This window comes from Bacillus sp. z33, assembly GCF_058313615.1.
Genome location: NZ_JBZFQN010000001.1, coordinates 230,687 through 288,357, shown reverse-complemented (window position 1 = coordinate 288,357; position 57,671 = coordinate 230,687). Strand labels below are relative to the sequence as shown.

The window sequence follows — 57,671 nt, the reverse complement described above, 5'->3', positions numbered from 1 at the left end:
CTAAGGTCATGGCAGAGGAAAAATTGACATACAGAAAAATTACGGATTTGCAAAAGCTGATTGAAAAACGGAATACACAGGCTTTAGAAGCTATTCAGGCTGGTAAAGAAGAACTGGCTAAACAAACATTGGAAAACAAGCTTCAGCTCGGCCAAGAACTTACTGCTCTGGAGAATCTGCATGAACAAGCTAAACAAAATGTAGCTGATTTGCGCAATCGATTAGGGGAAATGAAAGCTGATTATCAGGAGCTTGTGAGGAGAAGAGATACCCTAAAGGCAAGGACCCTTACTGCTAAAGTACAAACATCAGTAAATCGTTCTTTCCACACAGGAAATCGAAATTCGGCCAAGGCTGGTTTTGAACGAATGGAACAAAAAGTGATGGAATATGAAGCGGAAGCCGAAGTCAGCAAAGAGCTAAGAAGTAACCAATTGGAACTAGATAAGGAATTCAAAAAAATGGAGACTGAGAAATTAATTGATTCAGAATTACAAAAGTTAAAAGATTCATTAAATACTGAACCAAAATAATGGATAAAGGGTTGATAAGCATGGAAATTCCAGGCCTGGCGATAGCTGATTTTTTCTTATACTCATTAATAATTTGCGGTATTCTTACATGTATCATCATCTTATTTAATGATGTATTTGCCGGTTTTGACCTTCCTGATTTTTTAAATCCAACCCTTATTCTCTGTTTTTTGACCATTGCAAGCGGATCAGGGTATGTGCTTGTTTCATTAACATCGCTGCATATACTGCCCGTTATTTTAATCTCCATTGCTGCCTCTTTTATACTTGTCGCCATTATTAATCTATTCGTTTTGGTTCCGGTTTCTGCCGCCCATGAATCTTTAACGATTGACGAGGCAGACTTAAAGGGGCGTTTGGGAACAGTGATAACCTCCGTACCTATTGATGGATATGGTGAAGTATTAATAACAAGTAAAAGCGGATCTTTTTCAAAGCCGGCCTTAAGTTTCGATCATGAAGCGATTCCTTCACAGACAAGAGTATTAATTATTGATATCCAAAATGGTGTTTTACATGTAAGTCCCCATGAAGAAATAAATGAACTTGGATAGGAGATTGGGAGCATGACATTAATATACGGTATTATTGGTGCAGTCGTACTTATTTTATTAGCCCTTATAGGAGTTTTTGTTACAAAATATAGAACAGCCGGACCAGATGAAGCATTAATTGTCACCGGAAGTTACTTGGGTAGTAAAAATGTACATGTTGATGAATCCGGCAATCGGATTAAAATTGTACGTGGAGGTGGTACCTTTGTACTTCCAGTATTCCAACAAGCTGAGCCATTAAGCTTATTATCCAGCAAATTAGAGGTCTCAACTCCTGAAGTTTATACGGAACAGGGTGTACCGGTGATGGCAGATGGCGTTTCGATTATTAAAATAGGAAATACGATTTCTGAAATTGCTACGGCTGCTGAACAATTTTTAGGAAAAACGAAGGATGACCGTGAACAGGAAGCAAGAGAAGTGCTGGAAGGACATTTACGCTCTATTCTTGGTTCAATGACTGTTGAGGAAATCTATAAAAACCGCGAAAAGTTTTCACAGGAAGTGCAACGGGTTGCTTCGCAGGATTTGGCGAAGATGGGATTGGTCATCGTTTCTTTTACTATTAAAGATGTTCGCGATAAAAATGGATATTTGGAATCACTCGGTAAACCGAGAATAGCTCAAGTTAAAAGGGATGCAGATATTGCTACAGCTGAAGCGGATAAAGAGACGCGTATTAAAAGGGCCGAAGCTTCGAAGGAAGCGCAAAAAGCAGAACTTGAGCGTGCGACAGAAATTGCAGAGGCTGAAAAAATTAATCAATTAAAAATCGCCGAATTTAGACGTGAACAGGATATTGCAAAAGCAAAAGCTGACCAGGCGTATGATTTAGAGACGGCACGCTCTAAGCAAGATGTAACGGAACAAGAGATGCAAATTAAAATCGTCGAGCGACAAAAACAGATTGAATTAGAAGAAAAAGAAATTTTACGTCGTGAGAAACAATATGATTCAGAAGTGAAGAAAAAAGCGGATGCTGATCGCTATGCTGTTGAACAAGCGGCTTCTGCAGAAAAAACAAAACAGTTAACGGAAGCGGATGCTAATCAATATCGGATTGAAGCGATGGCGAAAGCCGAAGCAGAGAGGGTACGATTAGATGGCCTCGCTAAAGCTGAAGCACAACGAGCACAAGGGGTATCCGAAGCTGAAATCATTCGTTTAAAAGGTCTGGCAGAGGCTGAAGCTAAGCAAAAAATAGCAGAAGCTTTTGAGCAATTTGGTCAGGCAGCTGTTATGGACATGATGTTAAAAATGCTTCCTGAATATGCAAGAGAAGTGGCAAAACCGCTCAGCAATATCGATAAAATTACAATTGTTGATACAGGAAGCGGTGGTGCTAACAGTGGAGCCAACAAAGTAACCGGCTATGCCACAAATTTAATGGCTACTTTACAGGAGTCATTAAAAGCATCATCAGGTATCGATATGAAAGAATTAATAGAAAGCTTCGCTGGTAAAAGTACCGGGGGCGATTCCAGAATAAATCTGGAAGAGGAGCTGGCAAAAACGGAGATTCCAGTCATTAAAGGATTGGATCGTACTCCAGATCAACTATAAAAACAGCCTGAGTTCTTCCTGAACTCAGGCTGTTTTTCGTTTAAGATTTTATCCAGGATTTGATTGTTTTCATCTTCCTCTTAAAAATTTCAAGCCTGTTCTGAAACACGCTTAACAGACAGTTCTAATTCAAGTTCTACATTTCCTTTAATTGCCCGACTGATCATACAGGAGGTTTCAGCTTTCTGGGCAAGTTTATGAGCCAGTTCAATATCATTTTCTGTTGCAGAGTCTTTTAGGATGATGTATGGCCGATGAATAATTTTTTTGTAGGTAAACACTCCATTTGTTACATCCACAATTCCCTCTGATTGTAAACGTAATCCTTCTTTTTCTAAATGACTGCGTTCCATCATGGCTGCCAATGTGATGATATAACAAGTCGCTGCAGCACCGAGCAACATTTCATCAGGATTCGTACCGATTCCAGGGCCATCCATTTCCTTGGGTATAGATATTCTGGTATTTAAGTTTTTAGTATGTATTTCTCCGCTGTCATTTCGCAATCCTGGCCAATCAGCTTCTAAAATAAAGTGGTGCTCCGGCATTTTATAATCCCCTTTGTATATCAATTATTATTTATTTTAATGTTTAAATGAATGAAATTCATACAATTTGCTTATAGAGTAAACATTATGTATTTATAATTTAGTTGTTTATTCGTTCTCGCTTTGGCACCGGAATATAAATTTGTACCGCTTAAGAAAACTTTAAACATAACCAATCTTATGAAATTTTTAACATAATTAGGAATTTGTATCAGGTTTAGTCAAACTGATGATGAAACGTTACGTTTTTCTTTTCGGTGTAAAGATTTCTCGGATGTACAATTTTTCTATGTACAGCTATGAGGAAAAAGCAAACAATGACGCACTCAAAAACAATATTTTACAATGCGTATATTATGTTTGACATCTTGCTGACACATTATATGATTATAGTATTGTGAGTAGACATCATAAATATTATTTCGATAGGAGTTACACTATGACCAACGAGAAGAAAAATGCACCAGAGACAGAAGAAACTACTGAAATAAAAGCAGATCAAACAAAAAAACGTAAAAACAAAAAATGGATAGCGGGTATAGCTGGAGTTGTAGTCTTGGCCGGAGCTATAGCTGGTGGTGCATATGCTTATACAAAATCCCAGACTGTAGGTAGCGTTAATGGAGATAGAATTACTAAAAGTGAACTGTATGATTCCTTAATTGGAGTTTATGGCGCATCTGCTGTAGATAACTTAATTACGATGAAAGTCATCGAGAAGGAAGCAGATGAGCGTAAAATAAAAGTCACGGATAGTGAAATAAAAGAACAAGTGGATATCTATAAAGAAAACTATGGAGGAGAGGAAGGATTGAAGTCAGCCCTTGAGTCCAGCGGTTTGTCTATTCATGATTTGAAAGAGGATATAACTGTAAATATAAAAATTGAAAAGTTAATGCAAAAAGATGTAAAGATAACGGAAGATGAAGTACAAGCTTACTATGAAGAGAATAAAGAAAACTATGACCAGCCTGAACAAGTAGAAGTTAGCCATATTCTTGTTGAGGATGAAGAAACGGCTATAGATTTATTGAAAAAAGTTAAGGATGGCGAAGATTTCGCGAAATTAGCCAAAGAAAATTCTACAGATACGGCTTCAGCTGAAAAGGGTGGAGACCTCGGTTATATTTCTAAAGGAGAAATGGTGGAAGAATTTGAAAAAGCAGCTTTCGCTTTAGAAGTTGATGAAGTAAGTGAAGTAGTTAAATCTGAATATGGCTACCATATTATCAAAGCTACAGGCCGCAAAGCAGCTAAAGAATCCACCTATGAAGAATCCAAAGAAGATGCAAAAGAAGCAGCCTTAAGTGCAAAAATTTCTTCTGAATATAACACATGGTTGGAAGAATTAAAGAAAGATTATAAAATCAAAAATAAATTTGAATAATATTCTACTAAAATTAGAGAGCAAGCCAATCGTTGGTTTGCTCTTTTTTGTTGTTCGGGAATAAATTTTTGAACTTTCTAACATATGGATATATAGTATAGTAGTAACTGATTCCCCAATTAATAGATTATGTGGAGGTGTATGTATGGATCTTTTTGATGCCATTAAGACAAGAAGAAGTATTGGCAGGGTAAAAAATGACCCGGTATCTGATGAAATTATACATAAAATAATAGAAGCAGGGACTTGGGCGCCCAGTCATCATCGAACAGAACCGTGGAAATTTTTTGTTCTCAAAGAGGATGGACGAAACATTCTCAGCGATGCTTTAGTGGATATTCTAAAGTCTGAACTTGAGGACCCTGAATCAGAGGAAAGCAAAAAAAGGTTGGAGAAAGTCAGCAAGAATCCATATCGTGCCCCAGTCATCATCGTAACAGCGGTGGAACCTGTAAAAAATGATAAGGTCCTGATTGAAGAAGAATTTGCTGCTGTACATGCTGCTACACAAAACATGCTGCTTGCTGCTCATGCACTTGGGCTTGGAGCAGTATGGAGAACAGGTAAACAATGTCATGATAAACGAATGAGCCAAGCCTTTAATCTTTCTGAGGATGGGGCCGTAATTGGATTTATTTATATAGGATATCCCGATATGACCCCTGGCGAAGGTGTTAGGAAATCCGTCGATGAAGTAACTGCTTGGATCAATAAGGATAAATAATGGATTCCGGTACGAAGAATAATTATTCTCCGTGCCGGTTTCTTTATTAGCGCATTGTTCCTCTTAGCGTATGAGTAGACGTTAAATTTATTAATCTGATAAAATTAGTATGATATAGACGAAATATAAATAGGAGGGGTTTATATGGAGCGCGTTTTTTTGATTTTGCATGGGCTTGGTGGAAGCGGTCCTGACCATTGGCAGTCCTGGCTTTATAAAAGATTAGTGGATGCTGATGAAAAAGTGTACTATCCCACCCTTCCTGAGTTTGATAACCCTCATTTTGATGAGTGGTTTCAAACATTAGAAGATACATTTGAAACCATTACCTCTGACAATATAACCGTTGTAGCACATAGTTTAGGATGTATATTATGGCTCCATTTTGTTTTAAGGAATGGCCATAAGCTAAATGAACGGATTAAGCGCGTTATTTTAGTGGCACCGCCTTCCCCTTATTTAAATCATGAAATCATTCAGAGGTTTTTACCTCTTTCAATTAAGGGTAAGGAAGTAATACAGTCTTGTCATGATACTATGCAAATTCAATCTACAGATGATTCATATTGTACTGTAGAAGACAGTCAATACTTTAAAGACCTGGGTATTAAGCAACTTCTGGTTGGTAACAAAGGGCATATCAATATTGAATCCGGTTTTGGAAAATGGCAATGGATACTTGATTATTGCCTGGATCAAAAGCAGGATTTTGCAGTAAAAGAAGGCTGAATATTACATAGGAAGGTGATTGATAGTATGAATATACTTGTAGTTGGAGCGAACGGACAAATTGGGAAACACTTAATCCATTTCATTAAGGAAGAAGGACAGCATAATGTTAAGGCCATGATTAGAAAGGAAGAGCAGGCCGAAACATTCGAAAGCAAGGGAATCCAGACCGTTCTTGCTAATCTGGAGGATAGCGTAGAGAACTTGGCTAAGGCAATTGAAGGATCTGATGCGATTATCTTCACAGCTGGTTCCGGTGGAAGCACCGGTCATGATAAAACCCTTTTAATTGATCTCGATGGAGCCGTGAAAATGATGGAGGCTGCAGAAAAGGTTGGGATCAAACGGTTTATTTTAGTTAGTGCATTGCAGGCTAACAACCGGGAAAACTGGAGTGAAGAAATTAAACCATATTATGTAGCCAAGCACTATGCAGATCGGATGTTAGAAAGCAGCCAATTAACGTATACGATCATCAGACCTGGAGGTTTATTAAATGAACCAGGTAACGGTAATGTTCGGGCAGGAGAATCGATAGAAAAAGGTACAATCCCGCGTGAAGATGTGGCACGTGCCATTTTCGCATCCCTCACAAATGAGGCGACCTATAATCGTTCTTTTGACCTAATCTCAGGTGAAACACCACTTGAAAAAGCTCTCGAAAAGTTATAATAAATGTCGAAGCAGTTCAGTATTTATGCTGAACTGCTTTTTTCGTTTGTCATAAAAAGGGGGATTGCAAATTGACGTTTATTGTCAAAATTTTTAGTCATTGACATTTCCCTGGTAGAGGTGATAGGTTGAGATTGGGTTATATACACCAAATTTCCATTCTGTCATATAGTAGTTTTGTATCTGTAAATCCGGCTTGAAAGTTTATTTCTTACCAGGGGAGGGAGAAGAGTGGACTATAACTTATACAAACCCAAACGGCATTGGAGTGAGATCGAGTTATGGAAAGATGTCAGAGATGATCAATGGAATGATTGGATATGGCAGTTAACTCATACCATTAAAACATTGGATGATTTACGAAAGGTTATCAATCTGACACCGGAAGAGGAAGAAGGTGTTCGGATTTCCACTAAAACAATACCATTAAACATAACCCCCTACTATGCTTCTCTAATGGATCCTGATGATGAACGTTGCCCAATCCGTATGCAATCAGTACCTATAGGCCAAGAACTCCATAAAACGGTGTACGATTTAGAGGATCCTTTACATGAAGACGAAGATTCTCCTGTTCCTGGATTAACTCATCGTTATCCGGACAGAGTTCTGTTTTTAGTTACAAATCAATGTTCGATGTACTGCCGCTATTGTACAAGACGAAGATTTTCAGGTCAAATCGGTATGGGTGTACCAAAGAAACAATTAGATAAAGCAATCAACTATATCAGTCAAACGCCAGCAGTCCGAGATGTCTTAATTTCTGGAGGAGATGGTCTCCTTATAAATGACAGCATATTAGAGTATATTTTAAAAAACTTACGCGCTATCCCTCATGTAGAAATCATTCGGATTGGAACAAGAGCTCCCGTCGTATTTCCGCAACGAATCACAGAAGATTTATGTACCATTCTTAAAAAATACCATCCTGTTTGGCTGAATACACATTTCAATACCTCGATTGAAATTACTGAAGAATCAAAGCGTGCCTGTGAAATGCTGGTTGATTCTGGAGTGCCTGTTGGCAATCAGGCCGTCATTTTGGCTGGTATAAATGACAGTGTGCAGATTATGAAAAAATTAATGCATGACTTAGTCAAAATAAGAGTCCGTCCTTATTATATTTATCAATGTGATTTATCTGAGGGAATCGGCCATTTTAGGGCTCCTATTAGCAAAGGATTAGAAATAATGGAAGGGCTTCGGGGACATACGAGCGGATATGCAGTACCGACTTTTGTGGTAGATGCACCAGGCGGTGGCGGAAAGATCCCACTTCAACCGAACTATATCATTTCTCAAAGCTCCAACAAAGTCATTCTTCGTAATTTTGAAGGAGTAATTACCTCCTATCCTGAACCGGAGGGCTATGTATCCGGCCGGGCCGATGAATATTTCAAACAAACCTATCCAAATGTGTATGAAGATTATAAGAGTACCGGAATTCTGTCCATCATTGATGAGACCAAATTTAATATTACACCTGAGGGGTTGGAGAGATATAACAAGCGGAGTGCGTATCAACAAAACCCGGAACATTTAACACTCAAAAATCAGCGTGATAAACGTGACGAACTCAAGGAAAAGAAATTCAAGGCTCAACAAACGAAAGAGATTAAGACGGATCAAGAGGATTCAAAAATATGAAATGCCTATGGTGTGAAAAAGATGCTGCAATCGAAACTAAGAGTACGGTATTTTGGGAGTTACCTGATGGGACGCAATCACTGGAAATAAGAGAAACCCCAACCATTCATTGTTCCCAATGCCAAATGGATTATTTAACAGATGAACTGACAGAAGAGGTTGAGGATCATTTACTGCTCATCAATACAAAACAGTTGCCTGGCTCCATTTCCTTTGAAAAATTAATGGCGATTCCCCGGTTATTAAAACGGAATTATTTTAAATAACCAAAATATATGTAAGCGTTTACAAATATACTTAAACGTCAAAGAAAAGCTTTATTCTTTGGCGTTTTGTTAAATCGTTTATTTCAATAAGGACTGGGGTGTATGAAGTGAAGCCTGTATTGACTGCGGATGAAGCCATTTCTTTACTGGAAGATGGAAACCGTATAATGGTTGGCGGGTTTGGCTTGGTTGGTTGTCCATTAACATTGGTTCATTCCCTTGACCGAATGGGCATAACAAATCTTGAAATTATTAGTAATAATTTGGGTGAACCAGGCAAGGGACTTGGAGTTCTCGTTCAAAAAAAGAAAATAAAGAAAGGGATTGGTTCCTATTTTACCTCTAATCCAGATGTAGTGGATGCCTACCTTAGGGATGAGATCGAGATAGAACTACTGCCGCAGGGCACATTAGCTGAAGCAATCCGTGCGGGTGGTGCCGGAATACCAGCATTCTATACACCCGTAGGAGTAGGCACTGAATTAACAAAAGGAAAAGAAGAAAGATTTCTCAATAACAAAAAATACATTTTGCAGGATTCATTAACAGCTGATTTTTCGCTCATTAAAGCCTCCAAAGCGGATAAACTTGGAAATTTGATTTATACAAAGTCAGCTCGCAACTTTAATCCAATTATGGCTACAGCAGGGGATATAGTGATTGCTGAAGTTGATGAAATAGTTGAACCGGATGAGTTGAATCCGGAGGAAATTATCACACCCCATTTGTATGTTGATTATTTAGTGGTAAAGGAGGACCCATTGTGATCCCAAAAGAGAGGATAGCTAAACGAGCTGCACAAGTTCTCCGAAGTGGAAATATTGTCAATTTAGGGATTGGGATTCCTACCTTAGTTGCAGATTTTATCCCAGCTCATTTGTCCGTGTATCTTCATTCTGAAAATGGTATTTTGGGAGTTGGTCCGTCACCAAAAGAATTACCTGACCCCAACTTAGTAAATGCAGGAAAGCTTCCTGTGACTGTCCTTCCCGGTGCCTCTTATTTTGATAGTGCGACTTCTTTTGCGATGATAAGAGGCTGCCATATTGATATTTCAATATTAGGTGCACTGCAAGTGGATGAAAAGGGAAGAATGGCGAATTGGGCAGTGCCGGGCAAAGCTGTTCTAGGTGTCGGTGGAGCGATGGATTTATTAGAGGGATCTAAAAGGGTTATTGTGACGACATTGCATACAACAAAAGCTGGTAAATCAAAGTTTGTAAGAAAATTGAGTTATCCGCTTACATCGGAACGGCAGGTAGATTTGATTATTACAGAATTAGCTGTTTTTGCAGTGGATGGCGAAGGTCTTATTTTAATAGAAACAGCACCAGGCATCACAATAGATAAAGTCAAAGAGAGAACGGAAGCACCATTTCGGGTGGATTTGAACAGTGAAGGTGCCATTGGCAGTTATATTTAAAGCATCTAAGGTTCTATACTTAACAAAAAAAGTTACACTAAACTTCTTAGTCTTGAATGAACTTTTTAAGCATATCTTTTATGTAGGAAAAATGATAAATTACCTCTTTTGAAATGGAGAGAAGGCGATGGCTGACCATGTATTCCATCGGGATTTGACTCATGTATATCCAATTATCACTCATGGGAAAGGGATTTATTTATACGATAAGGATGGCAATCAATATATAGATGCCTGCTCCGGTGCTGTTGCGGCTAATTTGGGGCATGGGAATCAAGCGATTGCTGACGCGATGGCTGAACAGGCTAAAAAGGCAGCTTTTGTCCACACGATGCGCTTTGAAACTGAGGTGTTATTTCAGCTGGCTGAAAAAATTGCAAAGATTTCTCCAGTTCCTTTAAATAAAGTGTATTTTACCAGTGGTGGATCCGAGGCGAATGAAAGTGCAATTAAACTTGCCAAGCAATACCATAAGGGTGCCGGAAATCCTGAGAAACATATTGTGATTGGCAGGTGGCAATCCTATCATGGCAATACTTTGGGATCCTTATCAGCAGGGGGTGACAGTAAAAGAAGGCAACTATACACTCAAAATCTTTTAGATTTCAAACATGTATACTCCCCAAATTGTATTCGCTGTCCTTATCAAAGACGGATAGATGATTGTAATCAAGAACATAATTGGTCATGTGTTAAGGATATTGAGAAATTAATCCTTGAAGTAGGACCGGAACAAATTTCATCCTTTCTAGCCGAACCAATCATCGGGAGCCAACTGGGCAGTGTAAGTCCGCCAGATTCATATTTTAAAGAAATCAGGAAATTATGTGACGAATACAATATCATTTTAATAGTAGATGAAGTGATGACAGGATTCGGAAGGACGGGAACTCACTTTGCTATAGAGCATTTTGATTTTACACCGGATATTATTACGTTTGGAAAGGGTGTATCCGCAGGCTATTCTCCACTTGGCGGAATGATTGTCCACGACAGGTTAATAGAAGGTCTGATTCAAAACAGCCAAGGTAAATTTGCGCATGGATATACATACAGCGGGCATCCAGTCTCGGTCGCTGCGGGATTGGCTGTGCTAAAGATATTGGAAGAAGATAATGTCCTTGCTAATGTTAACAATCAGGGTGAGTATTTGCTTGAACAGCTTAACCTGCTTAAGGAGCGATATCCTATTATTTGGGATGTAAGGGGTAAAGGTTTAATGATAGGAATCGAACTTGTTACCAATCCCAAAGGAGAACCATTTCCTGCTTCCGTCTCCGCTTCTCAGGAAATTAATCGAATGGCTATGCAGTTGGGGGCAGTCTTTTATCCGGGGACAGGTTCAATCAATGGCTATGAAGGAGATCATTTATTAATTGCTCCGCCGCTAACGGTAACCAGGATAGAAATAGATGAAATCTTAACGATCTTAGAGCAAGCCCTGCAACAATTTATTCATTCGAGGGGGTAAGATATGAGTCATTCTAAAAATGTAATTGAATTAATAGAAAAGGCAAGAAAACACATATCTCCTGTTAGTACAAGAGTGACAGAATTGATTATTGATCGGGGGAAGGGGACCCGATTCTGGACGAAGGATGGGGAAGAATATATTGACTTTGTTTCCGGGGTAGCTGTAAATGCATTGGGGCATTCTCATGACAAAATTGTTCATGCTATAAAACAGCAAGCGGAAAAGCTGGTTCATTTTGGATTGAATTATGGCTATTACGAGTCTGTGATAGGTTTGGCCGAAAAATTAGCACAGATTACGCCGGGTACTTTAGATACCGTTTTCTTTTCCAATTCAGGCGGTGAAGCCATTGATGGGGCATTGAAACTGGCAAGAGCGGCTACTGGGCGACCGGGAATTATTGCATTTAACGGTTCCTTTCATGGACGTACTTTGGGCGCAACGACTGTAACAGGATCAAGCAGTAAATATAAAAAGCTCTATGAACCACTGGTAGGTGAGGTTTACCATACACCCTATCCTTATCCCGGTTTAGTAAACGATATCAAAGATGTTGATTTGACATCTTATTGTCTCAATCAATTACTTTCTTTGTTTAATCTGCATATTGATCCATCCAGAGTGGCTGCTATCCTTGTAGAACCCGTATTGGGGGAAGGCGGATACTATCCAGCGCCACCCTTGTTCTTACAGGAATTAAGGAGGATTGCTGATGAGTATGGCATCCTATTGCTATTTGATGAGGTTCAATCTGGATTTGGCAGAACGGGGCGGATGTTTGCTTCTGAACACTCCGGCGTGATTCCTGACATTCTCATTCTAGCAAAAGCTTTATCAGGCGGTATGCCGCTTGGTGCGATTGTAGCGAACAGGGATTTGCATTCTAAATGGCCTGTAGGAGGGCATGGATCCACCTTTGGGGGTAATCCGATATCATGTGCGGCAGCCCTGGCAAGTATTCAGGTTATTGAAGAAGAAGGATTGGTCAATCGGAGCAAGGAGCTTGGAGAGCAAATTGTAACCAGACTTCAAACTAGTTTGCAAGGCTATGAAGCTATTAAAGAAATTCGCGGGATTGGAATGATGATTGGAATTGAATTTAACGAATCAGCCGCGAAGTCCATGGTACCAATTATTAAAGAACGATGCTTGGATCATCATTTATTAATCATGAATTGCGGTGTTAATGGGCAAACCATCAGGCTGATGCTGCCGTTGAATATATCTAATCATGATTTGAATGAAGGGTTATTGATTCTTGAAAAAGTGATTAGGGAAGTAGTAGAGGAAGAGGGGTAAGTAAATGGCCAGGGAAATAACGAAACAACAACTTTATTTGAATGGTCAATGGACTGCTGAAGCCGGACAGGAATACCAAGAAAGTATAAACCCTGCAACCAGTGAAGTGGTTGGCAAGTATGCAATCGCAACGGTCAGACAAGTGGACAAAGCAGTACAGCATGCAAACGATGCGTTTAAAACATGGAGACGAACTCCTGCACCGGAACGAGCCACGTTCTTATGGAAAGCAGCTGAATTATTCGAGCGAAAGAGAGAATACATAGCTGAAGTCATGACACGAGAAATGGGGAAGGTTCTGGCGGAAACGCTTGGGGAAGTAAATGCAGTAATAGAAACATGCCGGTATATGGCGGGTGAAGGACGCAGAATGTATGGGGAAACCATCTCCTCAGGCAGCAACAACAGAACAATCACTATGATTCGGGAACCGCTTGGTGTAGTTGCATGCATAACTCCGTGGAATTTTCCAATTGCTCTGGCCGCTTATAAAATATGTGCGGCCCTTATTAGCGGGAATACAATCGTCTGGAAACCTGCCTCAGAGGTTGCACTCTCAGCTGGTTTTTTTACTCAAGTTCTTCATGAGTCCGGTCTGCCGAAGGGTGTTTTAAATCTCATTACGGGCAGTGGAGGCCAGGTCGGGATGTGCCTGGCTGAACATGAGGATGTAAAAATAATATCTTTTACCGGGTCTACTGAAGTCGGATTGTTACTTTCACAGGCAGCAGCCAAACAATTGAAACGAATTTCTTTAGAGCTCGGCGGAAAAAATGCAGCCATTGTTTTACGTGATGCAGACTTGGACTATGCAGCGGAGTGCATTGTTAAAGGGGCTTTCGGAACGACAGGTCAAAAATGTACAGCGACAAGCCGGGTTATTGTAGAACGTTCTGTTAAAGACGCTTTGCTAAAACGGGTTGTAGGGTTAACTAAGAGTTTAAAAATCGGCAATGGATTAGATGATAGGGTGGATATAGGCCCTTTGGTGAATGAGCAGCAATTGAATATTGTTGAAACTTATATAAAAAAAGCACTGGATGAAGGTGCCATACTTGAATGCGGTGGAAAAAGGCCGGATAATCAAAAAGGGTATTTTTTTGAACCAACTATCTTCAGTCAAGTGAAACGGGATCATTCTATTGCGAGTGAAGAAATATTTGGTCCTGTTCTTGGCTTTATAGAAGTAGATAGCTACGAAGAAGCGATTGAGGTAAATAACGATACCAAATATGGACTGTCTACATCTATTTTTACAAAAAGTCTCTCCTACGCTAACCGAGCAGTTTCCGATATTGAAAGTGGCCTTGTTTATGTTAATAACGGAACCGCAAACGCAGAAATTGGTGTAGCGTTTGGCGGAATGAAGTTTTCCGGCAATGGTCATCGTGAAGTTTCGCACCATGCTTTAGACAGCATGACAGAATGGAAATCAGTGTATATGAATTACCTATAGGAGGGATTCCTTTGTGAAACGCTTGAGGATTGGAATAGCCTTTTTCTATCATGAATCCCATAGCTTCTCCCCAACAAAAACAACCATTCAGCATTTTAAAAATGAAGCTTTTTTTAAAGAGAACGAAATTTTTGATGTTTATACAAACACAAAAACGGAGGTTGGAGGATTTATAGATGTTTTAAGAAATCTTGATCAGGTAGAGATGTTACCTCTTCTGTGTGCTGCAGCTATTCCTTCAGGCCCAGTGACCTACGAAACCTATGAACATATAGAGACAGAGATGCTGAGTTTAATAGATCAAGCCGGGAAGCTGGATGGCCTGTTAATTGCCTTGCATGGAGCCATGGTCATTGAGGGAATAGAGAGGGCAGAAGAATATTTGCTTTTAAAAATTAAAGAAAAGCTTGGAGACAATATTACAATTGCTACGACATTGGATTTACATGCTAATATAAGTCCAACAATGGTTGATATTACGCCGTATCATTTTGGATTTAAAACGTATCCCCATATTGATATGTATGAGCAGGGGGTTAATGCAGCAAATGCTTTAATGAATCATGTTTTATTGAACCACCATAATGAAGCGGTTTGTGTTAAAATCCCCATGTTGCTGCCATCTGTTAATATGAGGACAAATGAAGGCCCAATGGCTGTAATGATGGAGCTAGCTCAAAGCTATGAGGTGCTAGATGGAGTAGTTAATGTCTCTGTTTTCGGTGGATTTCCTTACTCGGATGTAGTGAGCGCTGGTGCCTGTGTGATCGTGATAGCCGAAAATAGGTTAATGGCAGAGCAGGCAGCCCATGACATAGCCAAAACTTTTTGGGGATTACGGCACGATTTTATTGTCCATTTGCCTGGAGTTAAAGAGGCGTTTCAGCTTGCTCTTTCAATGAATAAAAATAAGCCAATCGTACTGGCTGATATTGCAGACAATCCATTGAGCGGCGGAAGTGGAGACACAACCCAACTATTGCGTGAATGTATTGACCTCAACCAAGAACTGACTCTTTTTGGAGGATTAACAGATCCTGAGGCAATCGAAACATGCAAAAAAGCAGGAGTTGGATCAACTGTCCATTTATCTTTAGGCGGTAAACTATCACCAGAATTCGGTTTGCCGGTTGAGGTGAAGGCCATTGTTTCTAGATTTACCGATGGTGTATTTTATAATAGTGGACCATTCAACAGGAATCTCAGAGTAGATGTTAAGGAAGCATGTTTGATTAAAGTGGGGAAAATCGATATCCTCCTGATAGGAAGACCAATGTCTGCAAATGATCCTGAACTATTTCGCCATATAGGGATTGAACTGCGCCAGTATCGATATTTGATTTTAAAGGCTAAAAATCATTTTAGGGCAGCATTTGATTCACTCATCAGTGAGGTCATTTATGTCGATGCACCGGGAGTTGCTACAAACAACATTGTACGGCTGCCATATAAAAATATACCTGAGGAGATGTGGCCTTTAAAAAATATAGAATTTATAACCCAGAGAAGAGGGAAAGAAGCATGACTCAAATGAATTCGATGTATTCCATTGAAGTACCTGAATTTTTAACTCCGGCACAACAGCAAATGATGATGGAGCTGGAAAAGGATGCTTTCCCGGGAGTGGGAGCGGTTGATGAACAGACATTGGTCCCATTAGCGAGATACGGAAAACTAATACTTTATAGACAACAGGAAGATGATCGTCCGGTTGCTGTTTGTGAATGTATGAGAGATTATCATCAACCGGATAAAGCCTATATATTTGGTTATTATGTACGGTCAGATCAACATGGAAAAGGCTTGGGTACACAGTTTTTACAGGAAGTTCTGAACATTTTGAAGTCAGATGGGTTTCAAAAAGTCAGTTTAACAGTAAGTGAAGCAAATACAGCTGCTGTAAAATTATATAAAAACCTTGGTTTTCTTGTAAAAGAATTTAGAAATGATGAATTCGGAACTGGGGAAGATCGTTTATATATGGAAAAAATATTATAATCAATAAAAGACGTGTGAACTGCCGCACGTCTTTTAATATGAAAATTAAATATGACTTCTAATTAAATAATTGGAGTAAAGTGCGGAGAAGTACAGTTATCATTGTTGTAATAACGCCATAACCGTATTATTTTAGGTATAGGAGATGTAGCAAGAGATAAGGCGGTCTGATTGTCCTGCTCACTGTGAAATATTCGTGGTGCAAATAGCGATATGACTGTGGAAGTGCACAGCTTATTTAGGAGTTTAAAACAGATTCCAGACTTGAAGAATCTTTGATCAAAGCTGAATGAAGCAAGAAAAGGAGTTATAAGTAAAAGGATGAAAATAGTAATTCGTAAAATAAAACCACAAGATAAAGCGGAATTTATAGATATGGGTAAGGCTTTTTATTCATCGGAAGCCGTGCTGCATGACATAAATAATACCTATCACGAGCTTGCGTTTGATGAGCTAATGCGTACCGATACTTACTTGGATTGTTATTTCTTTGAATATGAAAACAGAATTGCGGGATATGCACTACTGAATAAAACCTATTCGAGAGAAGCAGGAGGGCTAGTTGTTTGGATAGAAGAACTGTATGTGAAACCGCAGTATCAAGGAAATGGGTTTGGCGAAACTTTCTTTCAATGGTTGGAAATGAATGTCCCAGCGGCACGATACCGCTTAGAAATCGAGCCTGAAAATATGCGTGCCGCGGCTTTATATGAAAGAAAAGGGTATCATCAATTGCCGTATGTTCAGATGGTGAAAGACATGAAATCATTGTAAGTAAATGGTGCGGAAAAATTCAGTGATATATACGATACGTTTCTTTACACTCAACAAATTACATAAAAAAAAGATTGGAGGGAAAATCAATGGCGAAAGAATGTTTAGGGTTTTATAGGTTTGGAAACCAGGGTGAACCTGATAAGGAAAATGAAGAATGTGCGGCGCCGTACAGGCCAAAGACGTGGGAAGAAAATGCTCTTCTGCATAGTGCCATTCTCTTTGCAACGAAGGCCCATCAGGGACAGACTCGCAAAGGAACGGATATCCCCTATATATCCCATCCATTTGAGGTTGGCCAAATTCTGACCGCTGCCGGCTGTGATACGGATCTGATTATTGCCGGCCTGCTGCATGACGTTCTGGAAGATACAGACGAGACCGCAGATATAATTTCAAGGGAGTTTGGTCCTCGCGTTCTGTCCCTTGTTCAGTCAAACAGCGAGAACAAGTCCCTTAGTTGGGAAGAGCGAAAGCAGCATACCATCGACTACATGACAGAGAAAGCAAGTTTTGAGGAACTCCTGCTTGCCTGTGCGGACAAACTGTCTAATCTTCGCAGTATCAAAGCGGACTATACCGAATGCGGCGATGCACTCTGGACTCGGTTCAACCGTGGAAAAGAGCAGCAAAGCTGGTACTATAGCAAGCTGATTGATACATTTGCACCGCTGCATGAATATGATATGTACTGGGAGATCTCCAATCTCTATACGGATATCTTCGTAACATATTATCGCGATTTAAACGAATATGGTGAGGTGATCTACCAGACCAATGGACAGGAGACATACTTTTACCATGAGGATACATGCGATTGGATCCCCGTTAAAGAAGAAGAATGGAAACGAATCCAGCCATCACTGATTACCATTTTGAAAAGCGAAGCCCCTTGAGATGGTAGTTAGACTCCGAGAAAATTTACCGTCTCCGATGTGCTCGATCCGTCATCAACGTAATGTGAATATCATAGTCCAATACGCCAAAAAGCTGATTCGAGAAGATCATACCTCGAAGCTATTCTCTGAGTTGTGGAATAACATCGGTGGCGGAATTCCCGCCCATACTCTCCACGCTGTGGAATTCGCATTTCTGGCTCTCTACGAAGGGAATGATGAGTAAGGCATCTGATGCTGTTTACCTTGGAGTGCGGTCTATTTTTCCAGAGAAGAGCATTAATACATATGTATATAGAGCACCGGTGTGGTACCGGTTTTTTTTATTTGTAATTAGGAAACCATAGCCCCTAATTTGTTGCGTTGTATAGACTTCCTTCTTTTTTCAATGGCTATTTTCGTAATGATATAGCTAACCCAATATAAAAGGGGGTTTATTCACTTTTTTGTAGTATCATTAGTTAAAAATTTCTTCTTCAGTTTGAAGAGGAGGGGATTTCAATGTTACATAGGAGATGGAGGGTTTAAATGGATGAATTGAAAGTGATAAATTTAGATAAGGTATCATTTCAATTAAAAGAAGAACATAACTTCGAATGGCTAACAAATATGGGTGAAGTATTCGATGTTTTTGATGAACAAGACTCAGGAAATATATGTTTTGGTATTGAAAAAGAGGGGACAAAAAAGTTTGTAAAGTATGCTGGTGCAAAGACAAAAGAATACGTAGGACAACCAGAAGATGCGATAGTGAGGTTAAATAATTCAATTCCTATTTATGAGGATTTACAGCATAAAAATTTGATAAATTTACTGGAGCATTTTGAGGTTGAGAAAGGGTATGTGTTAATTTTTGAGTGGTTCGAAGGTGAATGTCTCCATTCCCATTGGTCATTTCCTCCGCCTTATAAATACACTCACCCTGAGTCACCTTTTTATCGGTTCAGGCAATTGTCAATTGAGAAACGTTTAAAGTCATTTAAGAGCATATTAGAATTCCATCTAAAAGTGGAAAAGAATAATTATGTAGCAGTTGATTTTTATGACGGAAGTATTTTGTATGACTTTAAAAATAATGTTACAAAGATTTGTGACATTGATTTATATAAGAAAAAACCTTTTATCAACACAATGGGACGACTTTGGGGTTCATCAAGATTTATGTCACCAGAAGAATTCAAATTAGGTGCTAACATTGATGAAAGAACGAATGTATATAATATGGGAGCAATAGCATTTGGGCTTTTAGGCGGAGAACTAGACCGTTCAATTTTGAAATGGGATGTAGGGCAGGAACTTTATGATATAGCATTGAAGGCAGTTCAAAAGGACAAAAATGACAGATATTCAACAGTAGAAGAATTTTTCTTAGCTTGGGAATCAACAATAATATTGTCTTGAACCAGAGAATAGTGAACCAGTGTATACTTAAACTCACTTCGAATTAATGTATAGCCACTTCCTTTTTGGAAGTGGCTGTTTTTACATCTCACGCAAATACTTGACCTTAATTAAATTGGGGCACTTAAATGCTCACTCCTTGGTTGCCATTTTCTTGCTCTGTTGAAGAAAATGGCGATCAGTAGTTGTAGTTCCAGATACTTGGTTGAAACAAGTGAGTCGATGGCAGTGAAGAAGTCTGTTCTTGAATCTTATTTAAAAAAGAAACTTCTACTGAGGATAAAGAGTACCTAGAGATAAAAATAGATTTTATAGAAACATGAACAGATGAAAAATATAAAAGTTTTAGGACATACTAAAAACGGTAAGAGGAAAGTGATGATATATTATATTTAAATAATTAATATGATATATTTCTCTTTATTTATTATTAAGAAAAATGTAGTAGTAAAAGTTCTATATATACAGTGATAATCAATAAAATCCTTATAATTTCAGTTTTTATAGAAGTTATATGATTTTTCTCAATGAATTAAGAACAAAAATATAATGAAATATAATAATTATTATAAATAAGCAATTGACAAACTTTTTCTTAATAATTATTATAATATAGTATTTAACATTACTTAAAAGTTTTTTTAGGAGGATATCAATATGTCACTTATTAATAAAAAATTAGAAGACTTTACTGTGCAGGCTTATCATGATGGAGAATTTAAAGAAGTAAGCCTTTCAGATGTTCAAGGTAAATGGTCCATCTTCTTCTTCTATCCAGCTGATTTCACTTTTGTTTGCCCTACTGAATTAGCTGATTTACAAGATAATTATGATGCACTTAAAGAAATTAATTGTGAAGTGTACTCTGTATCCACTGACTCTCACTTTGTACATAAAGCATGGGCAGATGCGACGGATACAATTGGCAAAATTAAATACCCTATGCTTGCAGATCCTGCACATGTTCTTTCTCGTCAATTTGGCGTATTAATTGAAGAAGCTGGTCAAGCGCTTCGTGGAACGTTCATTGTGAATCCTGAAGGAGAAATTAAGGCATATGAAATTCACGATCTAGGTATTGGACGTAATGCTGCAGAAGTAGTACGTAAAGTTCAAGCAGCTCAGTTTGTTGCAGAACACGGTGATAAAGTATGTCCTGCAAAATGGACTCCAGGTGAAGAAACACTTGAACCAAGCTTGGACTTAGTAGGAAAAATCTAATTTAATTGTTAAAAATGCATTCATCCTTCCTTAAAGGGTGAATGCAATACTAATTTCTTATATAAGAGTTCTAATACTTAAAGGGGTACTTAAAGAGATAAGTACCTTTTTTATTAAAAAGATATTTTGAATAAGGTGAACGTAATGAGTAAAAAGATTTTTGATTTGATTATTATCGGTGGAGGTCCGGCTGGATTATCTGCCGGTATTTATGCAGGCCGTGGAAAGTTAAACACTCTTATTATTGAAAAAGGAAATATGGGTGGCCAGGCTGCAACGACAAATGAAATTGTAAACTATCCAGGTGTACGAAAAACGACTGGACCTTTATTAATAGAAGAAATGACAAACCAATGTGAAGATTTTGGTGTTCAATTTACTAAAACAGACGTGACTGATGTTGACTTATCCGGTGAGGTTAAGATCGTCAAAACGATTAATGGTGAGTTCCAGGCAAGAGCGGTTATTATTGCGGCAGGTGCTGGGCCGCGTAAGCTTGGATTTCCTGGTGAAGCTGAATTTACTGGCCGCGGTGTTGCCTATTGCTCCACGTGTGATGGTGAGTTCTTCGAAGGTTTAGAAGTATTTGTAATCGGTGCAGGATTTGCAGCAGCGGAAGAAGCCATGTATTTAACACGTTTTGCGAGCAAAGTTACCATTATTGCTCGTGAGCCTGAATTTACTTGTGCTCCATCTATTGCAGATAAGGTTTTTGCCAATGAAAATATAGAAGTTAAATTTAATACGGAGCTGCTTGAAGTATCTGGTAAAGATATGGTTAAGCACGCACGATTCATTAATAATGTAACAAAGGAAGAATGGGAATATACAGCGAAAGAAGAAGATGGCGCATTTGGTGTATTTGTTTTCGTTGGATATCAGCCTAAGACAGAGATTTTTAAAGGCCATGTAGAAATGGACGAACGTGGTTACATTCTTACGGATGAAGAAATGAGAACAAACGTTAAGGGTGTATACGCTGTAGGAGATCTTCGTCCTAAATCTTTACGTCAAGTGATTACAGCAGTAGCCGATGGGGCGATTGCTGGAACAGATGTACAGAAATATGTTGCAGAAGAAAAAGAGCGTCTTGGCATTGTAGATGAAGCAAAGCCAGAAAATACTAAAGCTGAAAAAGAACCTGCAAAAAAAGAGGCAGCTACGAGTGGGAAGAGTAAATTGCTTTCTGATGCCATTAAGGGACAATTAAAAGGTATCTTCGCAAAAATGGAGAATGAGGTAACCTTAGTAAGCATTGTGGATGACGGTATGCCTAAATCCATAGAGTTACGTGATTTCTTGATGGATGTTGTTGAACTTGGCGATAAACTTCATCTGGAAGTTTATAAAAAAGGCGAAAATGCTAAAATGGAAACTAAAATCAATGCTGATAAATTCCCGGTTGTTTCATTGCTTGACAATCAAGGAAATTACAGTGGCGTGAAGTTCCATGGTGTACCGGGAGGACATGAGCTTAATTCCTTTATCCTCGCCATATATAACCTGGCAGGTCCTGGACAAGCTTTGGATTCTTCCATTAAACAGTCCATTCAGGCAATCGATAAACAAACAAATATTAAGGTTATGGTGTCTCTATCATGCCATTACTGTCCGGATGTGGTTGTAGGCGCACAAAGAATTGCCATTGAAAATCCAAATGTAGAAGCAGAAATGATTGATATCAGCAATTTTCAGGATATTAAAAAGAAATATAAAGTAATGAGCGTTCCAGCGATGATTATTAATGATGAACAAGTGGTCTTTGGAGCGAAAAAGATTAATGAAATTGTAGAAGTATTGCAACAAGCATAATAAGTAAACCAGCCCTTTTGTAAAGGCTGGTTTTTTAGTTAGCGCTATTTTCTACAGAATGGGCTCGCTACCCGCGGGCAAGCATCCTCGCGCTATGCGCTGCGGGGTCGAGTCTCTCCCATTCTGTAGAAAATAGGATACTGCGTTAAATACGAGTAGACAGAAATCCTCTATATTTTTTTATAATAAATATGCAAAGTAACTCCATTGGCCACTTATTATCCGTAATTTAAAAAAGATATATAGAGGAAGCAGAACATCTACATTACACTAATGTGAATAAAAAAATATAATCAAGATGTAAGAAACCATCGAGTTCGGGGGCCATGAATCTAAATGATGTGGTTAACATTGGTTTAAATGATAGAAGAATGAATCTCGTTTTAACAATAAAGAAAGAATTCAAAATAAAGGCTATAAAGCCGGTTCTAAAATTCCTTTTGTACTCAGTCTGATCAACCTTTTAAAAAAAGGCTGGTTTTTTCTGTTTCCAAGTTTTGATGATCATGATCACAGAGGCTATAACAGAAAGGGAGAAAATGGTGATACCGGTTTTCTCATACAAATTCATAAATAAAATGAAGGAGATAATTTGTATAAAAGCAATCAAAATACTTAATAATGTGTTTTGTTTTTGATTCTTTTTGATGGAGATAAAGAGCTGCAATGTAATAAGATTGCTGACAGCCAAAATGAGTACGGCCAAAGAATAATCTATTCTTGTTATATTAGTTCCTTTTTCAATTGCGAATAATGAATAAATGGATACAGGAAGGGCGCATAGATTGATCACTAATAAAATCAACACCCAAATCATATGATACCAAAATTTCTTCATGAAAGTAGACTCCTTGTCATGTTCTACTATCATTTTGCGCTTTTAGAGGATGAATATTCGTTTGTACGATCATTTTGTTTGTTACTTTTATATATTAGTCTTAAGGTTAGTTACTCTGGCAGGGCTTTCTTTTAAGATCCCATTGCGGGGAACGGCAAAGAGTTGCTTTCTTTAGAAAGAAAAGGACTTTAAGGGACGAAGGGTCAGTAAAAGCAAATTACGTAAACATAAATATTATGGGAAGCAATAAACGCGTATGACAATCAATAAGATTCCGGCGGAGAAATTACTTGAAGTCCATGAGTAATATTTAAAAAGTAAACTTGTGTAATAACTTGATAATTTAAAATAAGAGTTTCTTTATTTTGCAAAATCTATAGAATAAAACTCATTTAAAAACATAAAAAAGAACGAATAAGGTTTTTTAACCACCATTATTCGTTCTTTTTTGTATGTTCTTCTAGTTTACTGATTCTTTTTTCGAGTTCTTCCATCCCCATTAATTTAGACTGTCCTTCCAGAAAGAGGTTGAAGATGGACGTTAATAGAAAGCCTCCACCCAGACCAATGAGGCACCCAACGCCGGGGGTATCAAGAGATAATCCAATTCCAAGACCGGTTAACAGGCAGCCCGGGATTAGGTATTCGGTTAATGAGTGTTTTTTAGCCAACTAATCTCCTTCTTTCTTTTAAGAAAGTTTATGTATTTTGATTACTATTATAACCACTATACTTTCCAGAAAGAACAGAATTCTCTAGTTTGAAAATCTGTTGCAGGTGACTTGCAGTTCAAAATGGAATCAAGAAGGTGACACAAACTATAGGGAAGGGTTACGGTGTTTTCTCGAATGGTATAGTAGACAAGTTTACATACTGATACAACTCAGGTCATAAATAGTTAAATCACGAAAAGGGCCGTTGCTATCCTTAGATTCAATAACAATACCTTTATAGCCCTTAGAAGTAATCATTTCCTGAAGCTGGCTGCCTATTTTAAATTCAGTCTCTTTGATAAATGATTTCATATTTTTTCTGTTATCGCCCGCAGATAAATTATGAATTTCAGCAAATTGTTTATTGTATATATACGCACTGATCGTTTCGTACGGTTCTACGAATTCATTCGTAAATGAATCATATAATTTAGCATAGTCATCATCTTCTATATAGAAGAAGTCTTCAGTATCAACGGAAAACTCTATAACGTCTGGTCCGAATTTTTCCGCCCATTCCTTGCGTGTAGTAGCATATATAGCATCACCATGCATTTTGCCGTGAATGAAGGAGTTACCAAGTGTAAGGCCGTTCTTAAGAATCTTCTCATAACTCGAATGAGATGTTCCATGAAATACATCAATCATTTTATCGCCTCTTTATCATATTTCGATATCTTTATCATAAACGATATTCACACTCTTTACCATGCAATTAATGGAAATAACACTCTAGTCAGGAGGTGCTATTTTGAGTAAAAATCAATATGTCTGTTCAGAATGCCATAAGTTCTTTACGGAGCAAACATGCGTGAAAAACTGTACTTGTGGTGGACTGTTAATCATAAGGAAGGATAAAAGTGCGTTAAAAGATGATTGGATAGATCATGATAATTTAACCATGTGGAAATTCTTCCGTGCTTTATCGGTAAATCAAGAATTGAGGGAATGGGAGAAGGTTTCATTGGGGGAAGGGAATACGCAGCTTGAACAGCTGGACCCCGATAATCCGCATATTTATTTGAAATTAGAAAAAAGCTTACCCAGTCAATCCTCGATAGATAGATGCTCAGCTCTATTGGTGACCAAATTAAAAGAGCATAAAATACAGAAGATCATTTTAACGGATACAAAGGACGTAAATTTTTCTGTTGCTAAATACGCAAAACAGGCCAAAATCCCATGTGAGTTATTTATACCGGAAACTACCTCAAATAAATCGCTGGATAAATATAAAAGTTATGGAGTAAAAGTCATTTCTTCTGGTCATAAACATGAAGCGGCCTTAGATAAACATCACTTTATCGTATCAGAGTATCATCCTTATCTGATTGAGGGCGCAAAAACCTATACATATGAGATTTGGGAACAGTTTGGACACCAAGAACCGGATATCGTTATTTTCCCAATAGAAAGCAGTCTATTAGCCATTGGAGCTTATCATGGTTTTAAAGATCTTTTGGAGCTTCAAGTCATTAAGAAAATCCCTAAATTTATTATGGTCACTACTCTTCCATCTTCCCAATTAATAAATAGTAAAATTCCTCCACCTTTATATAAGGAAGTGTTAAAAATAATTAGACAAACAGAAGGGCATATGCAAACCATTACAAAAACAGAAATTGTCCAAGCCGGAAAAGCTCTTTTGATGAGAGGTCATTCTTCGGATAAACAAAGTGCAGCCGCCTATGCAGGATGTATGAGATTTTATCGGGAATATTCAGTTAAAAATGAATCGATGGTAATTCCTCTCTGTAATTCCAGCGAGAAAAGACAATCCGAATGGATGGGGTGATAGGAAATAAATGAACAGATCAAAAGTAAGGAACTATATGGCTGCCAAGCTTGATAGGTTAGAAAAATCACAAAATACATCTGGCTCTTGGACTTTTAATTTTGAAGGGTCTTCATTAACGGATTGTTTCATGATTTTAATTATACGGACATTGGGAATAAAAGATGATATGGTTGTTGATCTATTAGTAGAAAAGCTATTACGCACACAAAATGATAATGGATCATGGAGTATCTATCCAGATGAAAAGGAAGGTAATTTATCAGCCACTGTTCAATCTTATGCAGCCCTGCTTGTATCCGGCAAGTTTCATCGGAATGACGAGGAAATGAAAAGAGCTGAAAGATTTATAAATAAGCACGGTGGTCTATCACGATCTCATTTTATGACTAAAATGATGCTGGCAGTGAATGGAATGTACAACTATCCGACCATTTTCCATTTTCCGATGAGTTATTTTATGGTTCCAGCACATATTCCTTTAAATATGTATCAGTGCAGTAATTATGCCAGAGTTCATTTAACCCCTATGACGATCTGTATCAATAAACGGTTTAAGTATAAACATGAGGGACCAGATCTTAGTTATTTTGAAGGGCAAAAAGGAGGATGGTTTAGAGAGGAACGTAATTTAGAGGAAAATCAATTAATTGGTAAGTTGAAATCTTTGAATTATGCTCCGTTTTCATGGGAAAAAGCTGGTTACCAATCTGCAGAAAAACTTATGCTTGATCGAATAGAAAAGAATGGAACTTTATATAGCTACAGTTCGGCTACCTGTTATATGATTTATGCTCTGCTTGCATTGGGATATAAAAAAGACTCCCCAATTATTCAAAATGCAGTCGCCGGGATGAAGAGTTACTTAACAAATACCCCCGACGGCATGCATGTGCAAAATTCACCTTCCAAAGTCTGGGATACAGCTTTATTGAGCTACTCTTTGCAGGAAGCTGGACTAAAAGAAACATATCCCGTTATAGAGCGGGCAAATGCTTATTTGCTCAAAAAACAACAAAATAGCCGAGGAGACTGGGCGATAAATGCTCCTAATGTAGTCCCGGGGGGATGGGGTTTTTCTGACAGTAATCATTTTGTACCTGACAATGATGATACAAGCGCAGTTTTAAGAGCGTTAACCAAGCAAAGCAGAAAAGACACACAAACAAATCTTGCATGGAAAAAAGGGCTGTCTTATTTGAAGGCCCTGCAAAATAAGGATGGGGGATGGGGGGCTTTTGAAAAAGATGCCTATCACCCATTATTTACCCTTTTGCCAATTGAAAATGCGAAAGATGCTATTATAGATGATTCCACAGCAGATTTAACAGGCAGGGTGTTAGAATTTATGGGGAATTATGCGGGTTTAACCTACAAGCATTCTTTTGTTAAAGAAGCAGCTTCCTGGTTGCTGAAGGAGCAATTGGCAGATGGGAGCTGGTATGGAAAATGGGGTGTCTGTTATATTTACGGTACATGGGCTGCAGTCACAGGGTTATGTGCAATCGGAATCAAGCCGGAACATCCTGCTATCCAAAAAGCAATCAACTGGCTGGAATCTATTCAATTAAAGGATGGAGGATGGGGGGAATCCTGCAAAAGCGCAGAGGAGGAACACTTTATCCCATTGCCCTATAGTACCCCTTCACAAACAGCCTGGGCGTTGGATGCACTCCTAACAGTAAAACAGACAACGTCATCAGCAATCCAGAAAGGAATCAACTGTTTAGTGGATGAAGAATCTTATCATTCCTCTGCGAAACGGTATCCAACAGGCCTTGGATTGAGAGGTGGATATTATATCATTTATGAAAGTTATAATTATATATTCCCTCTTTTGGCACTGGGACATTACGAAAAGAAGCGGATCAAAGAAAGCACAAGCGCTCAGTAAAAATCCACATTTAAAAACTATGAGTGATTTTATGTTAAAATAGTGGCAAACGAATAAGAATAGGTGTTGAATCATGAATAGTAGAATAGGTTTTATTGGCTGTGGGAATATGGGGAAAGCGATGGTTGGCTCTTTGATAAACAGCAATCAAATTAATGCTGACCAATTGATCGTTTCTGTCCGTTCCGAAGAATCGAGAGTAACTATAATGGAAAAGTGGCCGATTAAAACAACACTGTCCAATAGTGAAGTTGCCATAAATTCAGATATAATTTTTATAGCAGTCAATCCGAACCAATATGAAGAGGTTATCAAGGGAATAAGAGAGTACATTGATGATAATAAAATCCTCATTTCCATTGCAGCTGGTGTGAAATCAATACAAATGGAAGAGTGGATTGGTGTGGAATCAAAATTTGTTTTATCTATGCCGAATACTCCGGTTATGGTGAATGCCGGGATGACAGCTATTTGTCCCAATGCACATGTCACAGAGGAAGAATTGGAGGGAATCTGCCAGTTATTTCGAGTTTTTGGTGAATATGAAATCATAAAAGAAGAAGATTTTGAAGCTTTTATTGCTTTATGCGGTTCATCACCAGCCTATATATTTGTATTAATGGAAGCAATGGCGGATGCTGCCGTTAAGCTTGGCATAGAGAGAAAAAAAGCGTACAGAATGGCCGAACAGACTATTTTGGGCTCGGCTCGGCTTGCTTTGGAAACTGGGATTCATCCAGCAGAACTAAAAGACCAAGTCTGCTCTCCGGGAGGCGCAACCATTGCTGCCATCACAACACTGGAAGCACATGGATTTAGAAATTCGGTCATCAAGGCAATGGAAGTATGTGCAGATCAATCAAAGAAAATGAATGATGAAGTTTACTGAAAAACAAATAAGCGAGGCTGGGACATAAGTATTTCAGTCAATAATAAATCAGAACTATTAGGTAATATTTTAATAAATATTTCGCCTAATAGTTCGGATTTTTATTTGTTTTCAATAGATTGGTTACTACTGTATACCATTATTAAATTTAGTGGAATGGAGCGGAAGCCACCGACTCCTGCGGGAAGTAGAGAAAAGGCTGAGACCTGAGCAAGGCGTAGCCGAGGAGGCTAAAGCCTTCCTCCCCGCGGAAAGCGAGTGGAGTAAGCGCGCAATGGAACGAACTTTTCTTCCAACTTAAATCTTTAATAAGTAAAAAAGCCGATAAATTAGATATCGTGCGTCTTTTCAGGATCGTTTATAAGTTATGTCCCATCCTCGTTTATTCTTAATTTCTCTACTAAGCAGCATATAGATATAGCCAATACCCTCGTCTTGCTGTTTGTTTTCCAGCTTAATCCTTCTGAATAGCTGATGATTCCGTTGGTTACCCCATTAATCGTTACCCCTTTTATTTTGGGATAAAATAATTCTAAAAATTCTGTAAATAGTAGAGTTGTTAGTATATTTGCACCCATCAACATGTTAAAATAATCCTAACCATTAAGGTTTGGGGAGTGAGTACGATGGATGGCACATTATTATCCAACAGTATCTATTCATTAAAAGGAAGCGATTTACGTATCATTTATAGTTTGTTAAGTAATATGAATCTAAGAAAACTGGTTTCATTCAATGTGAATAAAATATTAACTAGGGAACATAATGCGGATTATGTAAACTTCCTTTTTGACGCAGCAAATGAATTCAATGATATACCAGATGCAACTTTACAATTTAGCTTATTTCAAGAAATGAATAAAATACTGGGCTTAAACTGTCTATCTTACGAGACAACTGATCATATAGACAATCAATGCGAAGCAATCGTTGAAAAAGTATATCAAATATATCTAAATCATGAAAAATCATTTTTGCAATTTACGAATGAGCAAATTGAGTTTACTCGTATACACCTTATGATTCATTATCAATTGAGGCAGTTATTCTTTGAAGTGGAGTACAGATTCCAAGATCTTACATCTGATGAGCAATGGGATTTCTTGAATATCATATATCAATCCATCCTTTTGCTCCCAGAGGATAACCAAACGATTCTTCAACAAAACTTGCCGGAAAAAATCATGCAGATTGAGGACCTGAAGAATATTGAATTATCTACTTTGCTACTCCAATTATCCAATAGTAATCTCCCTTCTTTTTTTCATATGTTCACAAGCTTAATGATTAAGTATGCAGAAAAGCTAACTGTACACATTCCTTTACTCCATCATGACCATATTTCCCCTGCTATAAAAATTTTAACTTCACCATATTTTATAACACCCCATGTTTTAGGAGGCAGAGTTCTGCAAGTGAACTATCATCACCAGGCCATAAAAAAAAGGCTGATGCCTTTTATTCTTATGCAAATAACTTTGCCATATCTGTGTAATGAAAACTCTGTATCCAGTCCTGTTTTTTTTCAGAACGAGTGGAAAAAGAGGGTAGAGGAATATCGCCAAATGGATTACCAGTCAGTTGTTATTGAAATGAAGCATATTGAAATCAGTAATCTCCTCCATATATGCCGACAAAGAATAACTGAATATGAACTTCAAAAAAGACAGATAGAGGAACGATTGCATATTGAGATACACAAACTTAAATCCACTCTCCTCTTTATGGATATAAATGAATTGGCGATTAACCAAAGCTTTGATAAACATCGCACAGAATATTTTCATATTCAAAATAAAATAAAACAACTGACCTTAGCAAAAAGAGAAGACATATTAGAAACCAGCCTAATGAAGCAAGTTGCCAATAAATTGCTTAATATGTCAGTGACACTTGATCAATTTGGCAAGGAGAAAAAAGTGGATGAGCTTCTAAAAAGTTTGGTAATGGATATTTTAGATTCTGATAGTCATTTTAAACAAGAAGAAAGGGTTGTGATTAAACAAATCCAAAAAGAATTAAAGGATATTACATATATGATTGAAACGGAGAATATCATTAAGACCGAATATGAGAAAGAACTTATTAAACTGAATCATCAATTAAAAGAATGCAGTGAAAAGCTGAAACAATTAGAGAACGACAACTATAGGATTAAAGAGGCAGTACAATAAAGCTGAATCTTAAAGTCCGTTCTATCAAAAACGGACTCAGATAGTAGACAAAAGGAATTCAGAATGACCCAATAGGGGCCGATTACTGAATTCCTTCTTATTTTTGTCTTTTTTACGAGGGATCGACCTATCTTCCTCTATTTTTAGGCCCTTTTTGGACTTTCCCAAGTCCAATTGGCCATCTTCTAGAAGTGGACCAAATGGTTCTCCGGCATAAGTTGTTCTACCGTAATCATCTCTAACTGTTCACGATTCATTTGCCTATGTTTGGTTAACATGCTCATCACACCTTGGTAAATAACGTTACCTATAGTATACAAAAAAACACAAAGAATTTCTGTATTAAACAGAGAAAACTCCCCTATAACGCAGGGACCTATTTTGCAGAATGGGCGAGACTCCTGCGGGAAGAACAAGCGTACCCTAGACCCCGCAGTGCAAAGCACGAGGAGGCTTGATGCTTGCCCGCGGAAAGCGAGCCCATTCTGCAGAAAATAGCGTAAACCCGATAGAAGAGGACAGCGATAACAAAAAAACTGTAGACAAGGTCCTCTAAAATAAGGACATTGTCTACAGTCTGAGTTGTTCTATAATAAACGGACTTTTTTTACTTATTTATATAAATAATTTCATGAAAATAGGCCCAAGAACAGAACCGAAAATAGCGCTTAAAGTCATGGAAACAGAACTCATAGAAAACGTTAATTCTCCAAATTCGAATGCTTTGGATGTCCCAATCGCATGTGATGCGCTGCCCAATGCAATTCCTTTGCTGACAGGGTTGGTGATTTTAAAAAGCTTTAAAATCAGCGGTCCTAAAATGGCACCGGTCAAACCTGCGATCATAACAAAAACTGCTGTTAATGCTGGAACTCCTCCTAATTCTTCAGAAATTTGTACAGCAACTGGCGTGGTTAATGATTTCGGTAATATGGATACAGCCAGCGCATCGGTGACGCCAGCCAACTTTCCAAATAAAAGTCCACTAAACATTCCTGCTAATACACCGAAGAAGACACCACCCAAAATGACATAAATGTGATCTACTAAAACCTTCCTTTGTTTATAGAGTGGAAATGCAAGAGCCACCACTGCAGGACCCAGCAATTGATTAATCCACTCGCCGCCTATCATATATGTATCATAAGAAATATTAAATACAGACAGAATACTGACAATTACGATTGTTGTCGTTAAAATCGGCAACAGAAATGGATTGGTAAATCGTTTGTAAAGCTGATTCAATAATAGAAAGATGAGTACGGTTATAACGATAATAAAAATGGCAATCAATAATTTTTCCATTCCTTTTGTTCCCTTCTTTTATTATAAGATGAGTTTTCAATTAGTTGGCTTGTTTCTCCTGCAATCAGCATGGTAAAAATCGTACTGAGAAATACGATAGACATGATTGTGAAACCTTTCATGGAAAAAAGCGCTGGATACTTCATAATGCCTATGCAGACTGGAACGAATAACAAAGGTAAAAAAGCAATTAAAAAGCCAGCTCCCCGATTGATGTATTCAACTTTGATTACGTTTAATTTTAAGCAAATTAAGAGTAATAACAAACCGATGATACTTGCAGGAATTGGAATCTTAAACAACTCTTGAAGAAACACACCTATATAATAAAAAATGAAAAGAAGAAGGACTTGTAAACAAACGACTAAATATTTCACAATAATTATCGGTCACTTCGAATAAAGTAACCTTCACCTCCAAAATTAAATGATAACTTGATATTACCCCTCCACTCTGACAAGTCAAATGATTAGCACTTTATGGGAATTGGTTAGTAGATATTGGAATTGTTTTGAGTTATCTTTAAATTCGAATGATCAAATAGTGAGTGAGTTATAAGATAAAAATCAAGACAAAAATCCTTAAAAAAGAAGGAGATCCAGCGTTTTTTTAACATAAGGAAATAATGACATATTGATGAAGCTGGCCTATTCTGAATATAAAGAGATGGTGAGAGGACAGGGTAGAGATACTTCATATAATATTTTTTTGATATCAAAATAGAAAAAATGCATAATAAAAGTTGGTTGATTTTACCTGCATAAAATTTAATGAAAAGGGCTTTCTTTATTTGTTTACGCATGCTAGTATACTAGTGTAAATGAACGAAACACAATATGAACCCAGACAGCAGCTTCAAATATTTATTTACTTTTGTTTGTGAAATTGTGAGCAATAATAGTTCTTAATTAATTTTTTGTATGAAGTATTTAATATCGGTTCAAGAATTAGCTTACATCAACTATTTCTTTTACTTCATTTTGTGAAATTATGAGCAAAAGAAAAGTAAATAAAATTTGTGAGTATGTATATACTACCGATTAGAGAAGCCTTTACTGTTTTCAAAAGATTGATGGAAGTATCGAGTGTAAGTGTTTGAACCTGCTTAGCGGTATTTATTCGTCATTTATAAACATATTGTATTTGGAGGTATTTAAATGAGAGCAGAAGCTTTGAAAAAACAAGGCTCACCAAAAGAAAATCATACTCCTAATGTTCGTCCTTTCGGCATGCGGGACAAAATTGGTTACCTATTAGGTGACTTTGGAAACGATTTCTTTTTCTTATTGGTAAGTGCATACTTAATGGTATTCTATACCGATATTTTTGGCATCAATGCAGCGACGGTTGGTGCGCTCTTCATGGCTGCTCGTTTATGGGATGCAGTAGCTGACGTAACTTGGGGACGTTTTATCGACACTAGAAAACCAACTAAAAATGGAAAATTTAGACCGTGGGTTTTAAGAATGTCATTCCCACTAGTATTTTCTGGCGTATTAATGTTTATCACAGTTCCTGGTCAAAGTGATGGTTTCTATCTTGCTTGGGCGTTCGTAACCTATATCGTTTGGGGTACTTTGTACAGTACAGTTAATATTCCTTACGGATCTATGGCATCGGTTATGACAAATAACCCAATTGAACGTACTTCTTTATCTACTTACAGAACAGCTGGGATGATGCTTGCGAGCTTGATCATCAATGCAGTCGGACCAATGATTGTCTTTGTTGATAACAAAATCGACGCAAATCGTATGTTCATGGCTGCTTGTATTTTTGGTGTGTTGGCAATTTCTTGTTACATCGGTTGCTATAAATTAACAACTGAACGTATCGTTCCTGAAACGAATGATGCAGAAAAAATGGATCTTCGTAAAACTCTAAAAGCGATTGGTCAAAACAAACCACTTATTTGGATTTTAACTGCATCTTTATTATTCATGACAAACAGCATGCTCATGGGAGCAGTGAACGTTTACCTATTTAAAGATTATTTCACTAGCACTGCAGCACTAAGCCTTGTTGGTGTTATGACAACAGTTACTTCTTTCATTGCAATGCCAATGGTAAAACCATTAGTTGCCCGTTTCGGTAAAAAAGAAATTGCAGCTGTTGGTATGGGATTTGCGGCTATCATTTACTTCGTACTATTCATGCTGAAAGATATCAGTGCAACGACATTTGTATGGATTGCAGCACTTGGTATGTTTGGTACAGCATTCTTAAACGTTGTTATTTGGGCGTTTGTAACGGATGTTATCGATTATCATGAGTTCTTAACAGGTTTACGTGAAGATGCAACGATTTATTCCGTTTATTCCTTTGCTCGTAAAGTAGGTCAAGCCGTTGCTGGTGGACTTGGCGGTTTCTTGATCGCAGCAGTTGGTTACAATGCAGCACTTGAGACACAAACAGAAGGTACGTTAAATGGAATCCATGCACTTGGTACATTAGGACCAGCGTTGTTCTATGCAGTTATTTTCTTAATCCTAATGTTCTTGTATCCATTAAACAAGAAACGTACAGAGCAACTTGCAATTGATATTGCTGAAAGACGTAAAAAATAATCATTAAAAGATAGCTCCGAAACGGGGCTATCTTTTTTTGTGTAACAGTTATTTTGTCAAATAATAAATGAATGAAAAAGAAATACAGGGAATAATACATACTTTGCATTGGAAGGAGCATCATATGTAGTGAGCATTTAATGTATGAGTTATGTTCAAATTTAGAAAAATAAATTATTGATATAACTCTTCAAGTATGCTAGTATACAAGCATGCAATAACACGTATACATAGTGTTTATGGAATTTTAATGCAAATATATGGAGGTATGACGAAATGACTACTTTACCTTTTAAAGTTGATTTAACAGATAAAGTTGCTGTTGTTACAGGTGGCGCTGGAATCCTTTGCGGTGCTTTTGTTGATGCTTTGGCTGCATGTGGAGCGAAAGTTGCCATTCTTGACCGTGCTTTAGAAAATGCTGAAAAGAAAGCTGAAGAAGTTCGCCAAAAAGGCGGAATTGCTATCGGTGTTGAAGCAAACGTATTAGACAAAGAAAGCCTAAAAGCTGCACACGCAGTTGTAAAAGAAAAATTAGGTCTTTGCGATATCTTAATCAACGGTGCCGGTGGTAACCATCCTCTTGGAACTACTACTAAAGAATACTTATTCCCAGAAGATTTGAATGGTCAATTGAAAGATACAATCACTTTCTTCGATTTAGATCCAGAAGGAGTTCAATTCGTATTCAACTTGAATTTCTTAGGTACTCTTTTACCTTCTCAAGAATTTGCAAGTGATATGGTGAATCGTAAAGGTGCAACAATCATCAATGTATCTTCTATGAATGCATACACACCATTAACAAAAATCCCTGCATACAGCGGAGCTAAAGCAGCGGTAAGTAACTTTACACAATGGTTGGCTGTACATATGTCCAAAGTGGGAATCCGTGTTAATGCGATTGCACCTGGTTTCTTCGTTACAGCACAAAACGAAAAATTGTTAAAAAACGAAGATGGTTCTTACACAGAACGTTCTGAAAAAATCCTTCGCAATACGCCAATGGATCGTTTTGGGGAAGCGGAAGAGCTTGTTGGAACAATGTTATACCTTGCAAGCCATGAAGCATCCAGCTTTGTTAATGGCGTAATCATCCCTGTTGATGGTGCGTTCTCTGCATATTCTGGTGTTTAATTTGTTCTAAAAATAGCAAACAAATAGCGATTATAGTATCGCTATTTGTTTTGTTGATATCGACTCGTGAACTGGAGAGTGAATGATATGTTACCAAAATTTGAAGTATTAAATGAAATGCGAAAAGGCTACGTCGTAGCAGTTGTTCGCGGAAAAACAAAAGAAGAGGCTGTAGAAATTGCTAAACAAGCATATGCAGGCGGTATTCGTTCATTAGAAATCACGTTTACAACACCTGATGCAGCTGACGTCATTGCTGAACTTGCGAGCATGAATGATGACAACATGATTATTGGTGCTGGAACAGTATTAGATGAAGCTACAGCTCGTCTGGCTATTATGAAGGGTGCACGCTATATCGTAAGCCCGCACTTTGATAAAAACATTTCATTAATGTGTAATCGTTATTGTGTTCCTTACTTACCAGGTTGCGGATCTGTAACGGAAGTAATGGAGGCTGTTACATATGGTTCTGATGTTATTAAAATGTTCCCAGGAAGCCTTCTGGGTAAATCCTTCATTAAAGATGTACACGGACCACTTCCACATGTTCAAATGATGCCATCTGGCGGTGTTAGCAAGGATAACCTAGCTGACTGGATCGAAGTTGGAGCATTCGCGGTAGGTATCGGAAGTGCTTTAACGAAGAACGTTAAAGATGGTGATTACAGCTCTGTCCAAGCAGTGGCAAGAGAGTTTATGGATCATTTAGCAACTCTTCAAAATAAATAATCAAGACCTGCTACATAAAGGAGGGTAAAGTGGATGAGTTCATTTATACATGAAAACTTTATATTGCAAAATGAAACAGCTGTGAAGTTGTATCATGAATACGCTAAGAATATGCCGATTTATGATTATCACTGCCATTTATCCCCAAAGGATATTGCAGAGAATCGTAAATTTAAAAATATTACTGAACTATGGCTCGAAGGTGACCATTATAAATGGAGAGCAATGAGAGCACATGGTATTGCTGAAAAGTATATTACTGGTGATGCCGATCCGAAGGAGAAATTTGAGGCTTGGGCTAAAACGGTTCCATATACAGTTGGAAACGCTTTGTATCACTGGACTCATATTGAATTGAAAAACTACTTCGGTATTGAAGAATTATTAAACGAACATACATGGGAAAGCATTTGGAACCGTTGCAATGAATTGTTGCAGCAAGATGATTTTTCTGTTCGCGAACTCATCAAACGCTCAAATGTAAAAGTAATTGGCACGACAGATGATCCAACGGATGATCTTATGTATCATGTGCAAATTGCTGAATTGCCTGATTTCCCAGTGAAGGTTCTTCCTTCATTCCGACCTGATAAAGGATTGGAAATCAATAAAGCTACATTCGTTCCATTCGTGGAAACTCTTGAAAAGGTAGCTGACAAATCATTAGCCACTTATGCGGATTATATAGCGGCTCTATTAGACCGTGTTCAATATTTCCACGAAAAAGGCTGCAGAATTTCTGACCATGGTCTATCTGAGGTTCCATTCTCTGAATTCGATGAAAGCGAATTAGAAGGAATTTATCAATCTGGACGCAGCGGTAAAGCTGTAAGCCTAGAGGATGAAAATAAATTCAAGACAGCCATCTTGATTGCTCTTGCAAAGGCCTACACAGAAAGAGGCTGGGCAATGCAGCTTCACTTTGGAGCAATCCGCAATAACAACACAAAAATGTTCAAAAGATTAGGACCTGATGCAGGCTTTGACTCCATCAGTGATCAAGGCGAAGTAGCCGCACCATTAAATGCGCTGCTAAATGCGTTCGAAATCAGGGATGCTCTGCCTAGAACTATTGTCTATAATTTGAATCCTGTTTATAACGAACTGATTGGTACAACGATTCAAAACTTCCAAACAAACGAAGAAGGAATCGCAGGTAAAATCCAATTTGGTTCTGGTTGGTGGTTCAATGATACTAAACCAGGTATGATCCGCCAAATGACAGCTTTAGCTGATCAAGGATTATTAAGTCACTTTGTAGGGATGCTCACTGATTCACGTAGCTTCATCTCCTATAGCAGACATGAATACTTCCGCCGCATTCTATGTAACCTAATTGGTACTTGGGTTGAAGACGGAGAAATTCCAAATGATGATGCGCTACTTGAAAAACTAATTACGAACATCTGCTTTAATAACGCTAAGAACTATTTTAATATAGATCTTCAATAATTTTTAGGAGGAAACTTACTATGGAAATGTCATTCCGTTGGTATGGAAAAACGGATAGTATTCCTTTGGAGTACATCCGTCAAATTCCAGGTATGAAAGGAATTGTAACAGCTATTTATGATATCCCGGTTGGAGAAGCTTGGCCGATGGATAAAATCGAAGAATTAAAGAAAACTGTAGAAGATGCTGGTATGCACATCTCTGTTATCGAGAGTGTACCTGTACATGAAGATATCAAAATTGGTCTTCCAACTCGTGATAAATATATCGAAAACTACAAAACAACTTTACGTAACCTTGGTAAAGCTGGTATCCCAGTTGTGTGCTACAACTTCATGCCAATCTTTGACTGGACACGTACAGATTTAGAATACCGTCTTCCAGATGGTTCTACAGCTCTTATCTTCGAAGAAGAAGTAGCTAAGAAAATGGATCCATTAACAGGTGAACTTTCTTTACCAGGTTGGGATTCCAGCTATAAAAAAGAAGACCTGCAACAATTATTTGATCACTACAAAAATGTTGATCACGAAAAACTTTGGGAAAACCTTGAGTACTTCATTAAGGAAATCATCCCAGTTGCAGAAGAAGCTGGCGTAAAAATGGCAATCCACCCAGATGATCCTCCGTTTGATATCTTTGGATTACCACGTATCATCACAAACAAAGAAAACCTTGAAAGATTCGTTAACCTATATGACAGCCCATATAACGGTTTAACAATGTGCAGCGGTTCACTTGGTTCCCACCCAAATAACGATTTCCCTGAAATGCTTCGTTACTTTGGTAAGAAAGACCGCGTAAACTTTGTACATGCCCGCAACGTTAAATTAACAGGCGGAATGTCATTTGAAGAAAGTGCTCACCCATCTGAGTATGGTTCCGTTGATATGTATGAAGTAATTAAAGCAATGAAAGACTTCAACTATGAAGGACCAATCCGTCCTGACCATGGTCGTATGATCTGGGGCGAAACTGGTAAACCTGGTTACGGTTTATATGACCGTGCATTAGGTGCTACTTACCTAATTGGATTATGGGAAGCAGTAAATAAAAATAATCGCTAATGATTAAAATAAGTCGATGCGGATCTTGTCGTTAAGAATTCGTATCGGCTTATTCATATAGAAGGAGAGTACAGAAATGAAGGACAACATCAAAGAATTTGTTAAGACAAAAGACTTTTTAGTATGCGTCGATTCCGATGGTTGCGCAATGGACACAATGGGTGTAAAGCACGAAGAAGCGTTTGGACCTCGTGCAGTGGACGTTTGGAATCTTCATCATATTAAAGATCGCTTCCTTAAAGTATGGAATGATATCAATCTTTACACTAGAACAAGAGGAATCAACCGTTTTAAAGGGGTTGTCGCTACTTTTGAAGCATTAGAAAAAGAAGGCATCGAAATGCCAGATATCTCTTCCTTCAAAAAATGGGCAGAAACAACAAATGAACTATCCAATCCATCACTTGAAAGAGCAATTGCTGAAACAAATGATGAGCAATTAAAGAAAGCTTTAGAGTGGAGCCATGCCGTTAACCGTACAATTGAAGAAGAATTAGCGGGTAACGATAAGCCTGTTGAAGGCGCGAAAGCTGGACTGGAGGCTGCTAATAATGTAGCTGATGTAGCAATTGTTTCTTCAGCAAATGGTGCGGCTGTCCTTGATGAATGGACAAGACATGAACTAAACGTACATGTTGATGTCATGCTTGGTCAAGAAGCTGGTACAAAAGCGTACTGCATTGAGCAATTGAAAAAATTCGGTTATGACAATACTCATGTATTGATGATTGGGGATGCTCCGGGAGATTTATCTGCTGCAGAAGCGAATGGTGTTCTTTATTACCCAATCCTCGTTGGAAAAGAGAAGTTCTCTTGGGATCGCTTCAGAGAAGAAGCTTTAGCGAAATTCTTAGACGGCAGCTTCGCAGGCGAATACCAACAACAATTAATCAAGGAATTTAATGATAACTTGAAATAAGATTTGGAGGAACTACGGATGATCCAAAAAATTGCTAAAAACATTCCAATGCCTAAAGTTGATTTAAAAGCAAAGCCTTATAATCTTTCTGATGAAGATATCAAATGGGTAAAAGATACAATTGCTGGAATGACTGTTGAAGAGAAAATCGGACAATTGTTTATTAACTTGTTCTTCTTTGGTAATGATGAATTCAGCGGAAATGCGTTTACCAATAAAGAACTTCTTGAAAAATACCATATTGGCGGAGCTCGTTACATGGGTGCTAATTCCGACAAAGTTCAAGCACTTATTAACGAACTTCAAAAGGATACAAAAATTCCTTTATTAGTGGCAGCAAACTGTGATGCAGGCGGTAATGGTGCGGTGAACGACGGTACATATGTGGCTTCAGCTGCTATGTGTGAAGCTTCCGGTGATGAACAAGTATCATTCGACGCTGGATATGTAAGCGGACGTGAAGCTCATGCGGTTGGTGTGAACTGGAACTTTGACCCATGTGTGGATATTTTAGAAAACTGGAGAAACACAATCGTTAATACACGTGCTTACGGTACAAAAGCTGAAACGGTTATTAAGCACACAAATTCATACATTAAAGGGCTAACAGAAAGCAATGTAGGTGTTGCTATTAAGCACTGGCCTGGTGATGGAACAGAAGAACGTGACCAGCACTTAGTTATGGGCGTAAATGAATTATCTGTAGACGAATGGGAAAAATCCTTCGGTGAAGTATACCGTAACCATATTGAAAACGGTGTTCACTCTATTATGGCTGGTCATATTGCTTTACCAGAATATCAAAAAGCATTGGTACCTGAGCTAGAAGACCGCGACATTTTGCCTGCTACGTTGGCTCCTGAGTTAATCAATGGTCTTCTAAAAGGTAAATTAGGCTTTAACGGTTTAGTGCTAACTGATGCAACTCATATGCTGGGAATGACAGCAGCGATGAGACGTGAAGAGTATGTACCACAATCCATTGCAGCAGGCTGTGATATGTTCTTGTTCTTCAACGATATCGATGAAGACTATAACTTCATGTTAAATGGCTACAAAAATGGCATCATTACAGAAGAACGTCTTCAAGATGCGTTAGAAAGAATCTTAGGCTTCAAAGCGACACTTGGCTTGCACAAAGCGAAAGAAGATGGTTCCATCTTCCGTACAGAAGAAGATTTAAAAGTCATTGGCTGTGACGATCATATCGAGCGTGCTAAACAAGCTGCAGACAAAGGGATTACGCTTGTTAAAAACACGTTAGATCAGCTTCCAATTCGCCCAGAAACACATAAACGCATTCGCCTGTATTTCTTAGAAGGAGAAAAAGGTGGCATTTATAAAGCTGATGACAAAACGCTTAATTACATTGTGAGTGAGCTAGAAAGCAGAGGCTTTGAAGTAACGGTGAACGATGGTACCACTCGTGTTAAAGGCCCTACATTAAAATATCGTGAAGAAGTAGACGCAGCACTTGTTTTCGCCAATGTCATCGGTTATGGTGCAGAAAACAATTACCGTATCAAATGGAAGACGGCTATGTCTAACGAAGTTCCTTGGTATGTACATGAAGTACCAACTGTGTTCGTATCATTGAACTATACAACGCATTTAACAGATGTACCAATGGTAAAATGCTATATTAACGCTTACAAAGATACTGAAATTACCATCAAAGCTGTGATTGACAAAATCATGGGTGAATCTGAGTTCCACGGCACACCAAATGAGCTTGTTTGGTGCAATAAATGGGATACAAGACTTTAAAAGTTCCTTGTACAAGGAAAAAAGCGCGAATCTTTGCTGATTCGCGCTTTTTATTGTCTTCATACCAATAAAATTGTAAAATCACCCAATTCGAACCAAAATCACTAAATTAAGTTCAAACCTCTTTATAAGAATTATAAAAACTATGTTCCAAATCTTCATTGTTTATCTCAAAAATCCACGTCACCAAGAAAAGTCATAAAACCATCAAGAAATGAGAAAATCTGTTACTATAGAAGTAATAAAAGATGTTTGACGTAAGAGGTGATTGGGATGAACAGAGGATTTTTATTAAAACAAAAAGCGTTTTTAAAGCTTTATCTTTTAGAAATTGCTTCTCATCCGAGGGACTATGGTTCAATGGTGTTAAATGATTTAAGAGAGAAATTTAAACCATTCGGTTATTCACCAACCCATACGGAAATATATAAAACCTATAAAGAACTGTATAAAGCTGGGTTCTTAAAAAAGAGAACGGAAATATTAGGTGATCCGGAAGCGAATGTCCAGGAAGTCTTTATTTATTATTTAACGGATAAAGGGAAAGAAGAATTAGAAATTTACCGGAAGTTAATGAAAATAGAATTGGAACGTTCCATCGGAATATTGCAGGTTGCATTAGAAGATCATTTTGGTCCTGTAAAAAAAATATAGCAGAGAAAAACAATAAATAGAGCTTACTTATGACAGACTGATTTGTATAGCGAATTAGTCTGTTTTTGCGTACTCAGCATAAACTTTCTATATTCGAAACGGAATGAAGAGATGGTTATAAAGTTAGTAAGTTCACTTTTCATTCTAGGAGGATTTCTAAAAGGGAAATGGAATTATGTTGAATGGATGAAAGATTGCCGATTGGAGAGGCTTAAATGAAGAAAAATACTGTATTGGTTTTAATATGGATTTTATTTCTACTATCTGCATGTATGAATGATAACAATATAGTGAAGGATAGCCCAATATATGAAGGTGAAAAATTAACAATAGGTGTTGTCGGTAAGATTCCAGAAGTCCGCGAGGATCACATTCATTTTAAAAAGATTGAACTAAAAGATTTAAATCAAAGTAGTCTATCTTCCAAATATGATGCCATTTTTATTATGAAGCAGCATACAACTGAAGCAGCAGAAGTAACTTATCAAAAATTATACCAAAACGCTGTTGTCCCTTTCTTCTTTATTGAATCCCCAGATACATATATGAATGATACGGATCCTGAAAGATTTCCAAACCCACAACCAGGATATTATGCAGCAGGATATTACCGTTCTGGCGAGGAGGAGTTACAGTGGGATTATGGTCTTTATAATGATAAGGTCAACGAAGCCAATATATTGGATGTTTTCTCAAGAATTTTTAACACAGTTGAAACGATGGAAAATGAAAGTAAACGCATAAGATAATAGCTTGGGTTATTAAGTTATTTTTTTAAATTTAGATACTCCTTAGAGGCTAAGCATTTTATATGCTCACCCCATTTCATACTACAGATCATTCACCCTCAAAAATAAGATGATAAACATACCTGCAACTAATTTTTTAATCATAAATGTGTAAATATTGAAATAAATATTGGTTAGAATAAGTTCATCGCATATGAAACCACTAAGTATTAAGAGTGATCAGTAATTAGAGGGTTATTTTAGTGGATTTAGTTTATTAGTCAACCATTTAGCATGGTTCAGATTTTTTTGTTTTTTATCTAAAATTTTATAAACGAATAAATAGTATAAGGTGAGGATAAACTGTTATTTAGAATTTCTAGCTCTTTTTAATGAAGTAAAGGGGTGCTAACAATGATCATTCAGGAGCATGATTTTACAGTAGGCAAATTAACTTCATTACTGGTCCTCTTACATAATAATGAAGCCGGTGAAATAATAAAAAATCAACTAGATAAGGAGAATTACCGGTATACAGTAGGTAGTATAGGTTCTATCGACTTAAATAAAGTTATTTCTGTCATTGAAATAAGTGCAAAAACAAACGGAATTATAAATTCTAAATCATACAATGAACGAAATACGTTATATCATACCATTTTAGAGGCCGTAAAAGGGGTAGGCAAAGGAACCATTCAAGTAGGTGATTTCCTTGAAAAAGTCGACTTGACCTATAGCGTAGTAAGAGGAAAAAATAGAAATAAAAAAATAAGTACAGTCAATGATTGGATTGGTGTTTGCATTTATGGACGTGCAGGTTCACTGGAAAAAGGGATTGAACAAGAAACATTAGGACTAGGTTTTAATCATTTATAATCTATTGCTAACTGCAACGGTTTAGTTCATATAGAAGACTTCATCAGGAAGATTTTCTCCTAATGGAGTCTTCTTTTTATTCTCTATGATTAACATGAATGGACAATTAACCAGAAAACCATAAGCAATTTCTGGTCAATTTAAAGGAAATATCTAACTTGATGTTGAAAAAGTACTGTAAGAAGAGATTTTTTTAGCTCTAAAATCTTATTGTAAGAATTACAGGTTTAGCTGATTGGAGAGAAGGGGATTTTAATGCGTTAGTTTGAAAGAGAGTTTATCTCGTTCAGGAATTGGATAGGGGGGCGTTTTATGCAAAATGCATTTGAATAAAGGCCAACTTATTCCAATGAAATATTTAATATAATTACGGATATAGGTGTTAAAGAAGATTCTTTAATTGCAGATATTGATGAATTGCCAGTATACAGATTCTATTAAAGCTCTACATAGTCTTTTCTCTCGATATATCAAATAAACGACAAGATGATACTCTTTCACTACAAAACAGAGATATGAATTTGTAAATTCGGAATATGATAGTTTATTGTGGCTTTAAAATAGGGAAGGTGGAGAAAGAATGAGAGAAAGCAGAGTAAAAAAATTAGCGAAGCAAACTGTTTTACCGATTATTGTTTCACCAATGTTTATTATTTCTACTCCAGAAATGGTACTGGCAAGTTGTAAAGCTGGGGTAATAGGTACATTCCCAACTTTAAATGCCCGAACTGAGGAACAATTGGAGGAATGGTTTCAAGAAATAAAGGATAGACATGCACAAATGCAGAAAGAAAATTCAGACAAAACCATTGCACCTTGGGGTGTTAACTTAATCGTCCACTCTACTAATCATCGTTATGAAAGTGATTTAGCGTTAATTAAGAAATATCAACCTCCTATAGTAATTACGTCGCTTGGAAAACCGGTAAATGAAGTTAAGATTGTTCATGAATATGAAGGGCTCGTATTTTCTGATGTAATAAGCATTAAACATGCGAAAAAAGCAGCAGAGGCTGGAGTAGATGGATTAATCCTTGTTTGCAACGGTGCAGGAGGTCATGGAGGGACATTGAATCCATTTGCCTTTATAGCTGAAGTACGACAATTTTGGGCTGGAATGATTATTTTGGCGGGAAGTATTTCTAATGGACAAGAAATTGCTGCTGCACAAGCGCTTGGGGCAGATTTTGTTTATATGGGAACGCGATTTATCGCATCATTGGAAGCGGTTACTAAAGAAGGATATAAAGAAATGTTAATTGAATCGAATGCTAACGATATTATTTATACGGATACCTTTAGTGGTGTGAATGCCAATTATCTTACCCCAAGTATCAAAAGAGCTGGACTGGACCCTGCAAACCTACCGGTAAAAAGCGAAATGAATGTGGCTCTAAAACAAAATGAAGCAAAAGCCTGGAAAGATATTTGGTCCGCTGGTCAAGGTGTAGGGTCCATTAAGAATATTCAACCAATAGAATCTATTGTTAAAAGCTTGCAAGAAGAATATAAGGAAGCCATCTACACATTATCTTCTGTTCAAGTATCAAGGGTATAACATGAAATCACTAATAATCAATGCTGGAAATTTATTTCAAAGAGGAATTCAAAGGGGGAAATTTTAGTGAGAGAAGCAGTTATAGTGGAAGCGGTAAGAACGCCGGTAGGGAAAAGAAATGGAGTATTCAGCTCCGTTCGGCCCGATGATTTACTTGCTGGAGTTTTACGTAAACTTGTTGAGAAATCCGGGATTTCAAGTGGTTTGGTGGAAGATGTTATTATCGGCTGTGTATCTCAGGTTGAAGAACAATCCATTAACATTGCTCGGTCAGCTGTACTGATGGCCGATTTTCCCATTCATGTACCGGCCACAACAATTGATCGTCAATGCGGTTCAAGTCAACAGGCAGTTCATTTTGCTGCACAGGCTATTTTAAGCGGGGATATGGATATTGTAATTGCAGGTGGAGTTGAAAGTATGACACGCGTGCCAATGGGTTCAAATAGGTTACATGCTAAACCAAGTGAAGAACTATCTTCACGTTATGAACTAATTAACCAGGGATTATCTGCAGAGAGAATAGCGGAAAAATGGGGATTCTGCCGAAGTCAATTGGATGAGTTCTCTATGAAAAGTCATCAAAGGGCTGTAAGAGCACAGGATGAAGGTCGTTTTGAACGAGAAATTATGCCAGTAGAAGTAGCGAATGATGATGGGACTAGAACTGTGATTACCCAGGATGAAGGTCCTCGACGGGAATCCTCCTTGGAGAAACTAGCAACATTGCCAACCGTGTTTAAAGAAAACGGAGTCATTCATGCTGGTAACGCCAGCCAAATGAGTGATGGTGCTGCAGTTATGCTAATAATGTCAAAAGAAAAAGCGCTCGAATTAGGATTAAAGCCGCGCTTTAAAATTATTTCTCGAACAGTAGTTGGCTCTGATCCTACCTTAATGCTGACAGGTCCGATTGAAGCATCACGTATGGTATTAAAAAAAGCAGGACTGAGCATTGAAGAAATGGACTTATACGAAGTGAATGAAGCATTTGCGCCTGTTCCTTTATGCTGGATGGAGGAACTCGGGGCTGACCCGGAAAAATTAAATGTTAATGGAGGAGCTATTGCTCTTGGTCATCCATTAGGGGCGAGTGGTGCTCGCGTCATGATTACATTAATGCATGAACTGGAACGGATAGAGGGTCAGTATGGTTTACAGGCTATTTGTGAAGGAGCGGGAATGGCGAACGCTACGATTATTGAAAGAATCATAGAATAATACCTCATATTGAATAGGTAGAAATGGCTTGGACGAGAATTATGCCTTTCTACTTATTTATCAGGTAAAATTTTATTACCGTGATGAACAAAGGTTCCCTAAACAGAGAGGAGATTGGTAGTATGCAAGTTGTAACCAAAATGTTATTGGAACAACTCGACATGCATTGCCATGAAAATGAATGGTTTGCTTCCATGAATCAGGCACTTTAAGGAGTCACCGCATCTGAGGCGGCATGGACAAGTTCGGGAATCAGCAATTCGATATGGCAGATTGTCAACCACTTGATATTTTGGAATGAAGATGTGATCCATCGAATTAAGGGAACAGAGAATCCGCATAAGGCAGAAAACAATGAAGAAACCTTTGGAAATCCTGGGGACCCTGCAGACGAAATTGGGTGGGCCCAGACAGTGCAAAGCCTTAATGAAGTCATGGATAAATTAAAAACGGTCATTGCGGACCTTGACGATGAAAAGTTAAAAGCTCCTTATGCAGATAACAGGTCCTCTATTGAACGCTTACTCAGCAATATCATGATGCACGATACGTATCATCTCGGCCAAATTGTATTGTTGCGTAAGTTGCAATCCTCTTGGGGTGGCGTTGATTGGTCCTAAAACACCCTAATTCAACGAGCTTCCTCACCCAGCCGTAGAAGCAGTATTGACGGAAACCCTTTTCATTCTCTATGGCGAAGCGGGTGATTTTCCTACTTTATGGATGGTAAACAGGTGTGTTAGTCATATATCAGAACGTATTTGCAGATTGATCTAACGCATAGTCATTGTTCAACCGTCGGCAGCTTTTCTTAAATAAAAAGGCGTTTTTTTGCATGTACAACATAGTTACGGATTGAGTTTAATGAGTGTGAAGTCCTCTACTTAAACTGTCGAGGGCTTTAGATGTACAAAATAGACAGCAAAAAAGCTGTCTATTTTGCTTTCATTAGCAACAATCTTTAAGAAAACAGCCTTTGTAATCGATCATTTACTCCCTGTAACTAAAGGTAAATCAGGTTTAGATGCCCATTCGTTCATAGAACCGTCATACACGGCAACATTTTGCACACCTAGTTTTTCAAGTATCAAAGCATTCCAAGTAGCTGCTATTCCGCCACCGCAATAGGTAATCACTTTTTTGTCGGGATCAAAGACACCTGTATTCGCAAAGTTTTCCCTCAATTCTTCATCTGTAAGAATATTTTTAGATACAGAATCAGTATGGCAGCCAAAGAATACATTAGCACTGCCTGGTATATGGCCTTTTCTCGGATAGCTATTGGTTTCACCGCGAAAATCTTCAGGAGACAGACTATTGATTAGTATAAAAGAATCATCATTCACTGATTTCAAAACCTCTTCCATCGTTACCAATAAATCCTCTCTTCTGCTGCCTATGAACGAGGCTCTAGGGTAGAATGCCTTTTCAGTTGATGTCGGTCGATCTTCTTCAATCCATTTGGGTAACCCACCATCTAAAATTGCAATATTATCCAAACCTTCATATTTCAGCTGCCATCTTAATCGAGAAGCCCAGTACGGAGCAAAGAATGGTGCTCCAACAACCGCCCCACGGTCATAAATTACGGTGTATGTATCCTCATTGCCAATACCCAATTCTGAAACCTTCTCGATAAAATAATCTCTATCAGGAACAGTGAACGGTAAATCAGAAGCCGAATCTGACAGTTCATTTATTAAATCTGCATAAACAGCCCCAGGTATATGTCTATGTTCATATGATTCCTTACCGGATGAAAGGGTGATACTGCCATCATCTAGCGGTTTCATCAGTGTTGTAGCGTCTATTAATCTCAATTTAGGATCATCCAGTCGATTTGATAGCCATTCGGTAGAAACAATAATCGGGATTGTTTGCATGCGTATATCCTCCTATATAAGTTATTTCGTTAAATATACAATAATTTCTATGTAAATACTATGAATTAGCTTTTATCAACATCAGTGACAATTTTATTTAGGTCGTATTTGTAGTTTATTTTTTTGGAAAGAAATTTATCCAGTATATTTAAAGTACCCTAAACTTTTGGATAGCTTAAATTGTGCTGCGAGTATAATGGGGATTACTGGTAAAGGATTTATTTATATGAGATCTTCAGGTTATACATATTGAAAAATAATTTTTGCATCAATTCTCTTTTTAAAACAATGGTAGTGCAATTTAATTTTATACTTAGAATTTCTTTTTCTAATGCAGATAAGAGCAATTAGTCAATGCAACATTTTTTACAGAAAAAATCATCATTAAGAAAATATCCAACAATTATCTTCTCGTATTATGAAGGTATCCCTCTCCGCTGATACCCATCAATTGCCAGAATGGTATACAGGAAGATAGAATGGTCGTATGGCCGTTGTTATTGAAGTTTATGCAGCCAGCCAGCGTACGATGTAAATTGTCAAGGGGGAGGAACGTAGCTTAACGTGAAAATCTTAAATAAAAAAATGCTGATCCTAATGGTCAATATGTTCATTGCCATTGGCAGCTTCGGGATTGTGATTCCGATTTTACCGGATTATTTGGCTTCAATCGGGGAGGGCGGTACCGCGGCAGGACTGTTGATTGCCGTATTCGCGGGCGCCCAGCTCGTTATGTCTCCCATTGCAGGACGATGGGCAGACCAATATGGAAGGCGAAAGATGATTATATATGGCCTAATTGGCCTTTCACTTTCAGCACTCGTATTTTATTTGTCCAATTCTATTTGGATTCTTTATTTATCTAGACTGCTAGGCGGAGCTGGAGCAGCATTGTTGGTACCGGCCATATTTGCCTATGTGGCGGATATTACAACCTTTGAGCAAAGGGCAAAGGGGAACAGCCTCATTTCCGCGGCTATGTCCCTTGGAATCGTGGTCGGACCCGGGATTGGGGGATACTTAGCTGAGATTGATTTGAAGCTGCCGCTTTTGGTATCGGCAATTGTCGCTTTTGCGGCGGTTTGTTTTTCAGTTCTAGTGTTAAAAGAAAGCAGGCCAGAAGTGGATAGGGAAGGGGCACAAATGGAAGGAGAGCCTTTCCTTAGTAGTCTCATGAATTCCGTGAAAAAGCCGTATTTCATCGTCTTGCTTATTACGCTCATCATGAGCCTTGGCCTGATGGCTTATGAGTCTGTACTTGGTTTGTTCGTCAACGATCAGTTTGGAGCAAGCCCGCAGGATATTGCCAATATGATTACCGCAACGGGAATTGTCAGTGTAATCGCCCAGTTATTTATTGTTGATAAAATCGTCGATAAATATGGTGAGAGCTCTGTATTAATCTTTTTCATCTTATTGACGGCAATGGGCTATTTATTATCGATTTTCGCTGGAAGCTATGTCGCTTTCTTTGGCATTACATTGATTATTTTCTTAGGAACAAGTATCTTGAGACCAGTCTTGAACACACTGATTTCGAAAATGGCGGGGGAGGAACAAGGATTTGCGATGGGGATGAATAATGCATATATGAGCATCGGGAACGTGCTAGGGCCAACCGTAGCAGGCTCTTTGTATGATATTAACATCATCTATCCATTTGTCATGGGCTTCGCTATCCTTCTTATTACGGTATTGCTCGCATATGGATGGAAAAGGAAAGGCAAGTTGACGATGGCTGGATAATGATAGAAATAGATTATAAAACCAAGATTTGTTATGAAGGGAGAGGAATCTGTTCTTTATGCAGTCTTGTTTTTTTTGAGGTTGCTGATAAGTCAAAGAGCCGATGCTATTAATTGAAATAAGATTAAAGAACAAAAAAAGGGGTGATTCGTGAAATTACTTCCTTTTTATTTCATGTTGTTTTCGGTTCAATGTTACAAGTTTTGGTCTTATTTCTGCCATCTCATTCTTTATTGTTGACCGTTTTGCATTATTAATTGTAGTACTAGCTTTTATATATCTGATTAATCGGTAGCTAAAATAAGCTAACAATACTATATGGCTAATAGATTCTAAAGATTTGCTAGCAGCTTATCTTTGATAAAAGTAAGGGAACTGCGATCTGTACTGAACCCCAGTTAGTGTCCAATCTAACTTCCAGGGTTCGCATCAGATTGCAGTTTCTTTTGTTATGGTCTATTGGTTAGCTGAGTCTTTATTATTTGCCTTTGTTAAATTTATATGTTGATATTTAACATTTAAGAAAAGACTTCCTTATATTTGGAAGTCCTTAAGTGGTTCATAAACTAATTCTTAAGAGAATTCATTTGATTTATTATCTTCATAATTGATTTTCTTATTTCTTACAACACTATAAAAAACCATTCCAATAAACAGGAAAAATAAAACAGTGAAAACTACTCCATATGTTATTTCTTGGTTATTAAAATTTCCATAAGCATATATTGCCATTGAGATAGAACTCGCTATTAAAGCGAATATAATCAATGGATTGATTTTAACCTTCTTCAAAACAATTTCCTTCCTTTCATCACAATCAAAAGGTGTACCTTCAATACATATCTTTATTTCACGAACTTAGATAACCTAAGTTTATCATATGTTTCAACGATTGGAATTAAATACCTTTTAATTATCATATCATTAACTGTCACTTCGTTCAGTTGGTGCTGGATGCTCTCAAGCACCTGGAACCACGCAAGGTAATTATCAAGATATTTGGTTGCCACCCCGTTAAAACGCTGTATCCATCCTTTAAGTCTGCTGTGATAACTGTTGACGTTTTGGATATGATAAAGACCCTTTGTGCGGACTTTACCATCTGATTTGAATTGATAAATGGTCATTCCTTTGTCAGTAGCGTAGGTTCTGAACGCTCGCCAAGAGTCTGTACATAACACATTTTGGGATGACAGTTTTTGACCAATGGCTTTATCCAATTGCTCTTTTTTATTCTGCCTACACCAAGGGTTGTCGAAACTGTATTTTTGTCACGGTCTCTAGCTACTAATACACAGACCTGCTCATTGCTGATGCCACGCTTTATGGCTTTTCCACCACGTTTACGAGATTTTCTGCCAGCAATTTTCTTCTGCCCTTTTTCAGAGTACAGGAAATAGGTCTCGTCCATTTCAACGATACCTTGAAAATTTTCTACTTCAATTTGTTTCAGGGCTGATAATAGTTTATGTCTCCAGTAAAACAGCGTAACGTGGGTTACCCCTTTGACCATCTCGGCTGACTTACGGAGGGAGTAACCATCAATCATACATTCAATGGATTTTATCCATTTATTCAGACGGCGGGTTCTATAAAGTGAGGTGTTGGTTAAATCGGTGAAAGTAGAATAAATCCCTTTTGAATGATTTATCGAAGGCAAATAATTCAGGATTTTATGATAAAATATTTTAGTATAATAAAAATATTCAGAACTCTAATGATGGAGGCCTATTCTTTATGGAACAATATCAGATTGTATATAATACCTTAACTAAAATGAATATTCCATTTGAAGTAGTTGAACACCCTCCTGCTTGGACAACAGCTGAAGCAGACAAATATATTGATGGAAAAGAAGGGGTACGCACTAAAACGCTCTTCCTTACCAACAAAAAAAAAGATGCGTTTTATTTAGTTATAATGAATGGAGCAAAGCGTCTTGATATGGATCATCTTGCTACGATACTCAATGAAAAACGGATAAGCTTAGCTTCACCTCAAAGATTAATGAAAAAAATGTCTTTATCTCCTGGTAGTGTTTCTATTTTTGGATTACTAAATAATGAGGGACACGATATAAAAGTTTATCTAGATAAAGAGATGCTCTCAGAAAAATTGATGACATTCCATCCTAATGACAATTCTAAAACTTTATTTATTACTACAGAAGATATGTATAAATTCATAACTACAATTGGCTATGTGTACACGATTGTAGAACTGTAATTAAGCTAACCAATTAAGTTAGCTGAGTTTAATAAATAAGTAAAAAATAGTATGGAAGTGTTATTTAATGGATAAAAAAGAACTTCAAGATGTAAAAAATCAAGTAGAAGAATTCAGAGATCTTTTCAAGGATGATCCTGTTAAGCACATACAGGAAGGAACTTGGTTTACAAAAGTGTTGCAAATGGTTTTGAATGAAACACCTCATAAATTAGATGCGAAATTTTTCAAAAGGAAATACATTGGCCTAAGTAATGAACAAAAGGCTAAAAAACTTGTTAAGACAACATCAAATTATACTGCTATTGTAGGAGCATCTGCTGCAGGTGTCGTATCTACAGCGGAGTTATCAACTGTAGTTACCGGAGGTTGGTCTCTTACAGTTGCAGGAGCATCGTTAATAGGTGAAATTTCTTTTATTACATATTTGCAATTGAAATTAGTATATGAAGTTTCTATTTTATTAGATGCTGAATTGGACAGAGAAGATCCGGAAGATATAATAACTTTATTTTGGTTTGCTTTAGGTGTGAATGTTTGGGATGATGTCAGCAATTTAGTTTTAAAAGCAGGACCTCAAACTACGGAATATTTAGGAAGAAAAGCTTTGAGATCAGGCATTCGAACTGGGATACAAAATATGGCGAAAAGAGTTGGAGGCCAAAAACTGGCTCAAAAAATCACTGAAAAAACTTTATTGAAATTAATAGTACCTGGGGTCAATATGCCAATCGCAGCTTTAGCAAATAGAACCTTTACTTCGAAGTTAGGCAATCTAGCGATTGAAAAATTTAAGATTCGAGGAACCATTATACCGATAATTCAAAAATTGGCGGTTTTAGATCGATATTATTCAATTCTAACCATACCTCTCCTGTATCATGTTGGAATTTTTGATAATAAAGATAAAAAAGGAATAAACAATGTTATTGAAATGCAGAGCAATATAACGAAAAGATTAAATCTTAATGAAGAAGAGGAAAGTTTAATCAACAATATGATTCATCTGAATTTTAATGAATTTTGTAACTTGCTAAGTGATCTTAAAGATCAGTTGGCTATCAAGCACTTATTTACAATATCTTTTTATACAAATATATTAAAAAACGATGATGATTATACAAAAATTAGTTCGATAAAGAATGCTTTAAATATTAAAGATGAATTTGATATAGATGAATACAAATTACATCTTGGAGTTAAATAACTAAAGGAACAATTATGTTTATGAATTATTAAGTTAATAGTTGAGGTGCCATACGACTCATATACTTCAGGCATTTGATTATTGATCACTCTCAAAAAGCAATCAATATAAAGCGTGCATCACCATATAACAGAAGTACAATGTATATCAATGTACTGGTTAGCAGTACATGTGAGGTGACAAACATTCTACACAGGTAAAGTGTATAACCAAATGGTGATATTTCCTTAATCACTATAGATACATATCGCTAACATTGTCCTGTGAATAATGGTTCTTCACGTGTAACATTTTTATATCAAACCGTAATATATTCAAACTTTTGTCCATACTCTCACGAACTTACCCTCTATCCATCAAAGAACAGAATATTGCTTAAAGTATGAAGAAACCGGAACAATTTCTTACAAATGTAGAAATTTAATCCTATTTTGTGAAAAAATAGGTATACAATACCATTTTATGGTTTATAATCAATTAGGCGAGAATATTTTTTGTCTGCAATTATAGTTTTTATAGGAAAGAGGAATCATAATGCAAGTTCAAAGAAAATCGTTTGGTGTAGCATTATTATTATGGTTATTTTTCGGATCAATCGGTGCTCATAAGATGTATGTAAAAGAAAGAGTACATTATATTTTCTGGTATTGGCTGGCTTCTATCTGTACGCTTTCTATCATTCTATGGATTGACCTTTTCAGAATGAAGGGCATGATAGATAGACAGTATTTCGAAGATAAAGGTAAGTATGCAGCATAATAAAATATAAGAGGTTGTATAGTAGGGCCAACGGTCCTACTATTTTTAATTAGGAAAAGGGAACCGTTTTTGAGGTTTAATTTTGTTATCGGACCAATCTTAGGGGGAATTATAGGATTTATCTTTAGTGAAATATTGTAAGAACTGCAAGCGAAGAAAAAATAATACTGGCCTATAAAGTTCTCCAAAATAGGTTGGTGGAATTAACAAACCATACGTTAGTCATAAAAATGAATATAGGATTATCTTGATGAAACAACTAGAAAACAAAGGATGACTTATCATATGATCCCGACTGGGTTCGAACCAGCGACCCCCACCCTGTCAAGGAGAGGGGTCAGGTATTGTCCTGTTTGTTATCCTTGTGATAGCTCGTTCTTAACGGTCATGATTTCGTCCTCAGTTGCAGGTTGTGCTGGTTTATAATAGCCTCTTTGCTTGGCTAGTAAATAGACTTCATATTGTCTTTGTTCATCCTGGTTTCTCATGTCTTGAACCTTTTGTCTTAGTTCCTGATTTTCGGTCTGTGCAATAATAGACGCATAACCTGTGAGACTGCTGTTTAATCCAGATAAATAATCATTGATCATATCTTTTTCCTGCATGACTAAACCTCCCGCTTATAAAAATTTCATTAAATCTTCTTTATGAGTTCTTGCGTCCTGAGCATCTTTCCGTAATTGCTGGATGATTTCAGGGTCTGTACATTGCTGTGCATAATAATCCAGCTTGGTAGCCAGGGTCGCGTGTGAACCGATCATATGACGCAGGTTCTGAAGTTCTAATTCATTTAAATTTGGCATATCATCACTCCTCCAATAAAATTCACTACTACTATCTGCTGAAAGACAATAAAATATGCATTTCAAAAAGTTGATTTTCTAAGCAAATTACTTCAAAACGTACTTTTAAACTAATAAGTTTTCCTACAAATATTGACACCATATTAAAATTGTGAATAATTAAAAATAGATGTAATTAGCACTCGTTAATCATGAGTGCTAATTGCCAAAGATTCTTTCTTTACAGAAACACGATGGAGGGGAAAAGACGAATATGGAAAAACAGCAATTTAAAGCCGAATCCAAACGATTACTTGAAATGATGATTAACTCAATTTATTCCCAGCGCGAGGTATTTTTGCGTGAGCTTATTTCAAATGCCAGCGATGCGATTGACAAACTTTACTATAAGGCATTAACCGACGAGTCCTTAACTTTTAATAAAGAGAGTTATTACATAAAAGTAAGTGCAGATAAAGATAATAGAACCTTAACTATCTTGGATACAGGTATTGGGATGACAAAGGAAGAGTTAGAAAATAATCTCGGTACAATTGCCAAAAGTGGTTCTTTAGCATTTAAAAATGAAAATGAATCAAAAGATGGCCACGATATTATAGGTCAATTCGGTGTCGGATTTTATGCGGCGTTTATGGTAGCGGATCAAGTAACCGTGATCAGTAAAGCTCTTGGTTCGGATACCGCCTATAAATGGGAATCAGAAGGAACAGAAGGATACACAATCGTTCCATGCGAAAAAGAAACAGTCGGTACTGAAATCATCCTTACGATTAAAGAGAATTCCGAAGAAGAAGATTTCGATCAATATTTAGATGAATTTAAATTAAAATCCATTATCAAGAAATATTCTGATTTTATCCGTTATCCAATCAAAATGGATAGTGTGGAAAAACGCCCAATCGAAGGCAGCGAAGATGAATTTGAAAATGTCATCGAAGAACAGACCATCAATAGCATGGTGCCAATTTGGAAAAAGAATAGAAGTGAACTAACGGAAGAGGACTATGAAAGCTTCTACCATGAGAAGCATTACGGTTTTGATAAGCCACTTAAACACTTGCATATCAATGTAGATGGAACGATTCGTTATAATGCAATTCTTTTCATCCCTGAAAATATTCCGTTTGATTATTATTCAAAAGAATTTGAAAAGGGTCTTGAGTTGTATTCTAATGGCGTGCTCATCATGGAGAAATGTGCTGATTTATTGCCGGACCATTTCAGCTTTGTGAAAGGAATGGTTGACTCAGAAGATTTATCTCTGAACATCTCCAGAGAAATGCTGCAGCATGATCGTCAACTGAAGCTGATTGCGAAAAACCTTTCGAAAAAAATTAAAAGCGAGCTTCAATCCCTATTGAAAAATGACCGTGAAAAATATGAGTCATTCTACAATGCTTTTGGCCGTCAAATCAAATTTGGTGTGTACAGTGATTTTGGAGCAAATAAAGATGCTTTACAAGATTTACTCATGTTCCACTCTTCCAAAGAGAATAAATTAGTGACACTTGATGAGTATGTTTCAAGAATGCCTGAAGACCAAAAATACATCTACTACGCAACAGGTGATTCTTATGAAAGAATTGAAAAACTTCCTCAAACTGAGGTTGTACTAGATAAAGGGTATGAGATTCTCTACTTCACTGAAGATATTGATGAATTCGCAATTAAGATGCTCATGAATTATAAAGAAAAAGAATTTAAATCTGTCTCCAGTGGAGATCTTGGATTTGATAGCGATTCTTCTGAGGAAAAGGAAGATAATAAGGAAGAAAATGCTGAGTTATTCAATTATATGAAGGACTTGCTTGCAAACAAGGTAAAAGATGTCAGAGCATCCAAACGTCTAAAAACACATCCTGTTTGCCTATCCGCTGATGGAGAAATCACGATTGAGATGGAAAAAATCTTAAATGCTATGCCGGATAATCAAAATGTGAAGGCTGATAAAGTACTTGAAATTAATACTACGCATGAAGTCTTCCACTCTTTAAAAGCTGCTTATGAACAAGATAAGGCTAAACTGGACCTATATACAGAGCTCTTGTATAACCAAGCCTTATTAATAGAAGGTCTGCCAATCAATGACCCTGTAGAATTTACAAATAATATTTGCAAAGTGATGGTCTAATCTTAACCAATAAGCATCAGTTTACCCTCTGAAAATGGGTGGACTGATGCTTTTTTAATTTTTGTTTTTTCACTATTTTAAGCCGGTATACCAACATTTTTGTGTATAATAAGAGGACTATCGACAAAATTCTCCATTAGGAAAATAAGATATTCATATAATGATCCGTTTGATATAATCCTTAAAGTAAGATGATGTATGAAGAAGGTGGCAGTTATTAATAAGGTTGAAGTGAGAGTAAGGCAATTTATTG

General features: G+C 37.4%; 55 protein-coding genes and 2 pseudogenes (2 of these 57 running past the window's edge). 45 read left to right on the top strand and 12 right to left on the bottom strand.

Going from position 1 to position 57,671, the window contains the following annotated elements; all coding sequences use genetic code 11:
- The 3 genes in view from AC4G3L_RS01415 to floT are tightly spaced (at most 20 nt apart) and all read left to right on the top strand, a layout consistent with a single transcriptional unit that may run on beyond the window.
- Positions 1–533, top strand: the 3' portion of a protein-coding gene (locus tag AC4G3L_RS01415; RefSeq protein ID WP_491075193.1) for a PspA/IM30 family protein. Its footprint begins 148 nt before the window's first position; 533 of the gene's 681 nt are visible here — the last part of the coding sequence; its start codon lies off the left edge, out of view; its stop codon occupies positions 531–533.
- A 20-nt stretch (positions 534–553) separates the two neighbouring features.
- Entirely contained in the window at positions 554–1,087 is a 534-nt protein-coding gene (locus AC4G3L_RS01410; RefSeq protein WP_491075192.1) for an NfeD family protein, read from the top strand.
- Positions 1,088–1,099: 12 nt separating this feature from the next.
- Positions 1,100–2,650, top strand: a complete 1,551-nt coding sequence (gene floT, locus AC4G3L_RS01405; RefSeq protein ID WP_491075191.1) for a flotillin lipid rafts scaffold protein FloT — start codon at positions 1,100–1,102, stop codon at positions 2,648–2,650.
- Positions 2,651–2,739: 89 nt separating this feature from the next.
- On the opposite strand, the gene AC4G3L_RS01400 is transcribed toward floT, so the two are convergent.
- Complete coding sequence (locus tag AC4G3L_RS01400) at positions 2,740–3,198, bottom strand: OsmC family protein (protein WP_491075190.1); 459 nt, start codon at positions 3,196–3,198, stop codon at positions 2,740–2,742.
- Positions 3,199–3,637: 439 nt separating this feature from the next.
- On the opposite strand from AC4G3L_RS01400, the gene AC4G3L_RS01395 reads away from it, so the two are divergent.
- The 19 genes from AC4G3L_RS01395 to AC4G3L_RS01305 all read left to right on the top strand — a co-directional run bounded on the left by AC4G3L_RS01395 (position 3,638) and on the right by AC4G3L_RS01305 (position 22,377).
- Entirely contained in the window at positions 3,638–4,585 is a 948-nt protein-coding gene (locus tag AC4G3L_RS01395; protein WP_491075189.1) for a peptidylprolyl isomerase, read from the top strand.
- A gap of 145 nt (positions 4,586–4,730) precedes the next feature.
- A complete protein-coding gene (locus AC4G3L_RS01390; protein WP_491075188.1) occupies positions 4,731–5,309 on the top strand; it encodes a nitroreductase family protein in 579 nt (192 codons plus the stop codon).
- Positions 5,310–5,453: 144 nt separating this feature from the next.
- Entirely contained in the window at positions 5,454–6,038 is a 585-nt protein-coding gene (locus AC4G3L_RS01385) for an RBBP9/YdeN family alpha/beta hydrolase (protein WP_491075187.1), read from the top strand.
- 27 nt (positions 6,039–6,065) lie between these two features.
- Positions 6,066–6,710, top strand: coding sequence for an SDR family oxidoreductase (locus AC4G3L_RS01380; protein WP_491075186.1), 645 nt, complete (start codon positions 6,066–6,068; stop codon positions 6,708–6,710).
- A gap of 231 nt (positions 6,711–6,941) precedes the next feature.
- Entirely contained in the window at positions 6,942–8,357 is a 1,416-nt protein-coding gene (gene kamA / locus AC4G3L_RS01375; RefSeq protein WP_491075185.1) for a lysine 2,3-aminomutase, read from the top strand.
- The gene (locus AC4G3L_RS01370) at positions 8,354–8,623 is read left to right on the top strand and encodes a YokU family protein (protein WP_491075184.1); all 270 of its coding nucleotides are present in this window, start codon (positions 8,354–8,356) and stop codon (positions 8,621–8,623) included. The genes kamA and AC4G3L_RS01370 overlap by 4 nt, the downstream gene beginning before the upstream one ends.
- Before the next feature lie 107 nt (positions 8,624–8,730).
- Positions 8,731–9,390, top strand: coding sequence for a CoA transferase subunit A (locus AC4G3L_RS01365; RefSeq protein WP_491075183.1), 660 nt, complete (start codon positions 8,731–8,733; stop codon positions 9,388–9,390).
- The gene (locus tag AC4G3L_RS01360; RefSeq protein WP_491075182.1) at positions 9,387–10,046 is read left to right on the top strand and encodes a 3-oxoacid CoA-transferase subunit B; all 660 of its coding nucleotides are present in this window, start codon (positions 9,387–9,389) and stop codon (positions 10,044–10,046) included. Before AC4G3L_RS01365 ends, AC4G3L_RS01360 begins: the two co-directional genes overlap by 4 nt.
- A gap of 127 nt (positions 10,047–10,173) precedes the next feature.
- Complete coding sequence (locus tag AC4G3L_RS01355) at positions 10,174–11,517, top strand: aminotransferase family protein (RefSeq protein WP_491075181.1); 1,344 nt, start codon at positions 10,174–10,176, stop codon at positions 11,515–11,517.
- 3 nt (positions 11,518–11,520) lie between these two features.
- The gene (locus tag AC4G3L_RS01350; protein WP_491075180.1) at positions 11,521–12,819 is read left to right on the top strand and encodes an aminotransferase class III-fold pyridoxal phosphate-dependent enzyme; all 1,299 of its coding nucleotides are present in this window, start codon (positions 11,521–11,523) and stop codon (positions 12,817–12,819) included.
- 4 nt (positions 12,820–12,823) lie between these two features.
- Positions 12,824–14,275, top strand: coding sequence for an aldehyde dehydrogenase family protein (locus AC4G3L_RS01345; protein ID WP_491075179.1), 1,452 nt, complete (start codon positions 12,824–12,826; stop codon positions 14,273–14,275).
- Between the two features lie 13 nt (positions 14,276–14,288).
- Complete coding sequence (locus tag AC4G3L_RS01340; RefSeq protein WP_491075178.1) at positions 14,289–15,800, top strand: M81 family metallopeptidase; 1,512 nt, start codon at positions 14,289–14,291, stop codon at positions 15,798–15,800.
- Positions 15,797–16,273: a GNAT family N-acetyltransferase gene (locus AC4G3L_RS01335; protein WP_491075177.1), complete on the top strand. Its 477-nt coding sequence runs from the start codon at positions 15,797–15,799 to the stop codon at positions 16,271–16,273. Before AC4G3L_RS01340 ends, AC4G3L_RS01335 begins: the two co-directional genes overlap by 4 nt.
- 321 nt (positions 16,274–16,594) lie before the next feature.
- On the top strand, positions 16,595–17,047 hold the full coding sequence (locus AC4G3L_RS01330; protein ID WP_491075176.1) for a GNAT family N-acetyltransferase: 453 nt from the start codon (positions 16,595–16,597) through the stop codon (positions 17,045–17,047).
- Between the two features lie 89 nt (positions 17,048–17,136).
- On the top strand, positions 17,137–17,943 hold the full coding sequence (locus AC4G3L_RS01325; protein ID WP_491075175.1) for an HD domain-containing protein: 807 nt from the start codon (positions 17,137–17,139) through the stop codon (positions 17,941–17,943).
- Between the two features lies 1 nt (position 17,944).
- Positions 17,945–18,169, top strand: coding sequence for a hypothetical protein (locus AC4G3L_RS01320; protein WP_491075174.1), 225 nt, complete (start codon positions 17,945–17,947; stop codon positions 18,167–18,169).
- 302 nt (positions 18,170–18,471) lie between these two features.
- A complete protein-coding gene (locus AC4G3L_RS01315; RefSeq protein ID WP_491075173.1) occupies positions 18,472–19,344 on the top strand; it encodes a protein kinase domain-containing protein in 873 nt (290 codons plus the stop codon).
- A gap of 657 nt (positions 19,345–20,001) precedes the next feature.
- A complete protein-coding gene (gene ahpC, locus AC4G3L_RS01310) occupies positions 20,002–20,565 on the top strand; it encodes an alkyl hydroperoxide reductase subunit C (RefSeq protein ID WP_491075172.1) in 564 nt (187 codons plus the stop codon).
- Between the two features lie 144 nt (positions 20,566–20,709).
- A complete protein-coding gene (locus tag AC4G3L_RS01305) occupies positions 20,710–22,377 on the top strand; it encodes an FAD-dependent oxidoreductase (RefSeq protein WP_491075171.1) in 1,668 nt (555 codons plus the stop codon).
- A 463-nt stretch (positions 22,378–22,840) separates the two neighbouring features.
- Here AC4G3L_RS01305 and AC4G3L_RS01300 read toward each other — a convergent pair whose 3' ends face one another.
- The 3 genes from AC4G3L_RS01300 to AC4G3L_RS01290 all read right to left on the bottom strand — a co-directional run bounded on the left by AC4G3L_RS01300 (position 22,841) and on the right by AC4G3L_RS01290 (position 24,576).
- Positions 22,841–23,215 (bottom strand): hypothetical protein, encoded by a 375-nt coding sequence (locus tag AC4G3L_RS01300; protein WP_491075170.1) that lies wholly within the window; start codon positions 23,213–23,215, stop codon positions 22,841–22,843.
- A gap of 434 nt (positions 23,216–23,649) precedes the next feature.
- Positions 23,650–23,886: a hypothetical protein gene (locus tag AC4G3L_RS01295; RefSeq protein ID WP_491075169.1), complete on the bottom strand. Its 237-nt coding sequence runs from the start codon at positions 23,884–23,886 to the stop codon at positions 23,650–23,652.
- A 195-nt stretch (positions 23,887–24,081) separates the two neighbouring features.
- Positions 24,082–24,576 carry a hypothetical protein gene (locus AC4G3L_RS01290; RefSeq protein ID WP_491075168.1) on the bottom strand — a complete coding sequence of 165 codons (495 nt, stop codon included), beginning with the start codon at positions 24,574–24,576 and terminating at the stop codon, positions 24,082–24,084.
- 103 nt (positions 24,577–24,679) lie between these two features.
- On the opposite strand from AC4G3L_RS01290, the gene AC4G3L_RS01285 reads away from it, so the two are divergent.
- From AC4G3L_RS01285 to proC, 3 genes are all read left to right on the top strand, one after another.
- Entirely contained in the window at positions 24,680–25,723 is a 1,044-nt protein-coding gene (locus AC4G3L_RS01285) for a pyridoxal-phosphate dependent enzyme (protein WP_491075167.1), read from the top strand.
- 10 nt (positions 25,724–25,733) lie between these two features.
- Complete coding sequence (locus AC4G3L_RS01280; protein WP_491075166.1) at positions 25,734–27,617, top strand: terpene cyclase/mutase family protein; 1,884 nt, start codon at positions 25,734–25,736, stop codon at positions 27,615–27,617.
- 73 nt (positions 27,618–27,690) lie between these two features.
- Complete coding sequence (gene proC, locus AC4G3L_RS01275; protein ID WP_491075165.1) at positions 27,691–28,506, top strand: pyrroline-5-carboxylate reductase; 816 nt, start codon at positions 27,691–27,693, stop codon at positions 28,504–28,506.
- A gap of 365 nt (positions 28,507–28,871) precedes the next feature.
- Here the strand turns inward: proC and AC4G3L_RS01270 are convergent, their stop codons facing one another.
- On the bottom strand, positions 28,872–29,090 hold the full coding sequence (locus tag AC4G3L_RS01270) for a hypothetical protein (protein WP_491075164.1): 219 nt from the start codon (positions 29,088–29,090) through the stop codon (positions 28,872–28,874).
- 42 nt (positions 29,091–29,132) lie between these two features.
- On the opposite strand from AC4G3L_RS01270, the gene AC4G3L_RS01265 reads away from it, so the two are divergent.
- Positions 29,133–30,680: a hypothetical protein gene (locus AC4G3L_RS01265; protein ID WP_491075163.1), complete on the top strand. Its 1,548-nt coding sequence runs from the start codon at positions 29,133–29,135 to the stop codon at positions 30,678–30,680.
- A gap of 615 nt (positions 30,681–31,295) precedes the next feature.
- Here AC4G3L_RS01265 and AC4G3L_RS01260 read toward each other — a convergent pair.
- Together AC4G3L_RS01260 and AC4G3L_RS01255 are read right to left on the bottom strand one after the other, a co-directional pair.
- Positions 31,296–31,985, bottom strand: a complete 690-nt coding sequence (locus AC4G3L_RS01260) for an LrgB family protein (RefSeq protein WP_491075162.1) — start codon at positions 31,983–31,985, stop codon at positions 31,296–31,298.
- Positions 31,970–32,302, bottom strand: coding sequence for a CidA/LrgA family protein (locus tag AC4G3L_RS01255; protein ID WP_491076216.1), 333 nt, complete (start codon positions 32,300–32,302; stop codon positions 31,970–31,972). The genes AC4G3L_RS01260 and AC4G3L_RS01255 overlap by 16 nt, the downstream gene beginning before the upstream one ends.
- Positions 32,303–33,142: 840 nt before the next feature.
- Between AC4G3L_RS01255 and AC4G3L_RS01250 the strand changes: the two genes are divergently transcribed.
- The 13 genes and pseudogenes from AC4G3L_RS01250 to AC4G3L_RS01190 all read left to right on the top strand — a co-directional run.
- Positions 33,143–34,552 (top strand): MFS transporter, encoded by a 1,410-nt coding sequence (locus AC4G3L_RS01250; RefSeq protein ID WP_491075161.1) that lies wholly within the window; start codon positions 33,143–33,145, stop codon positions 34,550–34,552.
- A 276-nt stretch (positions 34,553–34,828) separates the two neighbouring features.
- Complete coding sequence (locus tag AC4G3L_RS01245) at positions 34,829–35,689, top strand: SDR family oxidoreductase (protein WP_066103664.1); 861 nt, start codon at positions 34,829–34,831, stop codon at positions 35,687–35,689.
- Positions 35,690–35,776: 87 nt separating this feature from the next.
- The gene (locus tag AC4G3L_RS01240; RefSeq protein WP_491075160.1) at positions 35,777–36,421 is read left to right on the top strand and encodes a bifunctional 2-keto-4-hydroxyglutarate aldolase/2-keto-3-deoxy-6-phosphogluconate aldolase; all 645 of its coding nucleotides are present in this window, start codon (positions 35,777–35,779) and stop codon (positions 36,419–36,421) included.
- Positions 36,422–36,454: 33 nt separating this feature from the next.
- On the top strand, positions 36,455–37,873 hold the full coding sequence (gene uxaC, locus AC4G3L_RS01235) for a glucuronate isomerase (RefSeq protein WP_491075159.1): 1,419 nt from the start codon (positions 36,455–36,457) through the stop codon (positions 37,871–37,873).
- A gap of 20 nt (positions 37,874–37,893) precedes the next feature.
- Complete coding sequence (gene uxuA / locus AC4G3L_RS01230; RefSeq protein WP_066103670.1) at positions 37,894–38,940, top strand: mannonate dehydratase; 1,047 nt, start codon at positions 37,894–37,896, stop codon at positions 38,938–38,940.
- A 76-nt stretch (positions 38,941–39,016) separates the two neighbouring features.
- Positions 39,017–39,859 carry an HAD family hydrolase gene (locus tag AC4G3L_RS01225; RefSeq protein WP_491075158.1) on the top strand — a complete coding sequence of 281 codons (843 nt, stop codon included), beginning with the start codon at positions 39,017–39,019 and terminating at the stop codon, positions 39,857–39,859.
- An 18-nt stretch (positions 39,860–39,877) separates the two neighbouring features.
- Positions 39,878–41,626 (top strand): glycoside hydrolase family 3 protein, encoded by a 1,749-nt coding sequence (locus AC4G3L_RS01220; RefSeq protein ID WP_491075157.1) that lies wholly within the window; start codon positions 39,878–39,880, stop codon positions 41,624–41,626.
- A 273-nt stretch (positions 41,627–41,899) separates the two neighbouring features.
- Entirely contained in the window at positions 41,900–42,280 is a 381-nt protein-coding gene (locus AC4G3L_RS01215) for a Replication termination protein (protein WP_491075156.1), read from the top strand.
- Between the two features lie 215 nt (positions 42,281–42,495).
- Positions 42,496–43,029: a hypothetical protein gene (locus AC4G3L_RS01210; protein ID WP_491075155.1), complete on the top strand. Its 534-nt coding sequence runs from the start codon at positions 42,496–42,498 to the stop codon at positions 43,027–43,029.
- Between the two features lie 393 nt (positions 43,030–43,422).
- Positions 43,423–43,884, top strand: a complete 462-nt coding sequence (locus tag AC4G3L_RS01205; RefSeq protein WP_491075154.1) for a HutP family protein — start codon at positions 43,423–43,425, stop codon at positions 43,882–43,884.
- Positions 43,885–44,464: 580 nt separating this feature from the next.
- A complete protein-coding gene (locus AC4G3L_RS01200) occupies positions 44,465–45,442 on the top strand; it encodes an NAD(P)H-dependent flavin oxidoreductase (RefSeq protein WP_491075153.1) in 978 nt (325 codons plus the stop codon).
- A gap of 66 nt (positions 45,443–45,508) precedes the next feature.
- Positions 45,509–46,663: a thiolase family protein gene (locus AC4G3L_RS01195; RefSeq protein ID WP_491075152.1), complete on the top strand. Its 1,155-nt coding sequence runs from the start codon at positions 45,509–45,511 to the stop codon at positions 46,661–46,663.
- A gap of 227 nt (positions 46,664–46,890) precedes the next feature.
- Positions 46,891–47,283 (top strand): annotated as a pseudogene (locus AC4G3L_RS01190) (DinB family protein); the annotation flags it as partial.
- Between the two features lie 366 nt (positions 47,284–47,649).
- Here AC4G3L_RS01190 and AC4G3L_RS01185 read toward each other — a convergent pair.
- Positions 47,650–48,546 carry a sulfurtransferase gene (locus AC4G3L_RS01185; RefSeq protein ID WP_491075151.1) on the bottom strand — a complete coding sequence of 299 codons (897 nt, stop codon included), beginning with the start codon at positions 48,544–48,546 and terminating at the stop codon, positions 47,650–47,652.
- 585 nt (positions 48,547–49,131) lie between these two features.
- On the opposite strand from AC4G3L_RS01185, the gene AC4G3L_RS01180 reads away from it, so the two are divergent.
- Positions 49,132–50,292 carry an MFS transporter gene (locus AC4G3L_RS01180; protein WP_491076215.1) on the top strand — a complete coding sequence of 387 codons (1,161 nt, stop codon included), beginning with the start codon at positions 49,132–49,134 and terminating at the stop codon, positions 50,290–50,292.
- 573 nt (positions 50,293–50,865) lie between these two features.
- Here the strand turns inward: AC4G3L_RS01180 and AC4G3L_RS01175 are convergent.
- Positions 50,866–51,084 (bottom strand): hypothetical protein, encoded by a 219-nt coding sequence (locus AC4G3L_RS01175; protein ID WP_491075150.1) that lies wholly within the window; start codon positions 51,082–51,084, stop codon positions 50,866–50,868.
- Between the two features lie 53 nt (positions 51,085–51,137).
- Positions 51,138–51,931, bottom strand: a pseudogene (locus AC4G3L_RS01170) (IS1595 family transposase); the annotation flags it as partial.
- A 98-nt stretch (positions 51,932–52,029) separates the two neighbouring features.
- Between AC4G3L_RS01170 and AC4G3L_RS01165 the strand changes: the two are divergent.
- The 3 genes from AC4G3L_RS01165 to AC4G3L_RS01155 all read left to right on the top strand — a co-directional run bounded on the left by AC4G3L_RS01165 (position 52,030) and on the right by AC4G3L_RS01155 (position 54,484).
- Complete coding sequence (locus AC4G3L_RS01165; protein WP_491075149.1) at positions 52,030–52,518, top strand: prolyl-tRNA synthetase associated domain-containing protein; 489 nt, start codon at positions 52,030–52,032, stop codon at positions 52,516–52,518.
- Between the two features lie 67 nt (positions 52,519–52,585).
- Positions 52,586–53,725, top strand: coding sequence for a hypothetical protein (locus AC4G3L_RS01160; protein ID WP_491075148.1), 1,140 nt, complete (start codon positions 52,586–52,588; stop codon positions 53,723–53,725).
- 534 nt (positions 53,726–54,259) lie between these two features.
- A complete protein-coding gene (locus tag AC4G3L_RS01155) occupies positions 54,260–54,484 on the top strand; it encodes an NINE protein (protein ID WP_491075147.1) in 225 nt (74 codons plus the stop codon).
- Between the two features lie 356 nt (positions 54,485–54,840).
- Here the strand turns inward: AC4G3L_RS01155 and AC4G3L_RS01150 are convergent, their stop codons facing one another.
- On the bottom strand, positions 54,841–55,089 hold the full coding sequence (locus tag AC4G3L_RS01150; RefSeq protein ID WP_491075146.1) for a spore coat protein: 249 nt from the start codon (positions 55,087–55,089) through the stop codon (positions 54,841–54,843).
- A gap of 15 nt (positions 55,090–55,104) precedes the next feature.
- Positions 55,105–55,287 (bottom strand): hypothetical protein, encoded by a 183-nt coding sequence (locus AC4G3L_RS01145; RefSeq protein ID WP_491075145.1) that lies wholly within the window; start codon positions 55,285–55,287, stop codon positions 55,105–55,107.
- Positions 55,288–55,540: 253 nt separating this feature from the next.
- Between AC4G3L_RS01145 and htpG the strand changes: the two genes are divergently transcribed.
- Positions 55,541–57,418: a molecular chaperone HtpG gene (gene htpG / locus AC4G3L_RS01140; protein WP_491075144.1), complete on the top strand. Its 1,878-nt coding sequence runs from the start codon at positions 55,541–55,543 to the stop codon at positions 57,416–57,418.
- Positions 57,419–57,616: 198 nt separating this feature from the next.
- On the top strand, positions 57,617–57,671 hold the start of the coding sequence (locus AC4G3L_RS01135; protein WP_491075143.1) for a Wadjet anti-phage system protein JetD domain-containing protein. Its footprint extends 1,025 nt past the window's final position; 55 of the gene's 1,080 nt are visible here — the first part of the coding sequence; it begins with the start codon at positions 57,617–57,619; its stop codon lies beyond the right edge, outside the window.

Bases quoted from the DNA above. Each gene is read 5' to 3' on its own strand.
- AC4G3L_RS01185 (WP_491075151.1), bottom strand. From the start codon at position 48,546: ATGCAAACAATCCCGATTATTGTTTCTACCGAATGGCTATCAAATCGA.
- AC4G3L_RS01395 (WP_491075189.1), top strand. From the start codon at position 3,638: ATGACCAACGAGAAGAAAAATGCACCAGAGACAGAAGAAACTACTGAA.
- AC4G3L_RS01265 (WP_491075163.1), top strand. From the start codon at position 29,133: ATGGATGGCACATTATTATCCAACAGTATCTATTCATTAAAAGGAAGC.
- AC4G3L_RS01240 (WP_491075160.1), top strand. From the start codon at position 35,777: ATGTTACCAAAATTTGAAGTATTAAATGAAATGCGAAAAGGCTACGTC.
- AC4G3L_RS01220 (WP_491075157.1), top strand. From the start codon at position 39,878: ATGATCCAAAAAATTGCTAAAAACATTCCAATGCCTAAAGTTGATTTA.
- AC4G3L_RS01280 (WP_491075166.1), top strand. From the start codon at position 25,734: ATGAACAGATCAAAAGTAAGGAACTATATGGCTGCCAAGCTTGATAGG.
- AC4G3L_RS01355 (WP_491075181.1), top strand. From the start codon at position 10,174: ATGGCTGACCATGTATTCCATCGGGATTTGACTCATGTATATCCAATT.
- AC4G3L_RS01410 (WP_491075192.1), top strand. From the start codon at position 554: ATGGAAATTCCAGGCCTGGCGATAGCTGATTTTTTCTTATACTCATTA.
- AC4G3L_RS01205 (WP_491075154.1), top strand. From the start codon at position 43,423: ATGATCATTCAGGAGCATGATTTTACAGTAGGCAAATTAACTTCATTA.
- htpG (WP_491075144.1), top strand. From the start codon at position 55,541: ATGGAAAAACAGCAATTTAAAGCCGAATCCAAACGATTACTTGAAATG.
- AC4G3L_RS01390 (WP_491075188.1), top strand. From the start codon at position 4,731: ATGGATCTTTTTGATGCCATTAAGACAAGAAGAAGTATTGGCAGGGTA.
- AC4G3L_RS01215 (WP_491075156.1), top strand. From the start codon at position 41,900: ATGAACAGAGGATTTTTATTAAAACAAAAAGCGTTTTTAAAGCTTTAT.
- AC4G3L_RS01400 (WP_491075190.1), bottom strand. From the start codon at position 3,198: ATGCCGGAGCACCACTTTATTTTAGAAGCTGATTGGCCAGGATTGCGA.
- ahpC (WP_491075172.1), top strand. From the start codon at position 20,002: ATGTCACTTATTAATAAAAAATTAGAAGACTTTACTGTGCAGGCTTAT.
- AC4G3L_RS01325 (WP_491075175.1), top strand. From the start codon at position 17,137: ATGGCGAAAGAATGTTTAGGGTTTTATAGGTTTGGAAACCAGGGTGAA.
- AC4G3L_RS01245 (WP_066103664.1), top strand. From the start codon at position 34,829: ATGACTACTTTACCTTTTAAAGTTGATTTAACAGATAAAGTTGCTGTT.
- AC4G3L_RS01335 (WP_491075177.1), top strand. From the start codon at position 15,797: ATGACTCAAATGAATTCGATGTATTCCATTGAAGTACCTGAATTTTTA.
- AC4G3L_RS01370 (WP_491075184.1), top strand. From the start codon at position 8,354: ATGAAATGCCTATGGTGTGAAAAAGATGCTGCAATCGAAACTAAGAGT.
- AC4G3L_RS01385 (WP_491075187.1), top strand. From the start codon at position 5,454: ATGGAGCGCGTTTTTTTGATTTTGCATGGGCTTGGTGGAAGCGGTCCT.
- AC4G3L_RS01330 (WP_491075176.1), top strand. From the start codon at position 16,595: ATGAAAATAGTAATTCGTAAAATAAAACCACAAGATAAAGCGGAATTT.
- AC4G3L_RS01200 (WP_491075153.1), top strand. From the start codon at position 44,465: ATGAGAGAAAGCAGAGTAAAAAAATTAGCGAAGCAAACTGTTTTACCG.
- AC4G3L_RS01160 (WP_491075148.1), top strand. From the start codon at position 52,586: ATGGATAAAAAAGAACTTCAAGATGTAAAAAATCAAGTAGAAGAATTC.
- AC4G3L_RS01250 (WP_491075161.1), top strand. From the start codon at position 33,143: ATGAGAGCAGAAGCTTTGAAAAAACAAGGCTCACCAAAAGAAAATCAT.
- AC4G3L_RS01315 (WP_491075173.1), top strand. From the start codon at position 18,472: ATGGATGAATTGAAAGTGATAAATTTAGATAAGGTATCATTTCAATTA.
- AC4G3L_RS01225 (WP_491075158.1), top strand. From the start codon at position 39,017: ATGAAGGACAACATCAAAGAATTTGTTAAGACAAAAGACTTTTTAGTA.
- floT (WP_491075191.1), top strand. From the start codon at position 1,100: ATGACATTAATATACGGTATTATTGGTGCAGTCGTACTTATTTTATTA.
- AC4G3L_RS01320 (WP_491075174.1), top strand. From the start codon at position 17,945: ATGGTAGTTAGACTCCGAGAAAATTTACCGTCTCCGATGTGCTCGATC.
- AC4G3L_RS01260 (WP_491075162.1), bottom strand. From the start codon at position 31,985: ATGGAAAAATTATTGATTGCCATTTTTATTATCGTTATAACCGTACTC.
- AC4G3L_RS01180 (WP_491076215.1), top strand. From the start codon at position 49,132: ATGCTGATCCTAATGGTCAATATGTTCATTGCCATTGGCAGCTTCGGG.
- AC4G3L_RS01345 (WP_491075179.1), top strand. From the start codon at position 12,824: ATGGCCAGGGAAATAACGAAACAACAACTTTATTTGAATGGTCAATGG.
- AC4G3L_RS01290 (WP_491075168.1), bottom strand. From the start codon at position 24,576: ATGATTGATGTATTTCATGGAACATCTCATTCGAGTTATGAGAAGATT.
- AC4G3L_RS01150 (WP_491075146.1), bottom strand. From the start codon at position 55,089: ATGCAGGAAAAAGATATGATCAATGATTATTTATCTGGATTAAACAGC.
- AC4G3L_RS01165 (WP_491075149.1), top strand. From the start codon at position 52,030: ATGGAACAATATCAGATTGTATATAATACCTTAACTAAAATGAATATT.
- AC4G3L_RS01210 (WP_491075155.1), top strand. From the start codon at position 42,496: ATGAAGAAAAATACTGTATTGGTTTTAATATGGATTTTATTTCTACTA.
- AC4G3L_RS01300 (WP_491075170.1), bottom strand. From the start codon at position 23,215: ATGAAGAAATTTTGGTATCATATGATTTGGGTGTTGATTTTATTAGTG.
- proC (WP_491075165.1), top strand. From the start codon at position 27,691: ATGAATAGTAGAATAGGTTTTATTGGCTGTGGGAATATGGGGAAAGCG.
- uxuA (WP_066103670.1), top strand. From the start codon at position 37,894: ATGGAAATGTCATTCCGTTGGTATGGAAAAACGGATAGTATTCCTTTG.
- AC4G3L_RS01380 (WP_491075186.1), top strand. From the start codon at position 6,066: ATGAATATACTTGTAGTTGGAGCGAACGGACAAATTGGGAAACACTTA.
- AC4G3L_RS01155 (WP_491075147.1), top strand. From the start codon at position 54,260: ATGCAAGTTCAAAGAAAATCGTTTGGTGTAGCATTATTATTATGGTTA.
- AC4G3L_RS01350 (WP_491075180.1), top strand. From the start codon at position 11,521: ATGAGTCATTCTAAAAATGTAATTGAATTAATAGAAAAGGCAAGAAAA.
- AC4G3L_RS01145 (WP_491075145.1), bottom strand. From the start codon at position 55,287: ATGCCAAATTTAAATGAATTAGAACTTCAGAACCTGCGTCATATGATC.
- AC4G3L_RS01305 (WP_491075171.1), top strand. From the start codon at position 20,710: ATGAGTAAAAAGATTTTTGATTTGATTATTATCGGTGGAGGTCCGGCT.
- uxaC (WP_491075159.1), top strand. From the start codon at position 36,455: ATGAGTTCATTTATACATGAAAACTTTATATTGCAAAATGAAACAGCT.
- AC4G3L_RS01270 (WP_491075164.1), bottom strand. From the start codon at position 29,090: ATGTTGATGGGTGCAAATATACTAACAACTCTACTATTTACAGAATTT.